Source organism: Caballeronia sp. AZ7_KS35, assembly GCF_023631045.1.
Classification (GTDB): domain Bacteria; phylum Pseudomonadota; class Gammaproteobacteria; order Burkholderiales; family Burkholderiaceae; genus Caballeronia; species Caballeronia zhejiangensis.
Genome location: NZ_JALQDV010000012.1, coordinates 1 through 53,871, shown reverse-complemented (window position 1 = coordinate 53,871; position 53,871 = coordinate 1). Strand labels below are relative to the sequence as shown.

The window sequence follows — 53,871 nt, the reverse complement described above, 5'->3', positions numbered from 1 at the left end:
CGAGTTGTGTTTCTCGTTGTCGACGGCAGACGACTGTGACGCGTCCGTTGGACGCCTGGCGGGCACTGCGCCTGGTACGGGTTTCCTCGGAGGATACCACTTAAGCAAGCGGCGCGACCTGTTGCGGAGCGTCGCGTGAGCGCCGGCGTCGGCTTACGCCCGACGGACAAAGGCCGACCCGCGCACCCTTCGCGGAGTCCCGGCGCTATGTGAGCGACTTGGGTCGCTCTAAACCTTCCAGATATCAGCGCTTAAATGCGGCCATATGATGTTGCTGGACGATTTGGCTGAGAAGACAGCGCGGATTCCCGATGGCCCTGATACACCTCTTTCGCACGAACACGCCGCGTCGGGCACTGTGGTTCGAAGGACTCGGTTCGGCCAATAAGCGTCACTCGCAGAACAGTCTATCTGTTGGCGAGGCGTCGGTTGTGACGTTGGGACCGGCCATTCGCGTGAAAGCACTACCGCAGCTACTGCAGCAAGCGCGTTCATTTGAAGTTTTACTGTCGATTAGACGACGCCTGGCGCTCCGGCGCATCAGCCGCGTAGAAATCGCTGCGATGGTGCCGGTCTGGCGAAAGAAATTGGGCTAAAACGATCTTACGTCAGCGGGAAGCGCCGTTATAAGGATGTCGGATGAAGATGAATAGTGCGAATAGCCTCTCCATAAGTCGAGCTGATCGTGCAGTCTGACTTTCGGACAATGCGCGGCATCGCGTCGGACACGCTCATGCGGGCTAACTACGGACGAAGCGTTTGGGAACTCATCGGCTGTTCCAACGTTGCGACTAAGAGACTGCCGTGTAGAGTTTGAGTGGCGTGGCGCAAACCTATGGCAATGCCGGGTCCTGTAATTGTGACCGGAAACATCAACGAGTAGCTATCGGAGGTCAGTGAACTCTTCGTGTTTCGTTGACGGACTTGATTTCGCTTTGTTGAGACGCTTGTCACCACGTGTGGCGACGCCACGTATCGATAGCATCCCTTATATCGATCGGCTTGACCTCCGTTTCTTGGATTGCCGCTGCAGAAGCACTGAACCGTGGGGCCGGGGCGGGCCGTACGGTTCCGGCGACCTCGATGAACGTATTCCGTGCTTTCAGATGCTCGTGTGCGTGCGCTTCTTCCATGCTCAGGACAGGACTCACGCAGGCGTCCGAGTCAGCAAACAAGGCAGCCCAATGGTCGCGGGACTGGCTGCGAAACACCGCGGAGAGCCGTTCCCGAAGCGCGGGCCAGCCCGCTTTATCCGTTCGCGGCGGCAGGTCCGAAGCGACGATGCCGAGTCCGGAAAGCAAGGCCTGCCAGAACGGCTCTTCGATGGCCCCGACAGCAATCCAGCGATCATCCGCGGTCCGATAGGTGCCGTACCAGGGCGCGCCGCCATCCAATGCGTTCGTTCCGCGTGGATCCTGCCATTGGTCTTGAGCGTGCAGCCGGTAAAACAAGGACATGAGGTAGCTCGCGCCATCGACCATGGCTGCATCGACCACTTGGCCCCGGCCGCTGCTGCGGGCTTCATGCACCGCCGCGAGCACGCCGAAGGCGAGGAACATCGACCCGCCGCCGTAGTCTCCGACGAGATTGAGCGGTACGACCGGGCCTTGCCCGGTGCCGATGGCATCGAGTGCGCCGGTCAGCGCAATGTAGTTGATGTCATGGCCTGCACGGAGCGCGAGCGGACCGTCCTGTCCCCATCCGGTCATGCGTCCGTAGACCAGCCGCGGATTCAGTTCCAGGCAGACGTCCGGTCCTAGTCCCAGCTTTTCCATCACGCCGGGACGATTGCCTTCCAGTACCACATCGGCCACTGAGACCAGCTGCAACGCCGCATCCCGGTCCTCGCTTCGCTTGAGGTCCAGCGGGACGAAGCGTCGTCCTCTCTGCATGAAATCCTGCTCCCGAACGACGGCCGCGGGGCGGGTGACCTGAATGACGTCGGCGCCCATATCGGCAAGCAGCATCGCGCAGAAGGGAACGGGACCGATGGCGCCGAACTCCACGACCTTGAGTGCCGAGAGCGGTCCGGCCGGTCTCATCGAGCCTCCTGACGGGCTTGTGCGGCCATGTGCCGGCCAGCGAACATGACGCAGACCGCGGACAGCAGGAAGAGCACGGAGGCGACGATCATGCCCGCCGGCAGGCTGTGCGTCACCTGTTGCACCCGTCCGATCAGGAGCGGGGCGACCCAGCCGCCCGCGATCGCTCCGACCGAACTGATGACGGCGATGATCGCGGGTCTCGATTGACGGGGCAGGTAGGTTTGCGGAATCGACCAGAAGATGGAGAGCGACGAATACACCCCGATATTCGCGAGCATGAAGCCGACGAGTGCGCCCGCCAGGCCGCCGGACATCGCGACGGTGCCATAGCCCGCTGCGGCGATGACCATGCATGCCACCGTATGTCCGATCCGTTCCTTGCGACGGTCCGAGCGGCGCGACAACAGCGTCATGCCGATCATGCCGGCGAGCGGCGGCAGCGCGGCGATCAGGCCGATGCTCTTCAGCGATACGCCGTGGAGGTGAAGAATCTGCGGAAGCCAGGCGCCGACCGTCGCGTTGCCGCAGAAGATGCCCACGTAGCCGAGGATGAGCACCCAGAGCATCGGCTGCCGGAGCACGGCCAGCGTGTTCAGTTCGTGCGTCGCGGACCTGGCCGAAGCGCCGCTATCGAGTTCTCGCGCCAGCCAGATCTTTTCTTCTTTCGACAGCCACTTGGCCTGATCCGGGCGATCGGTCAGGTAGAACGCACCGAAGATGCCCAGCAGCACCGCAGGCAATCCTTCGAGAACGAAGAGCCACTTCCATCCCGGGATGCCGAAGGTTCCATCGAGTTGCAGGATCGCGCCGGACACCAGCGACGCCAGCACGTACGCAGCGGGAATCGAGTAGGAAAAGATGGCGTTGTATCGGGCGCGATAGCTGTCGGGGATCCAGTAGCTCAGCAACAGAAAGACGCCCGGCGTCAGGCCTGCTTCGGCGATGCCCAGCAAGGCCCGCACGGTATAGAAGCTGACCGGCCCCGTCACGAATGCCATGGACATGGTGACGACCCCGAACAGCATCGCGATGCGCGTGAGCGTGATGCGTGCGCCGAACCGTGCCAGCGCCAGGTTGCTCGGCACCTCGAACAGGGAGTAGCCGAGAAACAGGATGCCCAGGCCGATGCTGTACATCTGCGGCGTCAGGCCCAGCTCCTTGTTCATCGAGAACGACGCGAAGCTCAGGTTGCCACGGTCGAGAACCGAAACAACATAGAGCGCGATCAGATACCACATCAGTCTGCGGCCGATTTTCGCGACCGTGCGGGCGCCGTCGCGCTCCGCGGTGTGAGCAACCTGGCTGTCGTCGACCGGCGCCGGGATGGTCGTACGTGATGACAAGGACACGTCTCCTCCGAGTAGTTCTAGTATGTGGGTGGCCAAATTGGTAGGTGCAAATATAAGTTGCACTCGATTTCCGACCAAGTTCGGGAAATCCCTACTCGGGCCGGTGTTATCGCTTTGGAATCCCGGAAACAAGCCGTCATCCATAAAAATAACCATATAAAACAGCGCTATAAAGCGGCTCAACGAATCAGGCCCTGAGTTTCTACCTCGACAAAATCCGTCTCGCGAGATCAATCCCACCGTTGACCACTGCGTCGAAATATCGTAAATTGGTCCCACCAATTTAGTGAATGCGGAGACTACAATGCTATCCCACGAAGACAACGAGACGCTGGTTCGCGTCGGTCCCGGCACCCCCGCCGGTCAGTTCATGCGCTTGTTCTGGCTGCCCTTCCTGCCGTCTTCCGACCTGGTGGTCGACGGTGAGCCGCAACGCGTCAGGCTGCTCGGCGAAGACTTGCTTGCGTTCCGCGACAGCGAAGGGCGCGTCGGACTCATCGATCACGCGTGTCCGCATCGCGGCGCGCCGCTCGTGTTCGGACGCAACGAGAAGTGCGGCCTGCGCTGCGTGTATCACGGCTGGCAGTTCGGCGTGGACGGCCGGGTCATGGATACGCCCGCCGAGCCGGAAGAGAGCCGCCTGAAAGAGAAGGTCCGCATCAAGAACTACCCGTGCCAGGAGCGCAACGGGATTGTCTGGGCCTACATGGGCGATGCGCCGCGCGATGCGTTGCCGCCGCTGCCCGCGCTCGAATGGAACATGGTGCCGCTGGAAAACGTTCACTTCAGTTTCAGAGTCCAGGAGTGCAACTGGCTGCAGGCGGTGGAAGGTGAGATCGACTCCGCTCACGCGCCGATCCTGCATGGACGAATCGATGCGCAAGGCTCCATCAACGACTGGACCGCGAAGAAGGACTTGCGCCCGGTCTTCGAATGCAAGCGTCGCGATTTCGGCATCAGCATTGCCTCGCGCCGCATGCTGGATGAAGCGAATTACTACTGGCGCGTGAATCAGTTCCTCTTCCCGTTCTATACCCTCGTACCGCCGCAATCGAAGTATCCCGAGTTGAGCGGTCATGCATGGGTGCCCCTCGACGACGAGAACACGCTGTGCCTGATGTTCTCGTACACGCCGGCCACGCCGCTTTACGAAAAGTCACGCAAGGTCTTCGAAGAGGGCTATGCCGGTCGTGAGACTGGTCACGCGAGCAAGGACGCGTTCGCGCCTCGTCCGGTGTCGCAGCCTTATGCGAAGTACTGGACCAAATTCAACCTGGAGTCGGGCTTCCTGTTCAACTACGACGCACAAAAGAAGACCTGGTTCTCCGGGCTGCCCGGCCTCTGGGTACAGGACGCCGCCTGCCAGTCGGGCGTGGCGCCCATCTACGACCGCCGCAAGGAGAACCTCGGCATCAGCGATACGGGCATTGCCATGACCCGGCGCCTGTTGCTCGAAAACATCCGCAAGCTGGACGCGGAACGCACGCCACCTTTCCCGCTGGATAACCCCGACTTGTGGATGGTTCGCGCAGTCTCGCTGACGCTGCCGGCCGGCTCCACCTGGATGGACGACGATGCCGAGCACATGAAGGCGCGTCTCGGCGCCGACTTCGGCTACACCCCGTAACACTCGCTCATTCATCGTCCAATCATCATGTCACAGCCCAACGCCGAACGAATCGACGTCCGTCTCGTTCAGATCCGGCTCGAAGCCGAAGACGTCTTCTCTTTCGAGTTCCGTCCGATCGATTCGCCCGAGCTTCCCGCGTTCGAAGCCGGCGCGCACATCGACCTGTATCTTCCCGAGAACCGGGTGCGCAGCTACTCGCTGCTGAACGACCCGCACGAACGGCACCGCTATGTAATCGCCGTTCAGCTCGAAGCGTCCGGGCGCGGCGGATCCCTGTGGATGCATGGCACGCCGCGCATCGGCGACCGCTTCACGATTTCGTCACCGCTGAACGACTTCCCGCTGTGCGAAAGCGCGGCCCACTCGGTGTTCTTCTGCGGCGGTATCGGCATCACGCCGATCGTCTCGATGATCCGGCGGCTCGAACGCCTGGGCTCGCCGTGGCAATTGCATTATGGCGTCCGCTATCGTCAGCGCGCGGCCTACGCGGAAGACCTCGCCCTGCTGCCGGAAGCGGACGCTCGCGTCACCATGCACTTCGAAAACGACGGCGCCCGGATGGACCTGCGCCGCATCATCGATGAAGCGCCCGACGGCACGCATTTCTATTGCTGCGGTCCGCGAGGCATGGTCGATGCATTCATCGACGCCTGCGCTTCGCTGCCGAAGGACCACGTGCACTTCGAGCGATTCGCGGCGGCGAGCGAGTCGGCAACCGAGGGCGGATTCGAGGTCGTACTGAAGCGTTGTGGCCGGAAGATTCCCGTCTCCGCCGGCAAGTCCATCCTTGACGCGCTGCTCGACGAGGGCGTGAACGTTCAATACGCCTGCTCGACCGGCGTCTGCGGAACCTGCCGGACCGGCGTCATCGACGGCGTTCCGGACCATCGCGACGACTTCCTGACCGACGAAGAGAAGGCCAGCAACACCGCGATCATGGTGTGCTGCTCCGGGTCCGTGTCGCCCACGCTGGTTCTCGACCTGTAACTCGAAAAATGACTGCACGTCATGCGCGCGGCCAGACGCGCGTCAAGTGAGGAGACTTATGCTTTCCCAGTTTGTCGAAGATTTCCCCGAGCACGAGGCTCGGCCCGCGAATGCTCCGACCGCGCTTGCCGGTATCCGGGTCGTCGACTTCACGCATTTCATTGCCGGGCCGTTCGCCACGATGATGCTGGCCGATCTCGGCGCCGAAGTGATCAAGATCGAAGCGCCGAACCGCGGCGACGAGTTCCGCTACTATCCGCCGGCGCATCCGCAGGATCCGAGTCTCGGCGCACCGTATATCTGGTCGAATCGCAACAAGCGCAGCATTGCGCTGGATCTGAAGTCGGAAGATGGCCGCAGGATTGCCCGGGAGTTGATTGCATCGGCGGATGTGGTCGCCGAAAACTTCTCGACCGGCGTCATGGAGCGGCTGGGCCTCGACTACAAGACCATTCGGGAGACCAATCCCGAAGTCATTTACTGTTCGGTCTCGGCTTACGGCCGGGAAGGCGCATTCGCGGACCGCCTGGGCTTCGACCCGATCGCGCAGGCGGAGAGCGGCTTCGTTTCGATGAACGGCTATCCGGACCGGCTGGGCGTGCGCGCGCTCTCGCCGGTGATGGACATCAGCACCGCGATGATGGCGAGCAACGCGATGCTGGCCGCGCTGGTCTCGCGCGAGCGCACGGGCAAGGGTCAGGCCGTGGAGGTTTCGCTGTTCGACAATGCCGTGCTGATGACGGGGTATGCAACCTTGCAGCACCTGTTTTCAGGAGCGGAGCCGCAGCGGCACGGCAATACCAGTCCGGACACCTGTCCATCGGGCGTGTTCAAGGCGTCCGACAAGGCGTTCTATATCAACTGCGGCAACAACAAGATCTTCCAGCGACTCGCAAATCAGGTGCTGGAAATGCCCGAGCTCGCGAACGACCCGGTGCTCGCTGACCGCAATGGCCGCATCGCCCGGCGTGCGGAACTGTTCGAGATCCTCGACAAGGCATTCGCGCAACATCCCTGGTCGCACTGGCAGCAGCGCATGCGGGCGGCCTCGATTCCATGCGGTGAAGTGCGCTCGGTGGGCGAGGCCATCCGCTCGATGGAAGCGCGTGAGCGCAAGCTCGTGACGCGTCTTGAGCATCCGGAACTCGGCTGGCTGCCGAACGTGAGCCTTCCGTTCCGCTTCAGCGAAACGCCGGTGGCGGACCCGCGGCCGGCTCCGGGCATCGGTGAGAACAGTCATGCGGTGCTGACCGAAGTGCTGGGTTACGACGCGGCGACGGCGGCCGCCTTGATCGAGAGCGGTTCCGTCTACAGTTGCCCGGCCCCTGTCTCCGCGGGGAACGCAGCGCCGAGCGGAAGCGAGGTGACGACGTGAGCGACGGCCGGACGCTTCGTGGGCGCGTGGCCGTAGTCGGCGTGGGCGAGAGCGAATACTTCCGGTTCGGCAAGTCTCCGCATCCGGAGTTCAAGCTCGTGCTGCAAGCGGTGCTGGCCGCGTGCAGCGATGCCGGCATCGACCCGGCCGACATCGACGGATTCGCGTCGTTCGGCGAGGACCGGAATGACGCAGTCCGCCTGGCGACGGCGCTTGGCGTCAAGCGCATGCGCTCGACGACGATGCAATGGGGCGGCGGGGGAGGCGGATGCGCTGCCGCGGTGGCAAACGGCGCGGCGGCCATCCATGCCGGCATGGCGGAGTGCGTGGTGGTCTATCGCGGCCTTGCGCAGGGACAGTTCGGCCGATTCGGCCAGGCCGCGCCGAAGACCACCGTGTCCGGCGACATGGCCTATCAGATGCCCTACGGCGTGCTGGCGCCGCCGCAGAAGTTCGCGCTGCGGGTCCAGCGTTTCATGCACGAGCATGGCGTCGGACGGGAGGCGCTGCGGGCCATCGCGCTGGCATCGAATCGTCATGCACAGGCCAACCCGCGCGCGGTCATGCATGGCAAGCCGCTGACGGAAGACGCCTATGACGCGTCGCGCTGGATCGTCGAACCGTTTCGCCTCTTCGACTGCTGCATGGAGAACGATGGCGCGGGCGCCATCGTTCTCGTCGCGGCGGACAGGGCGCGGGATTTCGCGCGGCCGCCGGTGTACATGCTCGGGGCCGCCAGCGGAGCGGAGTGGCGCGCCGGCGCGAGTCCGCACAATGCGCCGTCCTATGGCTCGGCCAACTACTCGGCGGTGGCCGTCGACCTGTTCGAGATGGCCCAGGTCCGGCCCGCCGATGTCGGTTCGGTCCAGGCCTACGAGAACTTCACGGGCGGCGTTGCGATGTCGCTGTGCGAACACGGCTTCTTCGCTCCCGAGGACATCAACGACTTCCTGACGCTCGAAAATCTCAGCGCGCCGTCCGGCGCGTTGCCGCTGAATACCAGCGGAGGCAACCTGGGCGAATGCTATTTGCAGGGCTTCCAGCTCGTGATCGAAGCGGCGCGTCAGGTCAGGGGTGAGTCCACCAGCCAGGCGGCGAACCGGGACGTGGCGCTCGTGATCGGCGGCCCGATGGTCGCGCCCGCCAGCAGCCTGATTCTCGGTTCGGAGGCGACGCTATGAACGATTTCTACTTGCCCGAGGGACTGCCCATACCGGTTCCCGAGCCCGATGGCGTTTCAGCCCCGTTCTGGAACGGCTTGCGCAGTGAAAGGCTGCTGGTTCAGCGGTGTCCCGCTTGTCGCACCTGGCAGTTCGGACCTGAGTGGATCTGTCACGCCTGCCGGCGCTTCGATCCGGTCTGGGAGGAAGTCGAGCCGCGCGGCAGGATCTTCAGTTGGGAACGGATCTGGCATCCGTCGCATCCGGCGCTCGTCGGGCATCGTCCCTATCTGGTCGTCCTGGTCGAGCTTCCGGAAGCCGGCAATATCCGCATGTTGGGAAACCTGCTGGGCGATCCGAGCCAGGAAGTCGCGATAGGTGCTTCTGTTGTTGGAGTAGCCGAACATCATCCGGATTCGACGCCTGCCTACAGCCTTCTCAACTGGACACTGGCGACCTGAAAGCTGCGGGATTCACACGAGGCCGCCTGTATAATTTCACGACCAACATGGCAACTCCTTCGGTAAGCGACATGGAACCTACGTCCGCCGCAACGCGCGAGGCAACCCCCCGCTCAGAGCTCGTCGGGAAGATGCTCGCGTTCTTCAAGGAGCGCGGCTACGAAAGCGGCGAACGATTGCCGTCCGAGCGGGCATTGGCCGAGCGTTTCGGTGTCGGACGTAACGCGCTGCGCGAGGCCTTGTCCACGCTGAGCGCGTTGCGCGTGATCGAATCCCGCCCGAACTCCGGCATCTATCTGCGCCGGATGTCGACTGACAGTAGCTTCGAGACCATCGTGCTGCTGACCGAGATGGGCTCCGAGCCCTCCATGAAGGAGGTCAAGGAAACCCTCGAGGTACGGTGGGCGCTGGAACTCCGCGCGGTGCAGCTCGCCTGCGAGCGTCGCACCGAGGCGGACCTCGACGGCCTCGTGTCCATCATCGATGCGACGAAGGCTGTCCTGTCCAACAAGGGCAACATCTCGGTTCAGGACACCGCCTTCCACATGGCGCTCGCACGCTGCGCGCATAACGAAGTGCTGGTCCGTTTGCTGAACTCGTTCTATCGCATTTCCGAGAGCCGGCGCTTTGCGTTGTTCGCCGATCCGGCACGCGGCGCGACCTCGGCGGAACATCACGCCAAACTTTACGAGGCCGTGAAGAAGCGCGATGTGAAGAAGGCCATCGCGCTGATGGAAGGGCATTTCTCGAGCGCTGTCGACGCCTGGAATGAAATCCTCGGCGATGAAGACACTGCGCCCGCGAAGTCCGCCAGGAAAACATCTTCGAAGCGCGCGGCAAATCAATTCGATTGATCGGCCGCGCCTTTTCGTCTTGTCCCTCGGAAGTGCCGAACCGCTCAGAAGGTGTGGACAATCCCCAGTCGCACCAGTAGCTGATGGTCGGTCGAGGATGCGGTCAGCTGGGTGATCGAAGCGACAGCAGGCTGTCCCAGCGAGTCTGTTCCAGACGCCTTCTGATAGATGGCCAGCGCATACAGCCGCGTCCGCTTGGAGAGCAGATAGGCCGCCGACAACGTCCCCTGCTGATAACTTGCCTCGCCGAACGACCCCACGCTTGCCTTGCGCGTGTAGCTATACGCAGCATTGACGAGGAAGGCCGGCGTGAAGGCATACGTGGCATTCACCTCGCCGTTATTCAGTACGGCCGTTCCTGTGTAACGCTGAGGATTTGGACCTGCCGTCGTGTTGCCGAGTCCATCGAAGCTGGCGTGCGTGTACGTTCCGCCGAGTGTCAGCGCTCCGAAATAATATTTGGCGCCGGCGATAAGAATCTGATACGTGCTCGCCGACGCGAATCCTGCATACACAGGGTTGGTTTGCCCCGTCGTGGCCGAGCCCGCCGCGCCCATGTTGTTGACCGTGCTTCCGCCCGCGTTTCCGTTCGTTCCAAAGAAGGACAGGTTGGGATCCCGGGCATTCACATAGCCGACGCCCGCGCCGAAAGCGCCTGCCTTATACGTGGCGGCCAGCGACCAGACCTGATTTCGCCCCGGCGACCCGGCCACGCCGCCGAGCGAGTACAGCCCGCCCACGGTCACGCCCGCGAAATCGGCGCTTCGGAACTTGATGGTGTTGTTGACGCGGATGGAGTGGCCGAGATCATCGAAATCGTCGGGATTGGCGCCCATGTGGCCCGGGACTTCGCCTGCTTCCGAGAATGACGCCAGCATGTCGCTCACGACGGTGTATTGACGCCCGACCGTGACCAGCCCGAGCGGCGTGTCCATGCCGACGAACGCTTGACGTCCGAACATCAAGCCTCCCTGCGCGAGGCCGCCCGTGTTGATGTTGAAGCCGTTCTCCAGCGTGAAGACAGCCTTGTATCCGCCACCGATGTCCTCGGCGCCTCTCAGTCCCCAGCGGCTTCCTCCAATCCCGGTTGCGCCGTCGGACATCGCGTACTGATGCTTGCCGACCAGTGCTCCGCCGCTGCGGCCCGTCTGGACGTTGCTGGTGTAGTTGAAGCCCTGGTCGATGAGTCCGTAGAGCGTGACTGATGACTGGGCGTGTGCCGGCAATGCGGTGATGCCGGCCAACGCGCTTACCGCGAGCGTGAACTTTCTCAATGTCTCCTCCGTCGAGTTTATGAATGTAGGTATGCGTGCAGAATACACTGGACCACTCAAATTGGTCCACCAAAACTGGTGGGCCAATCGTAGAAGTTGAAGTGTCCTGCTGTCAAATCGCGGAGAACCCTGACAAGCAGTGTTGCTTGAGGGCTTGTACGGACTGTGGAGATGAAAGAAACGGAATAGACTGGCCAACCGAATTGGTGGACCAAAGAGGGATCGACAGCCGTTCGCGCGCACGGTGCATTGCACCGTGCGGCTTCGTCAATTCCAGGTCGATTCGATCATCGACTTGCGTCGGGTCGGAACGCCGAGGTCGTGCGAGACCTGGCGCAGGAGATCGAGGAATCGTCGCTGAGCGCCGGTCAGACGCCAGCTTTGCCGCGTGGTCACGCCGATCGTCACTGCACTGGCGGCAAGCGGTTCACCGATCCGGGCGAGCAGTCCGCTGCGGATCTGGAGCGCGACCTGGTCGGGCAACGCCAGCGTCAGCATGTTGCTGCTGCTGAGCATGCGGCCGATGATCATGATCGAGCCGCACTCCACGGGCGTCTGCGGCCGATTTCGGGCGAACAGTTCTTCCCACTCGGTGCGGAGCGGCGAAGCTTCGGGAGAGATGATCCACGGATACGAAGCCAGCGTTTGATGCGACGGGTTTCGCTTGCCCGCAAGTTCATGCTGATGACCTGCGACGACGACGGGCGCTTCGGTATAGAGCGCCGTGCACTTGAGGTCCGCCATGCTGGTCTCGGGCTGCTCTCCCACGATGAGATCAATTTCGCCATCGCGCAGCGACTCGACGAGGTCTGCCCAACTCCCTTCGAGCACGCGAAAGTTGGCCGAAAACTGTTCGGCCACCATCATGGACATCACTTCGGGCACGAGGAAGGCGCGGGCAAGCGGCGTGGTGCCGATCAGCAACACCGGATTTTGCGGATCGAGGCCCAGTTCCGACAACGCCGCCTTCAGCTCCCGGATGGCCAGCCAGCAGCTTCGTGCGAAGCGGTCGCCATGGAACGTGACGTGAACGCCTCGCGTGCGGCGCTCGACCAGCTTGCGGTCCAGCGCCTCTTCGAGTTCCCGCATGGCGCGATGCACCGCCGGCTGCGACGAACCGAGTTCGTTCGCTGCGGCGGCAAAGCTGCGTGTCTTCGCCAGTGCAAGAAACGCGCGTAACTGCGTCATGGTGAGACGCCGCTCGGGGGCGAAGTCCGCGCCCGTGACCAGGCGGCAACCCGCGCTCAGATGCCCCATGCTTGCCGCAATGCGCTCCAGCATGAGCGTGCCGGCGGACGTCGGCACGATGCCGTTCGACCTGCGCTCGAACAGCTCCAGTCCGAGCTGGCTTTCCAGTTTCAGGATGCCCTGGGTCAACGCGGGCTGGCTCAGACCCACAGCCGTCGCCGCCGCGCTGATGCTGCGATGTTCGTCGATCGCCATCAACGCGTAGAGGTGGCGCAGATTCAGCTGAAAGACGCTCATGGCTTCGAGTTCCATGTTCTGCGTCGTTCCCGAAGTGTTCATGTTTTCAATGTCGAGTGGCTAGCGCTATAGCGTGCTTATAGCATCGTTCTCAACAAGATGTCGGTTTTTGAATATCGTGCGGGTGCTTCGAATCCCGCTCTGCGTTGCTCCATCTAACATTCCTCAACTTGCTCTTCCCCACAACTCGGCGTGCAACGCCTGAGAACAAAGCAAGAGACGATGGAGACAAAAATGTTCCTGCGAAACATGTGGTACGTCGCCGCCTTTTCGGCCGACCTCACGCCGGGCAAGTGCCTGGCCCGAGTCTTTCTCAACGAACCGGTCGTGTTGTTCCGTACCGAGGCGGGCGTCATCAGTGCATTGATGGACCGTTGCAGTCATCGCGCCATGCCGCTCAGCAAGGGACATGTGGACGGCGACATCATTCGATGTCCGTATCACGGACTGGAATTCAATGCAGCCGGCGCGTGCACACGCATCCCGAATCAGGACCGCATCCCGCCCGCCGCCAACGTTCGCTCCTATCCCGTCATCGAGCGTGACGCATTGATCTGGATCTGGATGGGCGATCCGGAGAAGGCCGATCCGGCCGCCATCCTCGGCAACCCGGAGCATGTGGATCCGCAATGGAGCTGGCGCCCTTACACGATGCATGTGAAGTCGAACTGGCAACTGCTCGTGGACAACATCCTGGACCTGACGCACGTTGCCTACATTCATGCCAATACGATCGGCGGCAATCCGCAGGCTCACTTCAATGCCGATACCTCCGTACGGTTCGACGGCACGAAAGTGACCCTGCTGCGCAAGATGCCGGATTCGGTGCCGCCGAAAACCTACGTCCGCGCCGGCGGCTTCAAGGGCAATGTCGATCGCTGGCAGACGGTCGAATACGAACCGGTCAAGGGCAATGTGCTGCGCGTCAACGCGGGCGCGTGTGAGGTCGGAACCGGCGCGTACGAAGGGCGTCGCGACAATGGCTTCCAGCTCCTGAATGTTCACGGCGTGACGCCGGAAACGGAAACGACGACGCACTACATCTGGAGCATCTGCACGAACGCTCCGGCTGAATCCGGTGTGCCCGAGATGTTGTTCGACCAGTTCCACGAAACGATCTGTGAAGACGAGCGCGCGCTCGAGGCTCAGCAGGCGCGCATCACCGATACGCCGGACATGCGTTTCGTCGGCATTGCAAGCGACGGCGCTGCGACACGCGCCCGTCTGGTGCTCGACAACCTGATGGCGAGCGAAGCCTCGGTTCAGTGAGCTGCCACACGGCAGCGGCGAAAGGGACAAGAACGATGGAATGGGACAACGGCTTCGTGCTCGGCTATGAGCCGATGGACGACACGCATCGCGAGTTCGTGGAATGCGTCGGCAACCTGCAGCAGTGCGCGGATGCGGACGTACCGCACACGCTGGATCGCCTGATCGAGCACCTCGAAGCGCATTTCGACGAAGAGAACCGGTTGATGGAAACCACGGCGTTTCCGCCGCGTGCCTGTCATGTCGATGAGCACGCAGCCGTCATGCGCTCGGCGAGAGACATCCGGCAACTCGTCGACGAGGGCGACCGCGTTCATGTGCGCCGGTTCGTCGATGCTTTGGCGGAATGGTTTCCGGGTCATGCCACTCATCTGGATTCCGCGTTGGCTCACTGGCTGGTGAAGCGTCAGCACGGCGGCAAACCCGTCGTATTCCGGCGTCTTCAATTCGAGCATACGGCGCTTTGATAGCCGATGAATTTTGTTACCGAAGTCAAGGATATGAAGTGACGACTCTTGCAGATCTGACTCGTGTGGGTCCGGGCACACCGATGGGCACGCTGATGCGCCAATACTGGGTGCCCGCCGCAAAATCAAGCGAGTTGAAGCCGGATGGCGATCCGGTCCGCCTGATGATACTCGGCGAGAAATTGCTCGGCTTTCGCGACAGCGAAGGTCGCGTGGGCATTCTGGACCACCGCTGTCCGCATCGCTGCGCATCGTTGTTTCTCGGGCGCAACGAGGAAAGCGGCATCCGCTGCGTGTACCACGGCTGGAAATTCGATGTCAGCGGCAACTGCGTCGATATGCCGAGCGTGCCGCCGCATCAGAGTTTCAAGGAAAAAGTGCATGCCAAGGCGTATCGCACGGCGGAGCGTCACGGGCTGATCTGGGTCTATATGGGAGAAGACCAGGACAATCCGCCTGCGCTGCCCATGATCGAGGCCAATCTGGTCGAAGACAACGAGATCTGGTGCTTGCAACGCGACTGCAACTGGCTGCAGGCGCTCGAAGGCGACATCGATACCTCGCACGTGGGATTTCTCCATGTCGGATCCTTGACGGTCGACGATCTCGACGAAGGTCATCCGATGCGTCCGACGATCCTGAATCGCGCTCCCGAGTACGCCGTGTCGAACACGGAGTGGGGCACGATGTACGGCGGGTATCGTCCGAACGACGACGGGGCCCGTTCCTGGCGAGTCGCGCACTTCATGTTTCCGTTCTGGACCCAGACGCCCAACAATCGCTTCGCGAGCCGTGCCATCGCGCGCGCATGGGTGCCGATGAACGACGAACACTCGATGCTGTTCGACATCACATGTGGCGTGGACGAGGGCAACCCCGCGTACTCGTCGACCCTGAAGACGGGCGAGCCGTTGTTTGCGCCGTTCGAGTACGCGCCGCGAACCACCGACTGGTTCGGCCGCTGGCGCTGTGTCGATGACAGCCGCAACGACTGGGGCATCGACCGCGAATCGCAGCGTCACGGCACGCAATACACCGGCATCGCGAACATCACGATGCAGGATCAGGCCGTGACCGAAAGCATGGGACCGATCGTCGATCACAGCTATGAACATCTGGCGCCGACCGATCAGATGATCGCGCGTACGCGGCGCCGTTTGATTCAGGCGGTGGACGCCATGCGCGACAAAGCTGCCTTTCCGCCGGGTGCACGCGATCCGGAAATCTTCTTCGGTGCGCGCGCCGGATCGTTCCTGCATGACCCCAACGTGCAGTTTGAAGCGGCTTATGCCGCGCAACTGAAAACCGCGGTTCGCTGGAGCGGTGCGAACGAGACTGGGCAGATCGACAACTGCACGACTTGAAGCGGCATGTGAAGGCGCTTCCCACGGGACGCCTGACAAGAAAATGTTCCGGCATAGCAAATACATCGCCGAGAAACATAAAACAATGGAGGAGACAACATGAAACAACTGAAGGCGGCCGCCGCGCTTCTTGCGCTCGGCGCTGCCCAGCCCGTGCTTGCGCAATCGAGCGTGACGCTCTACGGAGTCGTCGATACCGGCCTCGAATTCGTCACGCACGCGACTCCTGCAGGCGGTACGCTGACCCGCTTTCCGAGCATCAGCGCCGGTGATCTGCCGTCACGCTGGGGTTTGCGGGGATCGGAAGATCTCGGCGGCGGACTCAAGGCGGTGTTCACGCTGGAGTCCGGTTTCGCGCCGGGAACGGGTACGTCCTTGCAGAACGGCCGCCTTTTCGGGCGCCAGTCCTTCGTCGGCTTCAGCGGCGCGTGGGGGCAGGTCACGCTCGGCCGGCACATGAACATGACCATCTGGGGCATGGGCAGCGCCGATGTAATCGGCCCGGCGGATATCAGCATGGGTTCGTTCGATGGCTATCTGTCGGCTGCACGGTCCGACAACAGCATCGAGTACCGGGGAACCTTTTCCAACGTGACGGTCGGTGCGAGCTACTCGTTCGGCCGCGACACGCAACCGGCCGGCAACTGCGGCGGCCAGCTGCCGGGCGACATGCGTTCGTGCCGGGCCATCACGGCCATGGTCAAGTACGACGACCCGCGCTGGGGTCTCGGCCTGATCTTCGACGAACAACGCGGCGGCGCCGGCGCCACGGCCATCAATGTGATTCCGGGGCTCACGGGCGTGGCGTTCTCCAGTGCAAGCGCGACTGACCGCCGCTACCAGGCGAACGGCTATGTCCTGCTCGGCCCGGTCAAGGTGGCGGGTGGCTGGATCCATCGGGAAATCTCGGGTGACGTTCAGAAGATCCATACGGATCTGACTTACCTCGGCGCCGCGATTCCGTACGGCGCGTGGAACTTCGACGCGCAGGTATCGCATATACGCAATCACGACCAGGACGCCGACGGCACGTTGGGTGAGGCACGGGTGAACTACAACCTGTCGAAGCGAACCGCCGTCTATTGCCTGGTCGGCTATCTGCATAACAGCGGCAAGAATGCGGTCTATTCGGTGTCGTCGTCGAGCATCGTGCCTGCCATGCCGGCGCCCGGCGTCGGCCAGGCGGAGATCAGCATGGGTGTGCGCCACTTCTTCTGAACCACAACTCGCCTTCTCTCAAAGGAGTAGTGCACGGTGAAACGAAACATCAATCGTTGGTGGACTGCCGTGGCAGGGGCACTCGGTGCCGCCACGGGCGGCGGGGTCATTGCCGTCTATGTATTCAGCATTTTTGCCAAGCCGATCAGCGTCGAATTCGGATGGTCCCGGGCCACGGTCTCGTTGGGGCTGACGGTCTTTTCACTCATGAACGGCGTCGGGACGGTGTTCCTCGGCATCGCCATGGACCGCTGGGGCGTCAAGCGCGTGACGATGGCCATGATCTCGCTGTTCGGCCTCTCGCTTGCCGCGGTATCGACCTTGCCGCCAAACAAGACAGCCTATTTCCTGACCTTTGCCGTCATCGGCTTTGCCGCGGCGGCGGCGACCATCATGCCGTATGCGCTGGTGGTGTCCGCATGGTTCGATCGATCCCGCGGATGGGTGCTCGGACTCATCAATGCGGGCACGGGCCTGGGCGGCGCGATCATGCCGTTCTATGCGAACTATCTGCTGTCGCATTACGGCTGGCGCATGGGTTATGTCGGCGTGGGCATTGCCGCGGCGGTGATTCCCCTGCTGGCGCTGGCCATCTTCGTGCGCTTGCCGGAAGGTTTCGACGAGAAGCGGCTGCACGAGCGCAAGGCAGCGGCGAAGACCACGGTCCCGCTGCGGACGATACTCCGCACCAGCAAGCAGTTCTGGCTGCTGGCGTTCTCGATCTTCTGCATCTCCTTCGCCACCTACGGCATGCTTTCGCAACTGACGCCGATGATGCTCGACCGCGGCATCACGCCCCTGGTCGCGGCGGGAATCATGTCCGCTGCAAGCATCAGCTCGATCTGTTCACGCTTGTGTTCGGGCGTGTTCCTGGACAAGTTCTTTGCTCCGTACTGCACTGCGGCGATCTTTGTTCTGACTGCCATTGGCATGGGTCTGGTCGCGGAAAGCGATAACCCGACACTGCTCACATGCGGAGCCGTGCTGCTCGGCCTGGGACTGGGCGCGGAAGGTGATTTGCTGACCTTCCTGGTGAGCCGTTACTTCTCGATCTACTCGTTCGGATCCGTGACGGGCGCGATCTGGCTGACGTTCGCGTGGGGCGGGGCGGCCGGCATCTATATCCTCAACCGATGCTTCGACGTGATGCATACCTATACGCCCGCAGCCTATAGCTTCATTGTGCTCGTGGCGATTGCGGCGGTTGCCGTCGCCCGGCTCGGTCCTTACCTTTACCCGCCCGCACACCAGAAAGCGCGAAACGACGAGATCGGCGGCACGGTATCGACCCATTAGCAACCGGAAGATCAGTCGACGTCGCTTCTTATCTTTGAATGTTGGACTAGAGGTACTTTTCATGCTCTCCGAAAATCCAGGAAACCCGGCGACATCCCGCGCGCCCTTGAAGCACGCCGACAAGCTCTATATCGACGGGCAATGGGTCGCGCCTTCCACCGGCACGCAGCTATCGGTCATTTCGCCGCACACCGAAGAGGTCTATGTGCGCGTGGCTGAAGCGGGAAAGGACGATATCGATCGAGCGGTGTCCGCCGCGCGCCGCGCGTTCGACAGCGGGCCGTGGCCGCGCATGTCGCACGCGGAACGAGCGGGATTCATGCGTGCGCTGGCTGACCGGTTGAAGGACCGCGTCCCCGACATGGCGGCTATCTGGCCGAATGAGATGGGCGTCACGCACGCCGTTGCGGAAGCCTTCATGGCACGCATTCCCGGCATCTATCACTTCTACGCGGATCTGGGCGAGACGTTTGCGTTCGAAGAAGAGCGCAAGACGAGTTCGGGCATCGGCAATGGCTTGCTGATTCGCGAACCGGTCGGCGTGGTCGGGGCAATCATTCCCTGGAATGCGCCTGCGATGATCATCGCCTACAAGCTGGCGCCCGCGCTGATTGCCGGCTGTACGGTGATCGTGAAGTCCTCGCCCGAAGCGCCCGGGATGGCGCTGATCGTCGCGGAGGCGGCAGAGGAAGCGGGCATTCCGCCCGGCGTCATCAACGTGGTGACCGCCGATCGCGAGGCGTCGGATGCCCTGGTGCAGAACCCCGGCGTCGACAAGATCACGTTCACGGGTTCGAGTGCGGTCGGCAAACACATCGGCGGCGTCATGGCTCAGCGAGTAGGACGCTATACGCTCGAACTCGGCGGCAAATCCGCCGCCATCGTTCTCGATGATTACGACGTCGAGGTTGCTGCGAAAGCGCTGGCGTCCGCGTCGTGTCAGATGACGACACAAGTCTGCGCGAGCCTGACTCGCATCGTCGTTTCCAGGAAGCATCATGACCGCCTGCTCGACGCACTGGCCGCCGCTTATGCCGCCGTGAAGATCGGCGATCCGTTCGACCGGGAGACCCGGATGGGACCGGTGGCCACGAGTCGCCAGAGAGAGCGGATCGAAAAGTACATCGCGCAGGGCGTGGCGGACGGTTTCACGCTTGCAACGGGAGGCAAGCGCCCGGCGCATCTGCCGCGCGGCTTCTATCTCGAGCCGACCGTGTTCGGCAACGTCAACAATGCTTCTGCGCTGGCGCAGGAAGAAATCTTCGGCCCGGTGCTGGCCGTGATTCCCGCCGATAACGAACAACACGCGGTCCAGATCGCCAACGATTCTCCCTACGGACTCAGCGGCGCGGTATTCACGAATGACCTCGACCGGGCCTACGCCGTCGCCCGGCAGGTCCGGACGGGCACCGTCGCACACAACGCGTTTCGCAACGACTTCAGCATTGCGTTCGGCGGATTCAAGCAATCAGGGATTGGCCGGGAAGGGGGTGTCGAGGGATTGATGCCTTATCTGGAAACGAAGACCGTTCTTCTGGACGGACTACCGTCGCATCGGACCACGCGCTGATGCGATGTGTCCCATTTGAAACGACCACACAAGATTGATGGAATGACGAGCATGGCAAATGCATACGACTATATCGTTGTCGGCGGTGGCTCATCGGGTTGTGTCGTTGCCACGCGACTCGTTGAAGCGGGTTACTCCGTGCTGCTTCTCGAAGCGGGTCCTCCCGACAAGGACATCTATATCCACATGCCGGCGGGCATGCGCAACGCTCAGCGGCACTCGTGGAATTATGTGAGCGAAGCCGAACCGGGATCCGACGTACCGTCGATCCATATCCATCAGGGCCGTGTGCTGGGCGGCGGCAGTTCGATCAACGGCATGGTGTACGTGCGGGGTTCCGCTCACGACTACGATGACTGGGAGCGCATCTACGGCTGTAGGGGATGGAGCCACGACGACGTGCTGCCGTACTTCGTGCGCTCGGAAGGCAACGAGGTCGTCAGCGGACCGCGGCACGGCACAGAAGGCAATCTTTGGGTCTCCGAGCATCGCTATCGCCATCCGTTGACCATGGCCTATCTCAAGGCCGGTCAGGAACTCGGTTATCCCTACCTCACGGACATGAGCGGCGCCACCGGGCAGGAAGGCGTCGGTTTCTGGCAGCGCACGATTCACGAGGGAAAGCGGGGCAGCACGGCACGCGCCTTCCTGCAACGCGTCATGAAGAATCCCTTGCTGACGGTCGTGACCGGGGCGACTGCGGAGCGGATACGGGTCGAAGGCGGCGCGGCCCGAGGCGTCAGCTATACCGTCAAGGGTAATGCGACGATCGACGCGACAGCGAACCGTGAAGTCGTCGTGACGGCGGGCGCGATCGAAACGCCCAAGCTCCTGATGCTGTCCGGTATCGGACCTGCAGATCATCTTGCCGAGTTCGGGATCGCGGGCGTGGCCGACAACAGGCACGTCGGAAAGCATTTTCAGGATCATGTGACTGTGTCGATCACCGCCGAGACACCCGGGATCCGCAGTTTCCTGCGCGAGGGCGTCGGCCTGACCAAAGTCGCCAATGGTCTCGAATGGCTGACGTTCAATCAGCACGGCGTGGTGTCGTCGAATGTCCTCGAAGGCGGAGGTTATTTCGACATCAATGGCGATGGCAGACTCGATACCCAGCTGTTCGTCTTTCCGTTTTATGAAGCCAAGAGAGAAGGAAACAATAGCCCGAAAGAGATTACCGATGGCATGGCGCTCAAGATTGGCCATCAATATCCGGAATCACGCGGGCAAGTGCTGCTCAGTGGCCCGAAGGCCAGCGACAAGGCGAGACTGAGAGGGAATTACCTGTCCGCTGAGGGCGACCTCGACATGCAGGTCAAGGCGTACAAGCTTGGCTTGAGTTTCTTCGACGCGCCATCGTTGAAGAAGATCGTGCGCAACGTGACTCCGCGCCTGACGGACGATCGGGAAATCGAACACTTCGTGCGCAAGAACTGCACGACCAACTTCCACCCCACATCGAGTTGCCGGATGGGACCGGCACCGGACTGTTCAGCAGTCGATCTCTCCTTGCGCGTATGGGGCGTGGCCAATCTGCGTGTCGCCGATGCTTCGGTCATGCCTCACATCATCGCCGGCAATACGAATGCGCCCACCATCATGATTGCCGAGCGCGCGTCCGAGATGATCATCCAGGACGCGGCGCGTGGTGCTGCTCGGGGGAAACCCGCGCATCAATGCCAATCCCAAGCCAATTCAGTCACTTGAGCCGTGCGGCACGCACTGCTCGTTCCACTGCGCTAATACCGTCGCCATCGTTTCAATAAGGCTGCGTCTCCAGCGAACTTAAACTTGGCTCGTTGCACGGGTGACCGACAAAGCGCCCGTTTCTTCACAACACGACAGCACAAAAAGGACAGATTCATGATGAGCAAAGTCGAGCTCTCCGACCTCTTCCGTGTCGGGCCAGGGACGCCCATGGGCAAGTTCATGCGGCAATACTGGTTGCCCGCCATCCTCTCGAGCGAGATCGAAACGGACGGGGATCCGGTCAGGCTGATGATCCTCGGCGAGAAGCTGCTGGCGTTCCGTGACAGCGCGTCGCGCGTCGGCATCATCGATCATCGCTGCCCGCACCGCTGCGCGTCGCTCTTCCTCGGGCGCAATGAAGAGAACGGCATTCGCTGCGTGTATCACGGCTGGAAATTCGACGTGAACGGCAACTGCGTCGACATGCCGAGCGTTCCGCCGCACATGGATTTCAAGGACAAGGTTCACGCACGCGCTTATCGTACGGCGGAGCGTAACGGCCTGGTCTGGGTCTACATGGGCGAGAACCAGGGCAATCCGCCGCCGCTGCCGGAGATCGAAGCGAACATGATTCCGGGTAGCAAGATCTGGTGTTTGCAGCGCCAGTGCAACTGGCTGCAGGCGCTGGAAGGCGATATCGATACGAGCCATGTCGGCTTCCTCCATGTGGGCGCGCTGCAGCCCGACGACCTTCCGAAGGACTCGCCGCTGCGGCCGACGGTCCTGAACCGCGCGCCCGAATATCGCGTGCAAAACGCGGAATGGGGGGCAACGTATGGCGCTTATCGCCAGGACGACGACGGCAGCCTTTCATGGCGGGCCGGTCAGTTCATGTTCCCGTTCTGGACCATGACGCCGAACATCCTGTTTGCTACGCGAGCCATCGCGCGCGCGTGGGTGCCGATGGATGACGAGCACGTCATGCTGTTCGACATCACGGGCGGTGTGGACGAAGGCAATCCGTTCTTCACGACGAAGCTGAAAAACGGCGAACCCATGTACGAGAAGGTTCGACGCAAGCCCAACGGCACCGGCTGGTTCGACCGCTGGCTGCCGGTGGACGGCATCCACAACGACTGGGGCATCGACCGCGATGCGCAGCGCGACATGGTGCATTTCACCGGAATCGACAACCCGTCCATGCAGGATCAGTCCATCACGGAAAGCATGGGGCCGATCCAGGACCACAGTTACGAAACGCTCGCGCCGACCGACCAGATGATCGCGTTCGTGCGTCGCCGGCTGGTGAAGGCCCTTGAGGCGAGCACGAACGGCGTGACGGAAGCGCCGGGATCGACGACGCCCGCCATCTATTTCGGCGCGCGTTCGGGGGCATTCTGGGCGGAGCCGTCGGTCACCTTCGGCGATGCCTATGCCGGAGAGCTGGCGAAGGCGCAGCGCTGGCCGGCGGAAGAGCCCGCGCAAGAAGACGCTCACTGAGCGAAAGTCGAACCACAACGAAGAGGAACAGCATGGAGACATCTGGACAGAATGCGAAAGGCGCGCGCTTCGACGGGCGCGTCGCGCTGGTCACGGGCGCGGCGCGCGGCATCGGCGAGGCGATTGCCCGCATGCTGCACGCACGGGGCGCCACGGTGATCGTTTCGGATACGGCCGTGGAGCTGGCGCAAGCCGTTGCCCGCAGCCTGGATAGCACCGCCGCGACAGCGGTCGCACTCAAGCTCGACGTTCGCGAGAAAGCGGACTTCGAACAGGCGCTGGTACTGGCCGAAGAACGCTGGGGGAAGCTGGACATCGTCGTCAACAATGCGGGCTATGCGAAGCGCACGCCGATCGACCATATCACGCCCGAAGAGTTCGACGACATCGTCGCGATCAACATGCGCAGCGTGTTTCTCAGCTGCCAGGTACTGTCGAAGCCGATGGTGCAGAAGGGCTATGGGCGCATCGTCAATGTCACCTCGCTCGCATCGCATAACGGCGGCACGGTGGCGTCGCCGCACTATGCGGCAGCCAAGGGCGGCGCGGCGACGCTGACGCGCTATTTCGCCCGCAAGCTGGCGGGCACGGGCGTCACCGTCAATGCCGTTTCGCCCGGGCCTGTCGCAAGCGCGAAAGAGCGGCTGGCACACATGCTCGATGAGATCAGCAAGCAGGTGCCCGTCGGCCGCTTTGCCGAGCCGGATGAGATCGCCGAGGCCGTCGTGCTGCTGGCTTCGGAGCAGAGCGGCTTCATCGTCGGCACGACGATCGATGTGAACGGCGGGCTCTTCATGCGCTCCTAGCCTCGCGCGGCCCGCCCATGATCCAGATGCCTTATGAGCTGAATCTGCGCCACCTGCGCGCGCTTCTCGACGTGCAGGACGGCGGGAGCATTTCGGCTGGCGCGCGTGCCGCATGCCTGTCGCAATCGGCCCTCACGCAAGCCGTGGCCAAAGTCGAGAAGCAGCTTGCCTGTGTGCTGTTCGACCGTCATGTCGAGGGCGTGAGCGCCACGGCGACGGGCGCGCAGGCGCTCGAGCGCGTGCGGGCGGCGCTGACTCATCTCGATGATGCCGGCAGCTGGATCGGCGGCGAGGCTACGCGCGTGACGCGTGCGTTGTCGATGCATCATGTCCGCGCGCTGCTGGCCCTGGCCGATGCCCGGAGTTTCGCCTCGGCGTCGCTGATTTCGGGGCTCCCGCCATCGACCGTCCATCGGGCGATCGGCGAGCTCGAAGGCCGGCTCGACAAGCGGCTCGTCGAACGCCGCAGCACGGGCACGCTGCTGAGCTTCACTGGGCGGCGCGTGGCGCGCGCCTTTCGGCTCGCACTCAATGAACTGCGCGCGATGATCAGCGAACTCGGCAACGACGGAACGCTCGTGCCTGTTTCGATCGGCGCGCTGCCTATTGCAAGGCCCTTCATCCTGCCGACGGCCATCACGCACATGGCGGCCCAGTACGAGCGCGTCAGGTTCTCGGTGGCGGAAGGGGAATGGCACGATCTGGTCGATCAGCTTCAGGACGGCGTGATCGATCTGATCGTCGGCACCGTGCGGGACGAGGAGTTGCCCGAACTCATGCAGCAACGATTCGCCGACGACGAAGTGGCGATCCTGTGCGGCAGCCATCACCCGCTTGCGCGCGAAGCAAATCCTTCCATCGAGGCGCTGGCGCGTTATCCGTGGATCGTGGGACCGCCGCGCACGCCGTTGCGTCAGCAATGGGAGAGCTTGTTCGCCAACGGGCCGCTGCCTGCCGCGCCGGTCGAGTGCGAGTCGGTGATGATCGTGATCAATCTGCTTTCGCAAGGGCCGTTTCTCACACTCGCATCGCCTAGACAGGTCGAACTCCCGTTGCAGATGAAGCGCCTGGCGCGCGTGGGCAGCGGCCTGGCGGGTTCGACGAGTCCGGTCGGGGTCATCACGCGCAAGAGCTGGCAGCCCACGGCCATTGAACGGCATTTCATCCGGATGATCGCCGACGTCGCGCGGCACGGCGGCGCGGCGCCGATTGCAGTGGAGCATCGGTAACCGGCGCTCGCTCGCCCGATCCGAACATAAAAATGGAGACACGATGGCTGAGACAACCTGGAGTGCGCTGATAGACGAGCGCCCGATAGGCCGATTCCAGGTGATGATTGCCGCTATCGGAATGCTGGTGCTGCTGTGCGAGGGCTTCGACCTTCAGGTCATTGCCTACCTGATGCCGCAGATCGTCGCGGAATGGCATATCGATGCCACGCGTCAGGGCAGTGTGCTGTCAGCGGGCTATGTCGGGATGCTGGTGGGCTTTCTGGCGCTCGCGCCGCTTGCATCGCGATTCGGTTTGCGCAATCTCGTGGCCGTGTGCCTGGTCGGCATGGGCGCGCTCAATCTGGCGACCGTCTTCGCGCAGACTGCGACGTCGCTGATCGTGCTGCGGATCGCTGTCGGGCTGACGCTGGGCGGTGTGGTGCCGCCGACGCTCGCGCTCGTCGCCGAGTATTTTCCGGCGCGCCATCGCTCGGCAGTGGTATCGACGCTCTACCTCGGCACTACGTCCGGCATCCTGTCGGCCGGCGCGCTCGCATGGCTCATTCTGCCGCGATGGGGATGGCGCGGTACGTTGATCGTCGGAGGATGCGCGCCCATCCTTATCGCGCTGATCGTCTGGCTGCTGTGTCCCGAGTCGCTGAATTTTCTGCTGAGCGGTGCGCGCCGCGGGAAGGAACGCGCGCGCAGTGTCTTCAGGAAACTCTATCCCGCCGAACGCGAAGACCCGCTGCCGGCGAATGCCGCGTTCCAGAAGGTTTCGCGCGGCACGCTCGTCGATCTGTTCAAGGAACACCGGCTTCTCGGCACGCTGATGTTGTGGGCGGCGCTCAGTCTCAACGCAGTCGTCTATTTCTTCGCATTGAGTTGGATGCCGCTGATTCTCGTGAAAACAGGCGCTGCCCAGCAAGACGCCATTCTGGTTTCGACACTGGCCAACATCGGAGGTATGGCAGCGGTCGTAACGGGCTTCCTGATGGACCGCTTCGGCAATGCGCGTGTGGTGATGCTCTATTTCGTGGCGGGCGCGGTGTTCGTGCTCGTTCTGGGCGTGGTGCTGTCGTCCAGTCTGCTGCTAATCGCGCCCGCTGCATTCTGTCTCGGCTTTTGCGTCAGTGGACTGCAGAAAGGAGTGTCGGCGCTAGCCGTCAGATTCTATCCGCCCATGCTCCGGTCAGCGGGTCTCGGCTGGGTGCTTGGCATTGGGCGCAGCGGCGCCGTTGTCGGGCCGCTGCTTCCCGGACTGCTCATGCAACACGGCTGGCTTCCTGGGCACATTTTCTATGCAATGGCGGTGCCGATGTTGCTGGGCGCTTCGAGCATCTCAGTGTTGGCGAAATGGCCTTCATCTGATGACGCTCGCATCTCGGCAACCAAGACTCGCGCGAATAGCAGCGGTTAGCACGAAGTGCGTCCCGCGTTTCTCTGGTCTATGTCCCGTAGCGACCGAATACACATACTCATACCGACGTCTGAATAGTCCGATGACGCGTCAACGTGGGTGTGGGCGAATGACCGTTGTACTCTTCATGAAGAGACATCCATTTCCCCGGCAGTCGAACGGCCGAGAAGGGTCGGGAGTTCGCATTGGCGGACGGCGTGACCGGTCGTTCGAGACAGGCTGAGGTGCGAACGGCCGGAAAGCGGCGGTCAGCCGCCTGACCAGAGCCGATGCTCGAATGACGGCAAAGGCCGAAGTGCTGCGTCGGCCGTTCAGGCAATCTCTTGAAGTGAAACCCACCGTTTCACCAAGACGCTTGTGGCAGCCGGGCGGCAGTGGAACTTCCATTTGGGCACCTGGATCGCTTCTTGGTTGCTCGGCTTGCGCAGCGATTGCGGAAGCCAAATGACATTTACAACGCCCTAACCATTGAGACCGACAGATACTCCGTGCTGGAAGACATGTGTGCGAAAACACGCGGAAGTCGAGGAACGTGCGCGACGACGTCATCATTGAAGTCGATCTTGAGCGCGCATACAGGATGATCTTTGACCTTGAGATAACGATCGGTAAGGTAGGCCGTTGTCGCCATTCAGCGAACCGCTTGAGCTCGGCGAAAGATTTGATGCCGGCGGGTCGGCGCCCCGTCGCGAAGGTCGTCGAAGCGGTTAGACGGAAGGACCAGAAGGAAGCTGTTGAACGAATCCTTCGAACGCGCGGTTGATCTGCGCGCACGGTCCACCATGCGTGATCCGCTTTGTCGTCCAGGTAACGGGTTAAGACCGCTGCATCACGCGGGTAGCTAAAGCGAGGTCGACACAATGTCGCCAATGGTCGCGGCGGCGAGCCGCCGATCGCTGGGATCGCCGGCACGTCGGCATCGCCGCGGAAAGAGGGGTTCAAATGACCCTACTACGATGACCACGGTGTCCATCTTCGCCATGGTGAATATCATCGCCGTTATATGCGACGGAACTACCTGGTCGAAGGCGCCCTCAGGCTCGGACGCGCCGCACGTTCACTCGCCTGACACGACGAACATCGCGTGCCGTGTCGTCGTGAAGGTTGCTAGCACCGCCAGCCCCGCCGTGCACAGCAGCACGCCGAGATGCATCGCGCCTGCGGCGCCCGCGTGGTCGAACGCGACGCCGCCGGCAACCGATCCCGCTGCGATCGCCATCTGCACCGCACTTACGAACATCGCCGACGCCGCTTCGGCCTGTCCGGGCGACGTCGACTGCATCCAGACGCTGAGGCCCAGCGGAATCGCGCCATACGCGATGCCCCACGCCAGCACGCCTGCGACGACCGCGCCCGGCGTGTGCGGGAACGCCGGCAGGAGGACGAGCGAAGCGATTACGAGCGCGCCCATCGTGAGGAGCAATGCGCGCGGGTGCGACGTCACATAAGCCGACGCGACGAAGTTCGACACGAAGCCGACGACACCGAAGCCGAGCAGCAGCGCGCTCACGCGGGCGGCATCGATAGAGGCATCGTCTTCGAGAAAGGGCGCGACGTAGGTGTAGGCGCAGAAGTGCGCGCCGAACAGCAGCGCCACGAGCGCGAGACTGCGCAGCACCGGACCGCGCGCCAGCATGCGCACGAAATCCGCGCCGCGCGCCGCCACGCGCGGCGGTAACTGCGGCAGCAACAGCGCCTGCGACAGCAATGCAGCGAGCGCGAGCGCCGCCGTCGCGAGAAACGACACGCGCCACGACGACGCGTCAGCGATATACGTGCCGAGCGGCACGCCGATGACCGTCGCGAGCGTGATTCCCATGAAGATCGTCGCGCTGGCCCGGGCGCTGTCCTTTTCCGCGACGATCTGCCCGAACACGCCGAGCCCCACCGTCCAGAATCCGCCCAGCGCAAGTCCGAGCAGCGCGCGTCCGGCGAGCATAGTCGCGAAATTCGTCGCGAGCGCGCCGAGCACGTTGGACGCGATGAGCGCGATCGACAGCAACAGCAGAATCAGCCGCCGGTTCACGCGGCCCGCCGCGAGCAGTAGAAGCGGCGCGGAAAAGGCTGCGATGATGCCCGGCGTCGTGGTCATCAGTCCGGCGGTGCCGGGCGTGATGCCGAGATCGCGCGCGATGGCCGGCAGCACGCCCACAGGCATGTATTCGGTCGTCACGAACGCGAATGCGCCGAGCGCGATGGAGAGCACCGCGAGCCACGGCCGCCGCGCGGTCATGCGCGAATGGTCGATATCCATGAGTAATCTCGTCGTCGAATGGCGAAAGAAGAAGCGGCGGCGCTGTCCGGCGCCGCCGCGCGTTCAAGGCACGGGCTATCAGGCCGCGAGCGCGGTTTCGCGATAGAACGGGTAATCCGTATAGCCGATTTCCGTGCCGCCGAAGAACGTCGGGCGGTCATACGGGTTCAGCGGCAGATGCTTGCGCAGCCGCTCCGGCAGGTCCGGATTCGCGATGAAGTCACGTCCGAACGCGACCAGATCCGCGTCGCCCGACTGGAGAATCGCTTCGGCGCTGTCGCCGTCGAAGCCGCCCGCGACGATGATCGGACCGCGAAAGCGCGCGCGCAGCGATTGCGCCGCCACCGGGCGCTGGTCGCGCGTATCGTCCTCGACGTTGCCGGCGATGCGCGGCTCGATCAGATGCAGATACGCGATGCCGAGCTTGTCGAGTTCATCGGCGACGTAGCCGAAAAGCGCCTGCGGATCGCTGTCCGACATGTCGCCCCAGGAACCGCTCGGGCCGAGGCGCACCGCGACCTTGTCCGCGCCCCACACGGAGATCACGGCCCGCGTCGTGTCGAGCAGAAGACGCGCGCGGTTTTCGATCGGGCCGCCGTACTCGTCGGTGCGCCGGTTGCTGCTGTCCTGAAGAAACTGGTCGAACAGATAGCCATTGGCCGCATGCAGTTCGACGCCGTCGAAACCCGCCTTCACGCCGCGCGCCGCCGCGAGCCGGAAACTTTCGACGATGCCCGCGATCTCGTCCGTGCGCAGCGCGCGGTTCGGCGTGTTCGGCACCCAGCCGGATTCCGTATAGGCGACGCCGCCATGCGCGATCTCCGACGCCCCGACGGGCTGCCCGCCATCCGGCTGCAATTGCGCATTCGACTGCCGTCCCGCGTGATAGAGCTGAAGGAAGATGCGCCCGCCTTTGGCATGCACGGCATCGGTGACGGCCTTCCAGCCTTCGATCTGGCTGTCGTCGTAGAGGCCGGGCGCGCCGAGATAGCCGTTGCCTTCGGGCGCGGCGATGGTCGCTTCGCCGATCAGCAGCGCGCCGGGCGAGGTGCGTTGCGCATAGTATTCGGCCATCAGCGGGCCGGGGCGTGCGCCGTCTTCGGCGCGCATCCGGGTGAGCGGGGCGAGCACGACGCGATGCGCGAATTCATAAGGACCGACTTCGACCGGTGAAAAGAGCGTGGACATTTCGATTTCCTCTAGCTGTGGTATTCGGGATGGATGCTGCCGGCGCCATGAGCGGCGACGCTTGAGGCCAATGTAGGGCGATGCCGACGCGAGAAAAACCGTCTGCGGGTCGCGGCACTGCGGACGTGCGCGTCCACAGTGCCGCGCGGCCCGGCTGGCGCGGGTCTGCGCCGATGAAAAGCGATTGTTCGGTCGCGAAGAACAGTCAGTTCGCGGTATCCCGATTTATTGCGTCGATGGCCGTTCCGATAATTCGAGCCACTGCGAGGCGTGCCGCATGAGCGCGCGTCTCGTCCACTCAAATCGACCGGAAGGAATGGATCATGGCAAGAATCATCGCCTTCGCGCGGCACGGCGGCCCCGACGTCTTCGAGTACACCGAAGCCGGCGACCTCGTGCCCGCGGCGAACGAAGTGCGTATCCGCGTGAAGGCCATCGGCCTGAATCGCGCGGAATCGATGTGGCGGCGCGGCGCGTATGTCGAGCCCGCGAAGCTGCCGGCACGCGTCGGCTACGAGGCGTCCGGCATCGTCGATGCGATCGGCGCGAACGTCACGCACGTCGCGGTCGGCGACGCGGTGTCGACCGTGCCGTCGTTTTCAATGAACGATTACGGCATGTACGGCGAACACGTGCTCGCGCCCGCGCACGCGGTCGTCAAGAGTCCCGCGTGGCTGTCGCATGAAGACGCGGTCGCGATCTGGAACGTGTTCGTGACGCCTTACGCCGCTTTCACGGAAGACGCGCGCCTGAAACAGGGCGATGTCGTGCTGATTCCGGCCGCGTCGAGCGGCGTGGGCATCGGTGCGATCCAGGTCGCGAAGCAACTCGGCGCGACGGCCGTGGCGCTCACGCGAACGTCCGCGAAGCGCGACGCGCTCCTCGAACTCGGCGCGGATCATGTGATCGTGACGGACGAACAGAATCTCGTCGACGCGGTCATGTGCATCACCGGAGGACGCGGCGCGGATCTCGTCTTCGATCCGGTCGGCGGCAAGACGCTCGCGCGGCTGATCGACGCGACGCGCGCGGGCGGCACGATCCTGCTGTACGGCGCACTGAGCACCGACGAAACGGTATTGCCGGTGCTGCCGCTGCTGTCGAAACGCATCACCGTGCACGGCTACAACCTGTTCTCGACGACCACCGATGAGCACCGCCAGCGCGAAGCCGCGTCGTTCATTTTCGACGGCTTGCGCTCGGGCGCGCTGCGCACGGTGATCGCGCATCGCTTTGCCTTCGAGCGCATGGCCGACGCGCACGCGCTGCTCGAACGCAACGCGCATTTCGGGCGCATCGTGGTGACGGTCTGACGACGAGGAGAGCGACATGCAATTCGATCTCGAATCGATCGATGCCCGCGCGCGCTACAAGCTGCTCGGCGCGGCAATCACGCCACGCCCGATCGCGTGGGTATCGACGCTCGGCGAAAACGGCGAGCCGAACGCCGCGCCGTTTTCGTTCTTCAATGCCTTCGGTGAAGACCCGCCGATCGTCGGGTTCAGCATCCTGCATCGTTCGGAGAGCGACAGAAAGGACACGGGCGAGAACGTGCGCCGCGAGCGCGAGTTCGTGGTCAATCTCGTAGGCGAGTCGAATCTGCCGGCGATGAACGTCACCGCAATCGAGTTCCCGCCCGAGCGCAGCGAGTTCGCCGAAGCCGGGCTCGTCGCGGCGCCTTCGAGCGTTGTCCGCACGCCGCGTATCGCAGCGAGTCCGGTGTCGTTCGAATGCCGGCTGTTCGACATCATCGCGCTCGGGCCGTCGCGCTCGCTCGTGCTGGGGCGCATCGTCGCGATGCATGTCGATGACAACGCGGTCATCGACGCCGAGCGCGCCTACATCGACACGCGCAAGCTGCGCCTGATCGGACGCGGCGAAGCGAATACCTATGTCCGGACGCACGACGTGGTCCGGCTGCCCGCGATTCCCCTGCAGGACTGGGATGCGCGCGCCACACACGGAGGTTCGCGATGATGCTTGCACTTGCACAAGACGAAGCGCCGCTGCGCGTGGGCGTGATCGGCGTCGGCAACTGGGCGCGGCACGGTCATCTGCGCGTGCTCGATCTGCTGCCGCAGTACGCGTTGCAGGCCGTGTACAGCCAGCGGCGCGAGGCGGCCGAAGCGGCGGCGCGCGAGTACCGCATCGGGCGCGTGGCGGCGTCGATCGACGAACTCGTCGAAAGCGACGATATCGAGCTCGTCGTCGTGCTCAACACCGCGCCGCAACACGCGCAGACCGTGAAGCGCGCGATCGACGCGGGCAAGAACGTGTATTGCGAATGGCCGCTCACGACGACGCTCGCGCAATCCGAAGACTTGCTGCGCCTCGCCGACGCGCGCGGCGTGCGTCATGTCGCCGGATTGCAGCGCAGGCTCGCGCCGCATAACCGCTATGTGCGCGATCTCATCGGCGAAGGTTACGTCGGCGAAGTGCGCTCGGTGCGCATGCACGTGAGCATGAACTACTTCCAGGCGATGCGAACGCGCGCGCTCGAATGGACGGTGCCGCCGGAGGACTTCTCGTCGGTCGTATCGATTTACGGCGGGCATTTTCTCGACATGCTGTTCGCGTCGACAGGCTGGCCGGTGTCGATTGCCGCGCTCACGCCTAACCAGTTTCCCGAGGTCACGATCAGGGAGACGGGCGTGTCGATGCCGACATCGACGCCCGATCAGCTCGTGCTCGCCGGCATGCTCAAGGGCAGCGCGGTGTTGTCGGTGCATATCGAAGGCGGCAAGCGCAACGGCTCGGGCGTGCAGATCGACATCACGGGCACGCAGGGCGATCTGCGCGTGACCAACGTGTCGGCGTTCGGCGATGCCGGCGACGACTACGCGATCCACGGCGCGCATGGCGACAAGGCGCCGCTCGAGCGACTCGGCGTTCCGGAGGGTTATCATCGCTTGCCGGCGTCGGGCCTGCCTTCGTCGGTGCTGGAACTCGCCGAGCTGTACTGGGCCTACGCGCACGACGTGCGGCACGGCACGCGCACCGCGCCCACGTTCGCGGATGCCGTGAACATGCATCGCCTGATCGACGCTGCGCAGGTGTCGTATCCGGCGCGGCGCTTCATCGACGTGCGGACATCGGCATGAACGCGTTCGGGAGAGCATCGCGATGAAACAGTCGAATTCCGCCGTGCGTGCGCCCGTTGCCCACGCGGGCGGCGGCGGGGCGATGGATCATATGAGCGCGATGGTCGTCTTCACGCGCGCGGCGGAAACCCTGAGCTTCGCGGAAGCGGGGCGGCAACTGGGACTTTCCGCATCGGCGATCGGCAAGGCGATCGCGCGGCTGGAGACGCGGCTCGCGATGCGGCTCTTTCATCGCAGCACGCGCAGCGTGCGTCTGACGGCCGAAGGCGAGCTTTTTCTCGCGCGCTGCCAGCGCATTCTCGGCGAGATCGAAGAGGCCGAAGCCGAACTGGCGTTGTCGCGCGCGAGTCCGTCGGGCAGGCTGCGCGTGAGCATTCCGCTCGTCGGCACGTTGCTGATGCCGGTGCTGTCCGCATTCATGCAGCGCTATCCCGAGGTGCAAATCGATATCGATTTCAGCGATCGAATCGTCGATGTGATCGAGGATGGATTCGATGTCGTGCTGCGCACCGGCGACGCGCTCGATTCGCAACTTACAATGCGCACGCTCGGCCATTACACGCATGTGATCGTCGCTTCGCCGGACTATCTGAAGCGGCACGGCGTGCCGGCCCGGCCGGAAGACCTGGCCGCGCACGCGTGCCTTCAACATCGTTTCTCCCGCACCGGGCGATTGCGGCCTGGGCGTTGATACGCGACGGCGCGCCCGTCCAAGTCGAGCTGCCGTCGACGGCGGTGGCGAGCGCGGTCGAGCCGCTCATCGCGATGGCGGAACAAGGGCTCGGGCTCACCAACGCGCCGGATTTCGCAGTGCGCAGGCAACTGGCCGACGGCTCGCTCGTGACCGTGCTGGACGCGTTCCTGCACGATCGCATTCCGTTTCGCGCGCTCTGGCCTTCGGGACGTATGATGCCGCCGAAAGTGCGGGCGTTCGTGGACTTCCTGAGCGAGCATCTTTTTCCGCAGGCATCCGAAAGCGGCCAGCCGTGAGGCGGCGCGCGAAACCGCTTCAGCCCGCCATCTCGCCGCAGTTGACGGTCAGAATCTGACCGGTGGCGAAAGCCGCGCCGCGCTGTGGCGGCGAGGAAATAAGAACACGTCGATGCAGGTGCGCGTCAACGCAGCGCTGCGTGCGTTCACTCTCTGCTATAGCCGGCGCAAAGCGTCGGTGCCGTTGCCCACTCCCTCCGCGATATTGCCGAGCCCGACCTGAGGCGAGGCGGGTGGCATGCTTGGCAACCGCGCTGGCAAAGCGGTGTTTCGCAAGAAAGTTCCACGCACCCGCCGGTCCGGCCTATGCGCGATCTGAATCGAGGAGCCGCTCGATCGCTGGGACGCGGAAGGTCACGCTGCGCTGGCTGCCTAGCTCGACAGCCGTGATTGCGTATCGTGTCACATGATGCTTTCAACGTCGGCAACGCTACGTTTTGCTGACGTGTGCCTAAATCTCGCTGAGTGTCTGCAAAGGCCGAACTGCTGTCCCCGAGAAGCCGGCTTGGATGTCCGGTCCGCTCGGTTACCTGCCTCTTACTCCCTGGCAGCGCGACCGGCAGCAACGGGTCGGCAAGCGAAAACGGTCTGGGTAATCGCGGCATTCGCCGGCGTTCGCGACCCCACCACACGTTAGAATGCGGCTTTAAGTGCCTTGAGATCATTATGCTCGCGCTCAAGCTGACGCTGGTCCCGCTGTTTCTGCTTGTCGTTTCGATGTCGGGGAAGTGGTGGGGACCGTCGATCGCTGGCTGGTTGGCTGGATTGCCGGTTGTAGCTGGGCCGATTTTGTACCTCTTGACGCTTTCCCACGGGCCTGCCTTCGGAGCCCGAGCGGCGAACTTATCGCTGGCGGCAATCCTAGCGTCCGAGGCGTTCAATTTCGCTTATGCGTGGACGTGCCGATCGCGCAATTGGCCAATCGCGTTAATTGCAGGCCTCGTCGTCTGGTTCCTGTCCGCCTGCGGTCTCTCGCTCCTGCCAACCTCGCCTTTGTGGGCCTCGATCGCTGCAGTCACAGCAGTTTGCTGTGGGCAGTCGTTCTTGCCGAGGACTTCGGCCGTTACGGCCGGTGCGCCTCTTTCTCGGTTCGATCTGCTCGGTAGAATGACCGCCGGGGCTTTTCTGACTTTCTCTGTCACATCGGTGTCAGCCTGGGTCGGCCCAACGTGGAGCGGGTTGCTTGCGGTCTTCCCGCTGCTCGGGATCATCCTTTCCGTTTCGTCCCATCGCGCGCACGGACCGGCTTTCGTGATTTCGTTATTGCGAGGTATGGTGCTGGGGCGTTTCTCATTCGCCGCGTTTTGTCTTGTTCTGACGTTCGTGCTTCCCTTCCAACGACCCATCGTGGCATTCCTCGAAGCGGCGTTGCTCGCGATGATTGTTCAATGGTGCACGAGGCGCATTGCAGCGAGGCAAGAACGAGCGTCAGTCGTCGTTGCAGCTAAGTGACGCATTGCATCCCGCGCCAGTTGAGCGTGGCGGACCAGGAGGCGGGCACCGGCCACAAGCGGTCATGCGTTCATCAGGTACTGCTGCCAATCGAGCGGCGGCAATACATCGTTGAGAGACGCTCGCGATAGAGGGCAGCTAGACTGATCGTTCAGCCGCGTTTCTGCTTACGACGAGTAGGCGGCTGACGGTCGGAAAAGTATTCAACGCCGAACGCAAGTCCGGTCGCGACAGCGCGCATCCAGAAAAGAAGGCGATAGTCGCCATCGAACTTATTGAATATTGCAGAAGACGTGTAGGCCGACAATGCTTGCGAGGCAGCAAAAAGCGTGGTCGCACCGCTCCATATGCGATTTCGTTGCGCAGCATTTGTCGGTGCCAGCTGCTTCACTCTTGCAAGGATTGGAGGAATGATGCCGGGCGGGAAGCTTCCGATGACGACTGCAAGCACCGCGATGACCGAATAGCTACTCGTCATGGCAAGTAAAACTAGCGCAAGTGCTTGCACGAGGAGGAGAGCGCGCAAGGCGGAATGGGCACCGATGCGGTCCGCCAACAATCCATACAATGGCGGCCCAATCATTGCGCCCACGCCGTAGAGCACCCAGAATCTGGAGCCTAGCGCGGCGCCACCGTGAAGTCCACGCGCGATGAAATCGACCAGAAAAATCATGGCCGGAACGAGGCTGGCTGCCATCAGCGCGTATTGCACGTAGAGTGATCGTACGGCCGCGACTGAGACGTCGAGGGATGATATATCGGTCGTTATCGACGGGCCCGGACCGGTGGGCCAGCCTCGCCAACTGGCAGCGGTCAGAATGGCCGACAGCACGGCGAGGCCGATCCACGTATCGCTCAGTCCAAGTCGCAGGAGCGCCGGCAAAACCGTGCCCGATGCCGCGATCCCGCAGCCCTAACCAAAGAACACGGCACCCGTGGCCAAGCCCTGACGGTGAGGCGGTACATGCGGAAGAATGGTCGCAGCGACGAGAACCATGATGACGCCGCCGGCAACTCCGGACAAAAGACGCCAAACAAAGAACCAAGTCGTGGAAACGGGAAACGCGCAGGCGAGAAACGCCAGCGTGACCAGAACCTTCATGGCGCGCAACGCGGTGACGTTGCCGATGCGTGCGGCGAACGGTCGGCCGAGCATGGCGCCGATCAGATAGCCAACGAGATTCGCGGCGCCGAGATAGACCACCGCCGATGCCGAGAACCAGTGTTCCTGAATGAGCACCGGCAGCAGCGGCGTGTAGGCAAAGCGCGCCAAACCGATGCCGATCAAGCTCGCACACAGCCCCGCGAAGATCGACGACCAAACTTGCGACTGTTCACTTCCCATTCTCGAGCTCGATGTTTTCGACAAGCTGAACTCCATTGAAAAGGCCTAAAAAAAATGGCGACATCAAAGCTTGACGACATCCAGAACGGCGGCGGCGAATTCCTTTGGTGCCTCCTGAGGCAAGTTGTGACCGATGCCTCCCGCGACTTCACGATGCTGATATTCGCCCGTGAATTGCCGCGCATAGACTTGGGCGGGTTGATGCGGAGCGCCGTTCGCATCGCCTTCGAGCGTGATGGTCGGCACGGTGATCTTTGGCGCCTGCGCAAGACGTTTCTCCAATGCGTCGTACTGAGGTTCACCCTGCGCAAGACCTAGTCTCCATCGGTAATTGTGGATGACGACAGCAACGTGATCGGCGTTATCGAAGGCGTTCGCAGTCCGCGCATATGTCGTGTCGTCGAATCGAAACTTCGGTGACGCGTTCTGCCAGATCAACCTGTTGAAGTCGTGCCGATTCGCGCTGTAGCCTTTGACGCCGCGCTCCGTTGCAAAGTAATACTGGAACCATGCTTGCAACTCGGCCTGCGGCATCGAAGGCGCGCGGTTCGCCGCCTGACTGCCGATCAGGTATCCGCTGACAGACACCAGCGCGCGGCAACGCTCGGGCCACAAAGCAGCAACGATGTTCGCCGCTCGCCCGCCCCAGTCAAATCCGGCGAGTACGGCGCTGTCTATTCTGAGCGCATCCATCAACGCGATGACGTCAGCGGCGAACACCGATTGCTGGCCATTGCGGATCGCGTCGTCGTGAACGAAGTGTGTGGCGCCGTAGCCCCTCAGATACGGCACGATCACGCGATAGCCCGACGCCACGAGGATGCTTGTTGCATCGTAGAAGCTGTGGATGTCGTGAGGCCATCCATGCAGCAACACGACGACGGGTGCGTCTGCGGGACCCGCATCCACGTATCCGACGTTCAACGCGCCAGCGTCGATCTGACGAATCGAATCAAACGAGGCAGTCGAGAGCGGCGGGTGCGAGAGACCCATCTGCGAACCGTTGCTTGCTTGCGCAAACACGGAATGGGGCAGCACGCTGATCGTCGCGAGTGCGGAGCCACCACGCAGCATCCGGCGTCGCAGAGGGTTTAACGTGTCGGTCACGGTCGATTGCCTGCAAGGGAGAGAGGCGATGCGATGTTTTGGCGATCCAGGCCGTTACGCTTCAGTACGGGTGCAGATTGCGCACGGGACTGAGCGACTCCAGCAACGCACCAAGATGCAGGATCGTCGATTCCGCGAGCCACGGCGACACCAGTTGCACCCCGATGGGGAGTCCATCGCCGCTAGTGCCGAAGCGCAAAGCAAGTCCGGGCAGTCCCGTTACGTTGAGGAACGCCGTTGCATCCATCACGTGAAGGGACGACACCGACTGACCCCTGATCGTGAATTCGGTCGCGTCGTGTGCGTGCGCGGGGACGGGCGTGACGGGACACAGCAAGGCGTCGTAACGCTGAAAGTAACCGGCGAGACCGTCACGCATCGCCTCGATCTTCTGCTCCGCATCGACGAAGTCTTCGATGGACGTATCGGGCGTATCGAAGATGGCTTGAACATGCTTGTAGATCAAATCCTCGCGTCCGGCCGTTGCTTTTTTGAAGGCGGGCTTCGTTTCCATCGCCTGCAACTTCCACAGCAACTCCAGCGCGTTGATCTGTTCGAGAACAGGAATGCGCACCGGTTCCACGATGATGCCTGCGCCCTGTAAAGCCTCGGCCGCCGCTTCGACAGCCGCCGCGACGTCTTTGTCGATCGCACCGAAGCCCGGTTCCACCAGCCAGCCGACACGGATCGGACGAGTCGGCTTCGCTCCGATACCGGCGTCGAGCGAGGGTGAAGTCGTGGAGAATCCATCTGCGCCGTCGGGACCTGCGAGTAGCGAGTAGGCGAGTGCGACGTCGCGAACCGTGCGCGCCATCGGACCGACGTGCCAGAAGCGGCGCGGGACGCGCGGCCAGATGCCCGTCATCGGAATGCGTCCGTGGGTCGGCTTGAGCCCCACCACGCCGGTCAATGCCGCGGGTCCGCGCACGGAAATGGCGATGTCGGTCGCAAGTCCGAGCGGAGACAAACCTGCCGCGATCGCGGCCGACTCGCCGCCGCTGGAGCCACCCGGCGTCCGATCGAGATTCCATGGATTGAGCGTGCGGCCCGAAAGCAAATTATCGCTTTCGATCCAGAACGAGAACTCGGGCAGGTTCGTCTTGGCAAGCAGGATGGCACCGGCGCTTTTCATGCGCGCTACGGTCGGCGCGTCGGTATCCGGTACGCGTCCCTTGAAAATCGGCGAACCCAGCTGCGTCAGCACACCTGCTGTATCGAAGGAATCCTTAGCGGTGAAAGGTACGCCGTGCAGGGGACCTAGCGTATCGCCAGCCAGCACCGCAGCCTCGGCCGATTTCGCGGCTTCGAGCGCGTCATGCGCGACGGTGACGACGGCGTTGATCTCCGGATTAATCTTCTCGATACGCTCCAGATGCGCTTTTACCACTTCGACGGGCGACAACTCTTTGGTGCGGATCAGTTCTGCGAGCTTGCTTGCATCTTGACGGATGATGTCGAAATTCATGACGTGCCTGCAATGGTGGTTGAGAGAAACAAACCAAGGTGATCTACACTACCTAACGTTTGTTAGAGTCGCATGCTAGGCGCTATACTCATGCTCGTCAACAGCTTTCTATGGGCCGAAAGGATGAATCAAACGACTACCCATTCGAGTGAGAAGATCTTGGCGGCCGCGACGAAAATCGCGCAGGCACACGGGTACGGCGGACTGAACGTCCGCAACCTGGCTACCGACGTCGGTATCAAGGCCGCCAGTCTCTATCATCATTTTCCGAGCAAGGCGGACCTCGCCGCCGCGGTGGCGAGGCGCTACTGGGAAGATGCGGCGTCGACCTTGAACGAACTTAGTAAGGAGACGAGCGATCCTGTCGAGAGCCTGCGCAAGTACCCGGACGTGACGTTCCGCAAGTCGCTTGAAAACAGCAATCGCATGTGTCTGGCCAGCTTCATGAATGCCGAGTACGACGCTTTGCCGGACATCGTGAAAAAGGAAGTTCAGACCTTCGCCGATGTCAACATCGAATGGCTGAGGAAGGCGTTGATTGCGGCGAAAATCGTCGGGGCCAAAGAGGCCAAGCGGCGCGCGAGCGCGATCTTCGCCGCGGTGGTCGGCGCGCAACTTGTGGCGCGCGGCCGATCGGACCTCGGGATGTTCGATATGTTGATCGACAGCTATCGCGCAAGCGGATTGCTGCCGAACTAACTGACGTATTGGGCGATGCCGTGTCCGTACGACCAGTTTTCCTTTTTGACCTCGACGAGGTTGATCAGAACGTTCTCGGGTTTGACTCCGGGCGACTTCGCGAGCCCGTCGCAAATGGCTAGGTAGAGCGCTTTCTTCTGCTCGGTCGTACGCCCTTCGTTCCACGTGATCTGAATCATGACGAGATCCTCGTCTCGCTCGATGCCGAGATAGGTCGAGTCGAACTGAAAATTCACGATGTCATGTTCGCTCACAACGACGAAGCGGTCGTTCAACGGCACGTTCGCGCCTAGCATCGCTTCGTAGACTGCTTGGCCAAGCTGCTGCCGGTAGCTTGCGCTCTTGCCTTTCAGGACTTCGATTCGCACAAGGGGCATGTTTTTCTCCACGAGGGGGTGATGAATTGCTAGCATATGCAGACACTATCGCAAATTATCTGCATATGCTAGTGTTGCTTCACGTTGATTTGAATGATTCGATTTCGTAGGATGCAGAACCCGCTAGCCACGCCCTGATTTGACTATGACCAGACAGACCTCGAGCGAATATGGCCCTTGTAGTTGCACCGCGCTACGCAAGGCGAATCGCCGGATTTCCCAGATCTATGACGCGGCTTTGGCGCCCACTGGTCTCAAGATCACTCAACGGGCCATTCTTGCGCAAGTAGGGCGCTCGGGGCCGGTCGGAATCGGTGCGCTTGCGCAAGCGCTGGTCATGGATGCGGGCGCGCTCGCGCATACGCTCAAGCCGTTGGAACGAGACGGGTTGGTATCGATCGTCCCGGATCCGGAAGACCGGCGCCATCGCATGGCAAGCCTCACGTCTTCGGGCCGAGCCAAGCTGGCGGAGAGCGATGCTCCTTGGATTCAAGCGCAGGCAGCGTTCGAATCTGCCATGGGCAAAGCCGAGGCACAAGCGCTGCACAAAGCGTTGGCCCGGCTGAGTGATGGGGATTTCCTTGCGGCGTTCGAGGCTCGCTTCGCCACGGGCGCAAAGACATGATGAACTGCGTTAGAGCGGCGCAAGAAACACGGTGTCTACTTTAGGAATTCGTCGCCGAAATCAGTCGATGCGAGATGGTCCAACAGCGTCAGAAGCCGCCGCGTTTCTCCTCCGCCTAAGACGTCTTCAAAGCGCTTTTGCGTCGGGCGCCATAGTTGTTGCGCCTCGCGCAGTTTGATGCAGCCGTCACTGGTGAGTGTGACGAGTCGCCTCCGGCCGTCGGCAGGGTCTTTGTCCAGCACGACCCAACCGTCACGAACGAGGGGCTTGAGCGTGTGTCCCAAAGCGGAAAGATTCATCACGAGTTCGGCCGCGAGTTCGCTCTGCGTTGCGGCCTTGAGCTTTTCGATCAAACGCAAGAGATTGTATTGTGCTGCATTGATGCCTGCCGGCGCGAGCGCCTGGTCGTAAAGCAGACCAACGCCACGCATGGCGCGTCGCAACGCACCATAGCTACAAACGCTGGTTGATAGCTGTTTTCTAGTCATGCTTCACTCGCTCCGACTGCATTCGGAATATTATGGCATATGCCATAATTGGTCGATCCGAGCAGGGCGAATTCATCAAACAAGTTAAATAGTGGCATATACCACTATATCTTTGGCTCAATCGGTGCGTTTACCTATGCGAAGAACTCGATGAACAAAAAATTTCTCCTCTTGCTGTGTGTCTCGGTGCCGTCGTTCATGATCAATCTCGACGCGAACATCGTCGCCGTATCGCTCAGTTCAATCGCGAAGTCGTTGCACGCTGACTTTTCGTCGATCGAATGGGTCATTTCGGCTTATACGCTCGCGTTCGCTAGCCTGCTTATGCCGGCCGGTGCACTGGCAGATCGATTCGGGCGAAAGCGCGTGTTGGTGCTTGGGCTAAGCGTTTTTACGGTCGCGTCATTTGCCTGTGGCGCAGCGTCGTCTGTCCTCATGTTGAACCTGTCGCGCGCGGTTCAGGGCGTCGGAGCGGCGCTGTTGCTGAGCGCCGCATTGGCCGTGCTCTCGCATGGCTTTCACGGTAAGGAAAGGGCCAAGGCGTTCGCGTTTTGGGGATCGGTGATCGGCATGGGCGTGATGCTCGGCCCGGTCATCGGCGGGCTCATCACGCAAGTCCTCGGTTGGCAGTGGGCGTTCTATGTCAACTTGCCGATTGGTGTGGCGATCATCGCGCTTACGCTGTACGCCGTGAGCGAGTCGAAAGATCCTGCTGCCAGTAGACTCGATCTGTTGGGCGTGCTGACGTTCAGCGGGTTTCTCGGGCTGCTTACATGGGCGTTGATCTCGGGCAATCGCGAAGGGTGGAACAGCCGGGCGGTATTGTGGCGCGCCGCGATTGCGGGACTGCTGTTGGTCGGGTTTGTTGTAGCGGAACGGCGAGAGTCGCGGCCCATGGTCGACCTCTCCTACTTCAGGAAACGCACCTTTCTGGGCGCGAACATCGCCGGCGTCGCCTATCCGGTCACGTTCCTGACCATGCTGACTTACTTGCCGTTCTTCTTTCAAAGCGCGCTCCGACAATCGCCGCTTGTTGCAGGCCTGATGATGCTCCCACTGGCGGCGCCGCTCTTCGTTGTGCCTCGCATCGTGTCGATCTATCTGGATCATCGGCTCTCCGGACGCGCGCTGCTGTCACTGGGGCTTAGTCTCGTCGTCGTAGGGCTGTCGCTCACATGTGTCGTCATTGGGCAATTGAGCTATTTCCCGATTCTGGCTTCGATGTTCATCGCCTCGCTCGGCGCGGGCATTCTGAATGGCCAGGTTCCGAAGGTGAGCATGACGGTGATTCCCGTAGAACGCGCGGGGATGGCCTCGGGCATTGCCGGGACGGTGCGCTTCAGTGGGCTGGTCGTGGGTTACGCGGCGTTGGGAGCCGTGCTGTTCGCGAGCGTCGGGAGCGACGTGCTGTCGAGTTTCCCTTCGGCGTCGGCTCATGAGCAGGCGCAAGTCACGCTTCTCATCACCAACGGGAATGTGTCCGGTGCAGTGCATGTGTTCGCACATGAACATGCTGACGCTGCGACGCTTATCGCGATAATGGCTCGCGGATATCAGATGGTCATGAGCGTGGCAGCGGCCATAGCGATGCTTGCGCTCGCATTCACTTGGTGGCTAACCGATGCGGTGGAGACGGCGCCTCACCTCCTCGGCAGCCAAGGCACGGTGGAAGTACTGCTTGATTGACTCCGAAGCCATCAGAATCGGCAACGATTGACCGTATCAAATCATCCAGGAGCACGTCCATGCGTTATCAATTCCTCGGTCGAAACTGTGGCCTCAAAGTCTCCGAGCTTGCCTTAGGCGTTGCGCTCTTCGGCACCCAATGGGGATATGGTGCGGAGCCTGCGGATGCCCGTCGCGTGTTCGATCGATTCGTTGAGGCCGGAGGGAACTTCTTCGATACGTCCGACAGCTATTAGTTCGGGCAATCGGAGTCCTTGTTGGGCGAGTTTGCTCAGCCCATACGAGATGACGTGATCATCGCGAGTAAATTCAGCGGTGGCGCGGCGAGAGAAGCGTCGTTGACCAAAACGGGCAACAGCCGCAAGAGCATGATCTATTCCGTCGAGCAAAGTCTGCGGCGAATGAAAACCGACTATATCGACTTGTATTGGGTTCATCACTCGGACAATATCACGCCATTCGAAGAGATTCTGCGTGGTCTCGATGATCTCGTACGCGATGGCAAGATTCTTTACACCGGTGTATCGAATTTTCCGGCCTGGCGGGTGTCGCGCGCCGCGCTGCTTGCGGACATGCGCGCTTGGGCGTCCTTGGTAGGCGTGCAGTTCGAGTACAGCCTCGTTGAACGGAGCGCCGAGCGCGAACTGCTTCCGATGGCGGAAAGTCTTGGTCTCGCCGCGTTGCTCTGGTCCCCGCTCGGAGGAGGGTTGCTGACGGGAAAGTATCGTGTTGGCGAGAAAGGCCGTCTGGAGGGCATGGGCCGCGTAATTCGCACGGAAGATAGCGCGCATGATACCGAGATCGTCGATGCAGTGCTGCAAGTCGCCAAGGAGCTTCGCAGAACGCCTGCGGAGGTCGCGCTTGCATGGACGCGGGAGCGGGCACGGCGTGCGTCTACCGCGGTGATCCCGATTATCGGGCCGCGCACAGTCAAGCAGCTCGATAACAATCTGTTGGCGCTGGATATGGTCTTTCCAGACGAACTCTATGATCGTCTGGACAAGGTGAGTGCGATAAGTCCAGGGGTTCCGTTCGGGGTCAATCAGGAAACGCTTCCGAAGTTGCTCGGAGGCGATATGTCGCGCGTCGATCTGCCCATCACGAAGGCGCTGTAAGCGCGTGGTCCCGAGAATACCCAATTCACAACTCGATACGATGTCCAATTCGCCTGACCTCCAACGCCGGAACCTGATGAAAGCTTCGGCTCTTCTGGGTGGTCTCGGGATACTGCCTGTTTCTGGCTCCGCACAGCAGCGGCAGACCAGCAACAAGATGAACAACGCCACATTGGGAGATATTCCGCTGAGTTCGGCAGCCACAGTGACTATCGAGCGCCGCGACACGGTCGCTTTCATCGGAATCAATCGGCCCGATTCTCAGGATCGGATCGACCCGCAGACTTACCTCGCTTTGGCTCAAGCACTATATCGATTTGATAACAATCGCTCATTGCGCGCCGCCATCCTGTTCGGTCATGGCGCCAACTTCTCTCGAGGGATCGATGTCGCTGCGTTCGCACCGGTGATTGCATCCGGACGGCCTTTCCTTCTGAATCGGAACATGCGACGTACGATCCGCTGGAAAAGGCATCGCCCGTTCGGCTCTCCAAGCCGCTAGTCGCGATCGTTCCTTCTCCACCAGCGGCAGCACCTTGTTCACGAAAACTTCATGGAACGATGCGCGCGGTCGAGCGGCATGCAGCCGTAAGCGAAGTTGCATGCGTAATGGGTCGGATCGAGCTGGCGAATATCCTGGATGAGGCGCTCGGCCACTTGCTCGACGCTGCCGCATACCGTATCGGCGGTGTATTCCTCGATGCTCTGCTCGCCCTTGAAGTGCTCGTCCTTGATGAAGCTGCCGTCCATCGGCAGGTCGTTGAAGCGCAGATCGTTCGCCATGCGGCCCACGTAGCGCGCGCGTTCGCCGGCTTCCAGCGCTTCGGCGCGGCTGTCGGTGACGTGCACGTACTGCATGATAAATAGCCTCGCTCTCTCGCTGAATTGCGATGCCATGTAGTTGGGCTCATCTTCCGGTTCCTCTCCATTTGTCGAGATCAGGCATTGATCGCGATCTTGACAGGTCCGGCAATCCGAACGATGCGAGGATTCCCCGTCTCGCTGACTTACTGTCAAAATGCACGCCTACCCCCCTCTTCGACTGCAGAATGGAACTCAGACAACTGCGCTATTTCCTGAGCGTCGTGAAACACGGAAGCATGGGCAAGGCGGCGCTGGAACTCGGCGTGGTCACCTCGGCACTGAGTCAACAGATCAGCCGCCTAGAAGGCGAGCTGGCCACGCGTCTGCTGCAACGAACGTCCGGTGGCGTCGTGCCGACCGACGCGGGCCTCGCGTTCTGGCGTCAAGCCCAACTCGCCCTCCGTCATGTCGACGATGCCGCGCTCGCCGCGCGCTCTGCTCGTCTGTCCGGTCATGTGAGCGTCGGCATGGCGCCAAGCACGGCGAGCGTGCTGGGGGTCGCGTTCATGCAGGCCATGCGCACGCGCTATCCTGAAGTGCGGCTGCACATGGTCGAAAGCCTGTCCGGCTATCTCGCCTCGATGCTGAGCGCGCGCCAGATCGATCTTGCGGTGCTGTTCCGCGAGGAGCCCGCGCAACGCTTCAGCGTCATGCCGCTGCTCGACGAACGCCTGTTCTTGATCGGCGCGCGCGAGCTCGATGGCATGCCGGCGAGCGCATCCGTGCGTCTGAAGAAACTTGGCAGGCTGCCGCTCATTCTGCCTAGCGGCACGCATGGGTTGCGCGCGCTGCTGGCATCGGCGTTCAGGCGCGCGGAGTACGAACCGAATATCGTCGCCGAAGTCGATGGCCTGGCGCTGCTGATGGACTTCGTGCGCAGCGGCCTGGGCGCGACCATTCAGCCGGGCGCCGCGCTCGCCCGGCCGGAGAACGTGGTCCTGACGAGCGTGCCCGTGGCCGAGAAATACGCCACACGGCCCAACATGATCGCCAGCATTTCCGATGAAGAACTGTCGCCCGCGGGCCTCGCCGCCCGCGTGGTGCTCGCCGATGTCATCCGCCAACTTGTCCAGGAAGGCGGCTGGCCCGGCGCGCAACTGCGCGAGCCCGAATCTTCACAAAAACTGAAGACCCCTTGACTGTACGCTCGTAGCGGAGCGGGCACGAGACGCTTACGATGCGTCCGAAAGGAGACAAGTCTGATGGTCGATGTGCTCGTAATCGGAGGAGGCAATGCCGCGTTATGCGCTGCATTGATGGCGCGTGAAGCCGGCGCGTCGGTCCTACTGCTCGAATCGGCGCCCCGCGAATGGCGCGGCGGCAACTCGCAACACACGCGCAATCTGCGCTGCATGCACGAAGCACCGCAAGACGTGCTCGTCGATGCCTACCCGGAAGAAGAGTTCTGGCAGGATTTGCTCAAGGTGACGGGCGGCATCACGAACGAACATCTTGCGCGGCTGACCATTCGCGCGTCGTCGTCGTGCCGTCCGTGGATGCAGAAGCACGGCGTGCGTTTCCAGCCGCCGTTGTCCGGCGCGCTGCACGTGGCGCGCACCAATGCGTTCTTCATGGGCGGCGGCAAGGCGCTGGTCAACGCTTATTACCGCAGCGCGGAAGCGCTCGGCGTGGAGATCCGCTACAAGACGCCGGTGGATTCGCTCGAACTCGACGGTGGCCGCTTCATCGCGGCGCGCAGCGGCAAGCAGCGCTTCGAGGCGCGCGCCTGCGTGCTGGCGGCGGGCGGGTTCGAGTCGAATCGCGAATGGCTACGCGAAGCGTGGGGGCAGAACGAGCGCGGCGAATGGCCCGCCGACAACTTCCTGATTCGCGGCACGCGCTTCAACGAGGGCGTGCTCATCAAGCATATGAGTGATGCCGGCGCGGACATGATCGGCGATCCGTCGCAGTCACACTGCGTCGCCATCGATGCGCGCGCGCCGTTGTATGACGGCGGAATATGCACGCGCATCGACTGTGTGTCGCTGGGCGTCGTCGTGAATCGCGACGCCGAGCGTTTCTACGATGAAGGCGAGGATTTCTGGCCGAAGCGCTATGCCATCTGGGGGCGGCTAGTCGCGCATCAGGCGGGGCAAATCGGTTATTCGATCATCGACTCTAAAGCCATTGGCCGCTTCATGCCGCCGGTTTTTCCGGGCGAGAAGGCCGACACGCTGCCGGAACTGGCTCGCAAACTCGGGCTGCCGGAAGCGCGCTTCATGGAAACCCTCACGCGTTATAACGATGCCTGCCGCGTCGGCACCTTCGACCATACCGCGCTGGACGACTGCCATACCGAAGACCTGGCGCCGCCGAAGACGCACTGGGCGCGCCGTATCGATACGCCGCCGTTTTATGGCTACGCGTTGCGGCCCGGTATCACCTTTACGTATCTCGGCCTCAAGACCAATGACCGCGCGCAGGTTCACTTCGGCGGCGAAGCCAGCGACAACCTGTTCGTGGCCGGCGAGATGATGGCAGGCAACGTGCTCGGCAAGGGCTATACGGCGGGCGTCGGCATGTCGATCGGCACGGCCTTCGGGCGCATTGCCGGGACCCAGGCGGCGCGCGCCGCACTCAACACAACGGAGGCAGCCAGTGCAGCAATCTGACGTGCTTCCGCCCGAACGTACGCGTACTGCGTCGCCGGGCGTAGAGGACCACATTACCCACGGCAAGACGGCCCGCGTGATTCCGATCGTGGCGATGAGCGAGAGCGAAACCGAAGTCGCGCGGCAGATGCAGATCTGCAACGCGTGCCGCTATTGCGAAGGCTTCTGCGCCGTCTTTCCGGCCATGACGCGCCGCCTCGAATTCGGCAAGGCAGACGTCAACTATCTGGCGAATCTCTGCCACAACTGCGGCGCGTGTTATCACGCGTGCCAGTACGCGCCGCCGCACGAGTTCGGCGTGAACGTGCCGAAAGCGATGGCGGAAGTGCGCCTGGAAACGTACACGGAATACGCGTTTCCCGCGTCGTTCGGCGCGCTGTATAAGCGCAACGGACTGACGTTGTCGGTGGCGCTGGCGGCCGGGCTCGCGCTGTTTCTGCTGCTGGGCACCGCCTTTCACGGCGGCTTGTCGGGCGATGTCGCGCCGGCGAACTTCTACTCCATCTTCCCCCACAACCTGCTGGCCGCGATGTTCGGCATCGTGTTCCTGTTCGCCACTCTTGCGCTAGGGGTGGGCGTCACGCGTTTCTGGCGCGACGTGTCGGCAGGAACGGCGAGCGCGAGCGTGCCGGCGGTCGCTGAAGCGGCGAAGAATGCGCTGACGCTCAAGTATCTCGATGGCGGCCACGGCGACGGCTGCAACGAAGATAACGACGCGTTCACGCTTGCGCGACGCCGGTTTCATCACCTGACGTTTTATGGCTTCATGCTGTGCTTCGTCGCCACCGCCGTCGCAACGCTCTATCACTACGCGTTCGGGCTGGAAGCGCCGTATTCGTTCTTCAGCTTGCCGGTGCTGCTGGGCACGGCGGGTGGCATCGGACTGATCGTGGGGCCGGTGGGACTATTGTGGCTGAATCTGAAGCGCGTGCCCGAACGGGGCGATGCCCGTCAGCGTCCGATGGATCGCGGTTTCATTGCGCTCCTCTTGCTGACGAGCGCGTCCGGTCTTGCGCTGCTCGCGTTCCGCACGACGACCGCCATGCCGGCGCTGCTCGCGGTGCATCTGGGCATTGTGATGGCGTTGTTCGCAACACTCCCATACGGCAAGTTTGCACATGGGATTTTCCGTTCGGCGGCGCTGCTCAAATCGTCGATAGAGAAACGGCAGCGCAACGCTCTAAGCCTCGGTTCGGACTAGCCTTGACAGGGCGCTGCATGCGCGCCCTTTGCCCCAGATACACAGATAAGAAGCAGGAGACGCAATGAATCCCACAGAACCGATCGCCTCGACGCCCGGCGGCTCGCGCTCGACGCGCGCCGCCGCCGTGCTGCGCGTGACCAGCGGCAATTTCCTCGAACAGTTCGATTTCTTCCTGTTCGGCTTTTACGCAGCCTCGATCTCGAAGATCTTCTTTCCTTCGACCAGCGAGTTTGCCTCGTTGATGCTCACTTTCGCTGTGTTCGGCGCGGGTTTTCTCATGCGTCCACTGGGCGCGATCTTCCTCGGCGCGTATATCGACAAAGTGGGGCGGCGTACGGGGCTGATCGTCACGCTCTCAATCATGGCGAGCGGCACCATTTTAATTGCGTGCGTGCCGGGGTATGCGAGCATCGGCCTGCTTGCGCCGGCGCTCGTGTTGCTCGGGCGGCTGCTGCAGGGTTTCTCGGCCGGCGCGGAACTGGGCGGCGTGTCGGTCTATCTTGCGGAGATGGCGACGCCCGGCAACAAGGGCTTCTATACGAGCTGGCAGTCGGCGAGCCAGCAGGTCGCCATCGTCATGGCGGCGGCCATTGGCTATGGCCTGAACCAGTGGCTTTCCGCGCAGCAGATCGGCGCGTGGGGCTGGCGCGTGCCGTTCTTCATTGGCTGCGCGATTGTGCCGTTCCTGTTCATCCTGCGCCGTTCGCTGCAAGAAACGGCCGCGTTCGAAGCGCGGCGGCATCATCCGCAGGCGCGTGAAATCTTTTCGATGCTGCTCGCCAACTGGCGCACCGTCATCGGCGGCATGTTGCTGACAGCGATGACCACCACGACGTTCTATCTCATCACCGTCTATACGCCGACCTTCGGCAAGTCGGTGCTAAAGCTGTCCACGTCGGATAGCCTGATGGTGACGCTGCTCGTGGCCGTATCGAACTTCATCTGGTTGCCGATTGGCGGCGCGGTGTCCGACCGCATTGGCCGCAAGCCGCTGTTGCTTGCCATTTCGGTGCTGGCAATCTTCACCGCGTATCCGGCGCTGTCCTGGCTCGCCGATGCACCGAGCTTCGCGCGCATGTTGATCGTGCTGCTGTGGTTCTCATTTTTCTTCGGCATGTATAACGGCGCAATGGTCGCCGCGCTGACGGAAGTGATGCCGGTGGAAGTGCGCGTCGCGGGTTTTTCGCTGGCGTTCAGTCTGGCGACGGCGGTGTTCGGCGGCTTCACGCCGGCGGTGTCCACATATCTGATCCAGGTAACGCATGACAAGGCCGCGCCTGCGTACTGGCTGAGTTTCGCTGCGATTTGCGGTCTCTGTGCGACGCTCGGCCTGTATCGCCGCAGCGCGGGGCGTAATGCTTCAGCGGCGTCATCGGCCTGATAAAGTATATCTGGATGTGCGTGACGAAAGCCGAGACCATACGTAAATCTGATAACCGCATTCGCCAATCGGTATTTCGACTATCCGAGCGCACCTCCATCAATTCTGCGCCATGATCGATCACAACTACGACCTTATCGTCATCGGCGCGGGCGCGGCGGGACTTGCGGCGGCGTCGGCGGGTGCAACGCTCGGTACGCGCGTGCTGCTCGTGGAAAGCACTTCACGCGTCGGCGGGACAACGGCAATATCCGGCGGCATGGTCTGGATACCTGCTAATCACAAAATGAGGCCGGCGGGCATAGATGACAGCGCGGAGGCATCGCGACGCTATGTCGAACAGACCGTTCCCGACGCTGCGCACGACGCCCGCATGCGCGCTTTCCTCGATCTTGGCGATACTGCAATCCGTTATCTCGAAGCGCATACCTCGCTGAAGCTTCAGCCTGTCAAGCGCTACCCCGACTACTATCCCGATCTTCCCGGCGCGACGGCAGGCGGACGCGTGCTCGAACCCGTCACGTTCGATGCCCGTGAACTCGGCCGCGACTTCGCGCTGCTGCGCGATCCGCTGCCGGAGTTCATGCTGTTCGGCGGCATGATGATCAGCCGTGAAGACATTCCCAAGCTGCGCCGCATGAACAGGTCGCCCGCCGCTGCGTGGGCTGCGCTTAAGCTCGTGTGCCGGTACGCCATGCAGCGCGTTTTTGCGCATCGCGGTACGACGCTCGTGCTCGGCAATGCGCTGGCGGCGCGGCTGTTCAAGTCGGCGCGCGATGCGGGTGTCGAGATCTCGCTGGGTACGCGCGTCGAATCCCTGATCGTCGATGAAGGGCGCGTGACGGGCATTCGCACCGGCAGCGGTGAGGTTAGAGCCCGCGCCGTCGTGCTTGCCACAGGCGGCATCTCGCACGATCCAGCGCTGCGCTCGAAATTCGTGCCGAAGGCGGCGGGCGAGCGGTCCGCGACAGCGAACGCAGGCGCATCGGAGAGCGGTGTGCGGATCGCAAGAAATGCGGGCGCGGCGTTGAGCCGGCCATCTTCAGATGTCGACGATGCGCTCGCCTTTTGGGTGCCCGTATCGAGCTGGAAGCGCGCGGACGGTTCCATAGGCTACTTTCCGCATACCGTGACAGATCGCGCCAAGCCCGGCCTGATCGCGGTGAACCGGCACGGCAAGCGCTTCGTCAACGAGGCGGTGTCGTATCACGAATTCGTGCGCGCGCAACTCCGTCAGGCCGATGACGCCATTCCCGCCTGGCTCATCTGCGACAAACGCTTCCTGTGGAAATACGGCCTGGGCCGCGTCCGGCCTTTCGCACTGTGCACGCAGCGCGACGTCGCCAGCGGCTATCTAAAACGCGCCAAGACGCTTGATGCGCTCGCCGACAGCATCGGAGCGCCGCGCGAAGCCTTGCGAGCGACGGTGACACGCTTCAACGTCGGCGCACGCGACGGCCGCGACCGCGAATTCAATCGTGGCGGCGACATCTATCAGCGGCATCTTGGCGATGGCGATCACGGCCCCAACCCATGCGTCGCTCCCATCGAGCAGGCCCCTTACTACGCCATCGCCGTCTATCCCGCCGATCTGGGCATGGCGGCAGGCATTGTCACAGATGAACATGCCCGTGTGTTGTGCGATGACGGCACCGTCATCGACGGGCTATACGCCTGCGGCAACGACATGCATTCGGTCATGAACGGCGCGTATCCGGGACCGGGCGTCACGCTCGGGCCGGCGCTCGTGTTTGGCGTGCTCGCGGCGCATCACGCTCTCGGCCATAAGCTCGACGTATAGCTGCTCTCGGAAAACAGTAGTTTTACGCGCTCATCGACGGTCTTACACTGCGCTCATTGCCTGACGCCCACATGGCGAGACTGTCAGGCAATCTCGACTCGATGCACATACAAGGAGAGCGCTGTACCGCTGCGAGAGCGACGCGCCGCGACTCTCACCTTAAGGAGACGTTCATGGTTTTCCGAATTCCTCGCGGGCAGGCCGGATATCGCACGCTGATGGCGTTTGCGGCGGGCTTGAGTTTCAGCGCGGCGGCGGTGGCGCAAGGCAATGATCCGGTGCGCATCGGACTCATTCTGGCCAAGCAGGGGCCTGGGGCATCGATCGGTCAGTTTTTGCAGCGCGGGGCGGAGATCGCGCTCGAAGAGGCGGGGAACAAGGCGCTCGGCCGTCCGATCGAGGTGACCTGGCTCGATGAACCGAATCCGCAGGTATCGCAGCAGAACATGCAGAAGCTAGTCGATGAGAACAAGGTCGTCGCCGTCGTCGGCGGCAACTACAGTTCCTCCGCGCTCGCAATGATGAGCGTCGCCAATCGCGCCAAGATTCCCCTCATTCTGCCGGGCGCGGCCGCGAGCGAAATCACCGGCAAGGATTGCAGCCGCTACACGTTCCGCACGCAGGCCACCGTGCCGGTGCAGATCGCGGGCGTCATGCCTTACCTGTCGCAGATCGGCAAGAAGGTCTACTTTCTGACGCCGTCGTATGCATTCGGGCAGGACATTCTGCGTTCCGCGCGCAGCCGCCTGAAAGAGAACGGCATGACGGAAGTCGGTGTGGATGAAGTGCCGGTCAACACCGCCGACTATAGCTCGTACATCCTCAAGATCCGCACGGCCAAGCCCGATGCCGTGCTCGGCGGTCTCGTAGGCGGCGACTTCTCGAACTTCCTCAAGCAGTGGAACGAGATGGGTATGAAGGACAAGATTCCGTATGTCGCGGTGGCGGTCACGGATACGGACTTCTGGGATGTCGGTCCGCAGGCGTCGGCAGGCATTTATGTGAAGCCGTGGTACTACAAGAACCCGCACAATCCGCCAGCCGAGCAGAAGTTCACGGCCGACTTCGAGAAGAAATACGGACGCCCGCCATCGGACAAAGCCTGGTCCGGCTGGATTGCAATGCGCTCGCTGCTGGAATCGATCAATGCGGCGAAGTCGACGGATTCGAAGGCGATCGTGGCCGCTTTGGAGAACTGGAAGAACACGGACGGGCCGCTGCCATATTACTATCGCTCGTGGGATCATCAGTTGGTGAGGCCGTCGGTCGTCGTGAAGGTGAAGCCGACCATCACCGACAAATATGACTATTTCGACGTGGTCAAGGAAACGTCTACGACGCCCGCCGATACTGAGAAAGCCTTCGGCGACAAGCAGCAGATCGGCTGCAACATGCCGGCGCTTTAATCTCTTGAAACTCTGATTCTCGTAGCAGCAAGCACAAGCCGGACCGCGATCGCCGCGCTCCGGCTTTTTATCAACGTCAAGCCATCAAGGCAGCAGAACAAGTTCATCGCGGAAGCGCTAAAGCACCCTCATGGGTGATGATCTGTGTCCGTGACATCGTGAAAGTCTGCCCTGTTGCGCTTCACGAGTGCAAATGTCGCCTTCCTAGTACAACATCCCGTAATTACCTTTAATAATTATCGGGCTGCAGATAAGGCTGTAGGAGCGTGACGACGACCTCG

General features: G+C 62.3%; 42 protein-coding genes and 3 pseudogenes. 33 read left to right on the top strand and 12 right to left on the bottom strand.

What is annotated here, in order from left to right:
• Positions 1-950: 950 nt before the first annotated feature.
• Positions 951-2,042: a CaiB/BaiF CoA transferase family protein gene (locus NCT05_RS13070; protein WP_250502451.1), complete on the bottom strand. Its 1,092-nt coding sequence runs from the start codon at positions 2,040-2,042 to the stop codon at positions 951-953.
• Complete coding sequence (locus NCT05_RS13065) at positions 2,039-3,538, bottom strand: MFS transporter (RefSeq protein WP_250502450.1); 1,500 nt, start codon at positions 3,536-3,538, stop codon at positions 2,039-2,041. Before NCT05_RS13065 ends, NCT05_RS13070 begins: the two co-directional genes overlap by 4 nt.
• A 160-nt stretch (positions 3,539-3,698) precedes the next feature.
• Between NCT05_RS13065 and NCT05_RS13060 the strand changes: the two genes are divergently transcribed.
• From NCT05_RS13060 to NCT05_RS13035, 6 genes are read left to right on the top strand one after another with little or no spacing between them, the layout of a single operon-like run.
• Positions 3,699-5,021, top strand: coding sequence for a Rieske 2Fe-2S domain-containing protein (locus NCT05_RS13060; RefSeq protein ID WP_250502449.1), 1,323 nt, complete (start codon positions 3,699-3,701; stop codon positions 5,019-5,021).
• A 27-nt stretch (positions 5,022-5,048) separates the two neighbouring features.
• Positions 5,049-6,011 (top strand): PDR/VanB family oxidoreductase, encoded by a 963-nt coding sequence (locus tag NCT05_RS13055; protein WP_250502448.1) that lies wholly within the window; start codon positions 5,049-5,051, stop codon positions 6,009-6,011.
• Between the two features lie 58 nt (positions 6,012-6,069).
• Positions 6,070-7,386: a CaiB/BaiF CoA transferase family protein gene (locus NCT05_RS13050; protein ID WP_250502447.1), complete on the top strand. Its 1,317-nt coding sequence runs from the start codon at positions 6,070-6,072 to the stop codon at positions 7,384-7,386.
• Positions 7,383-8,567, top strand: coding sequence for a thiolase C-terminal domain-containing protein (locus NCT05_RS13045; protein ID WP_250502446.1), 1,185 nt, complete (start codon positions 7,383-7,385; stop codon positions 8,565-8,567). Before NCT05_RS13050 ends, NCT05_RS13045 begins: the two co-directional genes overlap by 4 nt.
• Positions 8,564-9,007, top strand: a complete 444-nt coding sequence (locus NCT05_RS13040; protein ID WP_250502445.1) for a Zn-ribbon domain-containing OB-fold protein — start codon at positions 8,564-8,566, stop codon at positions 9,005-9,007. Before NCT05_RS13045 ends, NCT05_RS13040 begins: the two co-directional genes overlap by 4 nt.
• Positions 9,008-9,054: 47 nt before the next feature.
• On the top strand, positions 9,055-9,861 hold the full coding sequence (locus tag NCT05_RS13035; protein WP_250502444.1) for a FadR/GntR family transcriptional regulator: 807 nt from the start codon (positions 9,055-9,057) through the stop codon (positions 9,859-9,861).
• A gap of 44 nt (positions 9,862-9,905) precedes the next feature.
• On the opposite strand, the gene NCT05_RS13030 is transcribed toward NCT05_RS13035, so the two are convergent.
• Both NCT05_RS13030 and NCT05_RS13025 read right to left on the bottom strand, forming a co-directional pair.
• A complete protein-coding gene (locus NCT05_RS13030; RefSeq protein WP_250502443.1) occupies positions 9,906-11,135 on the bottom strand; it encodes a porin in 1,230 nt (409 codons plus the stop codon).
• Between the two features lie 267 nt (positions 11,136-11,402).
• On the bottom strand, positions 11,403-12,635 hold the full coding sequence (locus tag NCT05_RS13025; protein WP_250502442.1) for a LysR family transcriptional regulator: 1,233 nt from the start codon (positions 12,633-12,635) through the stop codon (positions 11,403-11,405).
• A 219-nt stretch (positions 12,636-12,854) separates the two neighbouring features.
• On the opposite strand from NCT05_RS13025, the gene NCT05_RS13020 reads away from it, so the two are divergent.
• The 11 genes from NCT05_RS13020 to NCT05_RS12970 all read left to right on the top strand — a co-directional run bounded on the left by NCT05_RS13020 (position 12,855) and on the right by NCT05_RS12970 (position 26,430).
• On the top strand, positions 12,855-13,889 hold the full coding sequence (locus NCT05_RS13020; RefSeq protein WP_250502441.1) for a Rieske 2Fe-2S domain-containing protein: 1,035 nt from the start codon (positions 12,855-12,857) through the stop codon (positions 13,887-13,889).
• A gap of 35 nt (positions 13,890-13,924) precedes the next feature.
• Entirely contained in the window at positions 13,925-14,356 is a 432-nt protein-coding gene (locus NCT05_RS13015; protein ID WP_250502440.1) for a bacteriohemerythrin, read from the top strand.
• A gap of 38 nt (positions 14,357-14,394) precedes the next feature.
• Positions 14,395-15,720 (top strand): Rieske 2Fe-2S domain-containing protein, encoded by a 1,326-nt coding sequence (locus NCT05_RS13010; protein WP_250502439.1) that lies wholly within the window; start codon positions 14,395-14,397, stop codon positions 15,718-15,720.
• 99 nt (positions 15,721-15,819) lie between these two features.
• Complete coding sequence (locus tag NCT05_RS13005) at positions 15,820-16,938, top strand: porin (RefSeq protein ID WP_250502438.1); 1,119 nt, start codon at positions 15,820-15,822, stop codon at positions 16,936-16,938.
• A gap of 36 nt (positions 16,939-16,974) precedes the next feature.
• On the top strand, positions 16,975-18,234 hold the full coding sequence (locus NCT05_RS13000; RefSeq protein ID WP_250502437.1) for an MFS transporter: 1,260 nt from the start codon (positions 16,975-16,977) through the stop codon (positions 18,232-18,234).
• Complete coding sequence (locus NCT05_RS12995; protein WP_350030084.1) at positions 18,143-19,804, top strand: aldehyde dehydrogenase; 1,662 nt, start codon at positions 18,143-18,145, stop codon at positions 19,802-19,804. The genes NCT05_RS13000 and NCT05_RS12995 overlap by 92 nt, the downstream gene beginning before the upstream one ends.
• Before the next feature lie 51 nt (positions 19,805-19,855).
• Positions 19,856-21,511, top strand: coding sequence for a GMC family oxidoreductase (locus NCT05_RS12990; RefSeq protein ID WP_250502436.1), 1,656 nt, complete (start codon positions 19,856-19,858; stop codon positions 21,509-21,511).
• A gap of 156 nt (positions 21,512-21,667) precedes the next feature.
• Positions 21,668-22,993, top strand: coding sequence for a Rieske 2Fe-2S domain-containing protein (locus NCT05_RS12985; RefSeq protein ID WP_250502435.1), 1,326 nt, complete (start codon positions 21,668-21,670; stop codon positions 22,991-22,993).
• 32 nt (positions 22,994-23,025) lie between these two features.
• Positions 23,026-23,799: an SDR family NAD(P)-dependent oxidoreductase gene (locus NCT05_RS12980; RefSeq protein WP_250502434.1), complete on the top strand. Its 774-nt coding sequence runs from the start codon at positions 23,026-23,028 to the stop codon at positions 23,797-23,799.
• Between the two features lie 17 nt (positions 23,800-23,816).
• On the top strand, positions 23,817-25,028 hold the full coding sequence (locus tag NCT05_RS12975; RefSeq protein WP_250502433.1) for a LysR family transcriptional regulator: 1,212 nt from the start codon (positions 23,817-23,819) through the stop codon (positions 25,026-25,028).
• Positions 25,009-26,430 carry an MFS transporter gene (locus NCT05_RS12970; RefSeq protein WP_250502432.1) on the top strand — a complete coding sequence of 474 codons (1,422 nt, stop codon included), beginning with the start codon at positions 25,009-25,011 and terminating at the stop codon, positions 26,428-26,430. Before NCT05_RS12975 ends, NCT05_RS12970 begins: the two co-directional genes overlap by 20 nt.
• 1,057 nt (positions 26,431-27,487) lie before the next feature.
• Here the strand turns inward: NCT05_RS12970 and NCT05_RS12965 are convergent.
• Together NCT05_RS12965 and NCT05_RS12960 are read right to left on the bottom strand one after the other, a co-directional pair.
• The gene (locus NCT05_RS12965) at positions 27,488-28,684 is read right to left on the bottom strand and encodes an MFS transporter (protein WP_250502431.1); all 1,197 of its coding nucleotides are present in this window, start codon (positions 28,682-28,684) and stop codon (positions 27,488-27,490) included.
• Between the two features lie 78 nt (positions 28,685-28,762).
• On the bottom strand, positions 28,763-29,872 hold the full coding sequence (locus NCT05_RS12960; RefSeq protein WP_250502430.1) for an alkene reductase: 1,110 nt from the start codon (positions 29,870-29,872) through the stop codon (positions 28,763-28,765).
• Between the two features lie 323 nt (positions 29,873-30,195).
• Here NCT05_RS12960 and NCT05_RS12955 point away from each other — a divergent pair, with 323 nt between their 5' ends.
• The 5 genes and pseudogenes from NCT05_RS12955 (at position 30,196) to NCT05_RS12935 (ending at position 35,415) form a co-directional block, all read left to right on the top strand.
• Positions 30,196-31,185 (top strand): zinc-dependent alcohol dehydrogenase family protein, encoded by a 990-nt coding sequence (locus NCT05_RS12955; protein WP_250502429.1) that lies wholly within the window; start codon positions 30,196-30,198, stop codon positions 31,183-31,185.
• Positions 31,186-31,201: 16 nt separating this feature from the next.
• A complete protein-coding gene (locus NCT05_RS12950; protein WP_250502428.1) occupies positions 31,202-31,849 on the top strand; it encodes a flavin reductase family protein in 648 nt (215 codons plus the stop codon).
• Positions 31,846-32,973, top strand: coding sequence for a Gfo/Idh/MocA family protein (locus NCT05_RS12945; RefSeq protein ID WP_250502427.1), 1,128 nt, complete (start codon positions 31,846-31,848; stop codon positions 32,971-32,973). Before NCT05_RS12950 ends, NCT05_RS12945 begins: the two co-directional genes overlap by 4 nt.
• 82 nt (positions 32,974-33,055) lie before the next feature.
• Positions 33,056-33,963, top strand: a pseudogene (locus tag NCT05_RS12940) (LysR family transcriptional regulator).
• A gap of 666 nt (positions 33,964-34,629) precedes the next feature.
• Positions 34,630-35,415, top strand: a complete 786-nt coding sequence (locus tag NCT05_RS12935) for a hypothetical protein (protein WP_250502426.1) — start codon at positions 34,630-34,632, stop codon at positions 35,413-35,415.
• 151 nt (positions 35,416-35,566) lie between these two features.
• Here the strand turns inward: NCT05_RS12935 and NCT05_RS12930 are convergent.
• From NCT05_RS12930 to NCT05_RS12920, 3 genes and pseudogenes are all read right to left on the bottom strand, one after another.
• A pseudogene (locus tag NCT05_RS12930) lies at positions 35,567-36,760 on the bottom strand (YbfB/YjiJ family MFS transporter).
• Between the two features lie 63 nt (positions 36,761-36,823).
• Positions 36,824-37,867: an alpha/beta fold hydrolase gene (locus tag NCT05_RS12925; protein ID WP_250502425.1), complete on the bottom strand. Its 1,044-nt coding sequence runs from the start codon at positions 37,865-37,867 to the stop codon at positions 36,824-36,826.
• A gap of 61 nt (positions 37,868-37,928) precedes the next feature.
• Positions 37,929-39,332, bottom strand: a complete 1,404-nt coding sequence (locus NCT05_RS12920) for an amidase (protein WP_250502424.1) — start codon at positions 39,330-39,332, stop codon at positions 37,929-37,931.
• 90 nt (positions 39,333-39,422) lie between these two features.
• On the opposite strand from NCT05_RS12920, the gene NCT05_RS12915 reads away from it, so the two are divergent.
• Positions 39,423-40,031 (top strand): TetR/AcrR family transcriptional regulator, encoded by a 609-nt coding sequence (locus NCT05_RS12915; RefSeq protein ID WP_250502423.1) that lies wholly within the window; start codon positions 39,423-39,425, stop codon positions 40,029-40,031.
• Here NCT05_RS12915 and NCT05_RS12910 read toward each other — a convergent pair.
• Positions 40,028-40,408 carry a tautomerase family protein gene (locus tag NCT05_RS12910; protein WP_250502422.1) on the bottom strand — a complete coding sequence of 127 codons (381 nt, stop codon included), beginning with the start codon at positions 40,406-40,408 and terminating at the stop codon, positions 40,028-40,030. The two genes, NCT05_RS12915 and NCT05_RS12910, sit on opposite strands and share 4 nt — an antisense overlap.
• Positions 40,409-40,553: 145 nt before the next feature.
• On the opposite strand from NCT05_RS12910, the gene NCT05_RS12905 reads away from it, so the two are divergent.
• Entirely contained in the window at positions 40,554-41,033 is a 480-nt protein-coding gene (locus tag NCT05_RS12905; RefSeq protein WP_250502421.1) for a MarR family winged helix-turn-helix transcriptional regulator, read from the top strand.
• Positions 41,034-41,068: 35 nt separating this feature from the next.
• Here NCT05_RS12905 and NCT05_RS12900 read toward each other — a convergent pair whose 3' ends face one another.
• On the bottom strand, positions 41,069-41,521 hold the full coding sequence (locus tag NCT05_RS12900; RefSeq protein ID WP_250502420.1) for a MarR family winged helix-turn-helix transcriptional regulator: 453 nt from the start codon (positions 41,519-41,521) through the stop codon (positions 41,069-41,071).
• Between the two features lie 150 nt (positions 41,522-41,671).
• Here NCT05_RS12900 and NCT05_RS12895 point away from each other — a divergent pair, with 150 nt between their 5' ends.
• From NCT05_RS12895 to NCT05_RS12885, 3 genes and pseudogenes are all read left to right on the top strand, one after another.
• Positions 41,672-43,207 (top strand): MFS transporter, encoded by a 1,536-nt coding sequence (locus NCT05_RS12895; protein WP_250502419.1) that lies wholly within the window; start codon positions 41,672-41,674, stop codon positions 43,205-43,207.
• 59 nt (positions 43,208-43,266) lie between these two features.
• Positions 43,267-44,322, top strand: a pseudogene (locus NCT05_RS12890) (aldo/keto reductase).
• Between the two features lie 76 nt (positions 44,323-44,398).
• On the top strand, positions 44,399-44,824 hold the full coding sequence (locus tag NCT05_RS12885; RefSeq protein WP_250502418.1) for an enoyl-CoA hydratase-related protein: 426 nt from the start codon (positions 44,399-44,401) through the stop codon (positions 44,822-44,824).
• 38 nt (positions 44,825-44,862) lie between these two features.
• Here the strand turns inward: NCT05_RS12885 and NCT05_RS12880 are convergent, their stop codons facing one another.
• The gene (locus NCT05_RS12880) at positions 44,863-45,180 is read right to left on the bottom strand and encodes a hypothetical protein (protein WP_250502417.1); all 318 of its coding nucleotides are present in this window, start codon (positions 45,178-45,180) and stop codon (positions 44,863-44,865) included.
• 191 nt (positions 45,181-45,371) lie between these two features.
• Between NCT05_RS12880 and NCT05_RS12875 the strand changes: the two genes are divergently transcribed.
• From NCT05_RS12875 to NCT05_RS12850, 6 genes are all read left to right on the top strand, one after another.
• Positions 45,372-46,325 (top strand): LysR family transcriptional regulator, encoded by a 954-nt coding sequence (locus NCT05_RS12875; RefSeq protein WP_250502416.1) that lies wholly within the window; start codon positions 45,372-45,374, stop codon positions 46,323-46,325.
• A 63-nt stretch (positions 46,326-46,388) separates the two neighbouring features.
• Positions 46,389-47,798: an FAD-dependent tricarballylate dehydrogenase TcuA gene (tcuA, locus tag NCT05_RS12870; protein WP_250502415.1), complete on the top strand. Its 1,410-nt coding sequence runs from the start codon at positions 46,389-46,391 to the stop codon at positions 47,796-47,798.
• A complete protein-coding gene (gene tcuB / locus NCT05_RS12865) occupies positions 47,785-48,999 on the top strand; it encodes a tricarballylate utilization 4Fe-4S protein TcuB (protein ID WP_350030083.1) in 1,215 nt (404 codons plus the stop codon). The genes tcuA and tcuB overlap by 14 nt, the downstream gene beginning before the upstream one ends.
• Before the next feature lie 64 nt (positions 49,000-49,063).
• Entirely contained in the window at positions 49,064-50,383 is a 1,320-nt protein-coding gene (locus NCT05_RS12860) for an MFS transporter (RefSeq protein ID WP_250502414.1), read from the top strand.
• Positions 50,384-50,495: 112 nt separating this feature from the next.
• Positions 50,496-52,184, top strand: a complete 1,689-nt coding sequence (locus tag NCT05_RS12855) for an FAD-dependent oxidoreductase (RefSeq protein WP_250502413.1) — start codon at positions 50,496-50,498, stop codon at positions 52,182-52,184.
• Between the two features lie 173 nt (positions 52,185-52,357).
• Positions 52,358-53,590 (top strand): ABC transporter substrate-binding protein, encoded by a 1,233-nt coding sequence (locus NCT05_RS12850; RefSeq protein ID WP_250502412.1) that lies wholly within the window; start codon positions 52,358-52,360, stop codon positions 53,588-53,590.
• Positions 53,591-53,871 lie beyond the last annotated feature (281 nt).

Bases quoted from the DNA above. Each gene is read 5' to 3' on its own strand.
- NCT05_RS13070 (WP_250502451.1), bottom strand. From the start codon at position 2,042: ATGAGACCGGCCGGACCGCTCTCGGCACTCAAGGTCGTGGAGTTCGGC.
- NCT05_RS13065 (WP_250502450.1), bottom strand. From the start codon at position 3,538: ATGGATGACGGCTTGTTTCCGGGATTCCAAAGCGATAACACCGGCCCG.
- NCT05_RS13060 (WP_250502449.1), top strand. From the start codon at position 3,699: ATGCTATCCCACGAAGACAACGAGACGCTGGTTCGCGTCGGTCCCGGC.
- NCT05_RS13055 (WP_250502448.1), top strand. From the start codon at position 5,049: ATGTCACAGCCCAACGCCGAACGAATCGACGTCCGTCTCGTTCAGATC.
- NCT05_RS13050 (WP_250502447.1), top strand. From the start codon at position 6,070: ATGCTTTCCCAGTTTGTCGAAGATTTCCCCGAGCACGAGGCTCGGCCC.
- NCT05_RS13040 (WP_250502445.1), top strand. From the start codon at position 8,564: ATGAACGATTTCTACTTGCCCGAGGGACTGCCCATACCGGTTCCCGAG.
- NCT05_RS13035 (WP_250502444.1), top strand. From the start codon at position 9,055: ATGGCAACTCCTTCGGTAAGCGACATGGAACCTACGTCCGCCGCAACG.
- NCT05_RS13025 (WP_250502442.1), bottom strand. From the start codon at position 12,635: ATGGAACTCGAAGCCATGAGCGTCTTTCAGCTGAATCTGCGCCACCTC.
- NCT05_RS13020 (WP_250502441.1), top strand. From the start codon at position 12,855: ATGTTCCTGCGAAACATGTGGTACGTCGCCGCCTTTTCGGCCGACCTC.
- NCT05_RS13015 (WP_250502440.1), top strand. From the start codon at position 13,925: ATGGAATGGGACAACGGCTTCGTGCTCGGCTATGAGCCGATGGACGAC.
- NCT05_RS13005 (WP_250502438.1), top strand. From the start codon at position 15,820: ATGAAACAACTGAAGGCGGCCGCCGCGCTTCTTGCGCTCGGCGCTGCC.
- NCT05_RS12990 (WP_250502436.1), top strand. From the start codon at position 19,856: ATGGCAAATGCATACGACTATATCGTTGTCGGCGGTGGCTCATCGGGT.
- NCT05_RS12985 (WP_250502435.1), top strand. From the start codon at position 21,668: ATGATGAGCAAAGTCGAGCTCTCCGACCTCTTCCGTGTCGGGCCAGGG.
- NCT05_RS12980 (WP_250502434.1), top strand. From the start codon at position 23,026: ATGGAGACATCTGGACAGAATGCGAAAGGCGCGCGCTTCGACGGGCGC.
- NCT05_RS12975 (WP_250502433.1), top strand. From the start codon at position 23,817: ATGATCCAGATGCCTTATGAGCTGAATCTGCGCCACCTGCGCGCGCTT.
- NCT05_RS12965 (WP_250502431.1), bottom strand. From the start codon at position 28,684: ATGGATATCGACCATTCGCGCATGACCGCGCGGCGGCCGTGGCTCGCG.
- NCT05_RS12960 (WP_250502430.1), bottom strand. From the start codon at position 29,872: ATGTCCACGCTCTTTTCACCGGTCGAAGTCGGTCCTTATGAATTCGCG.
- NCT05_RS12955 (WP_250502429.1), top strand. From the start codon at position 30,196: ATGGCAAGAATCATCGCCTTCGCGCGGCACGGCGGCCCCGACGTCTTC.
- NCT05_RS12950 (WP_250502428.1), top strand. From the start codon at position 31,202: ATGCAATTCGATCTCGAATCGATCGATGCCCGCGCGCGCTACAAGCTG.
- NCT05_RS12945 (WP_250502427.1), top strand. From the start codon at position 31,846: ATGATGCTTGCACTTGCACAAGACGAAGCGCCGCTGCGCGTGGGCGTG.
- NCT05_RS12935 (WP_250502426.1), top strand. From the start codon at position 34,630: ATGCTCGCGCTCAAGCTGACGCTGGTCCCGCTGTTTCTGCTTGTCGTT.
- NCT05_RS12920 (WP_250502424.1), bottom strand. From the start codon at position 39,332: ATGAATTTCGACATCATCCGTCAAGATGCAAGCAAGCTCGCAGAACTG.
- NCT05_RS12915 (WP_250502423.1), top strand. From the start codon at position 39,423: ATGCTCGTCAACAGCTTTCTATGGGCCGAAAGGATGAATCAAACGACT.
- NCT05_RS12910 (WP_250502422.1), bottom strand. From the start codon at position 40,408: ATGCCCCTTGTGCGAATCGAAGTCCTGAAAGGCAAGAGCGCAAGCTAC.
- NCT05_RS12905 (WP_250502421.1), top strand. From the start codon at position 40,554: ATGACCAGACAGACCTCGAGCGAATATGGCCCTTGTAGTTGCACCGCG.
- NCT05_RS12900 (WP_250502420.1), bottom strand. From the start codon at position 41,521: ATGACTAGAAAACAGCTATCAACCAGCGTTTGTAGCTATGGTGCGTTG.
- NCT05_RS12895 (WP_250502419.1), top strand. From the start codon at position 41,672: ATGAACAAAAAATTTCTCCTCTTGCTGTGTGTCTCGGTGCCGTCGTTC.
- NCT05_RS12885 (WP_250502418.1), top strand. From the start codon at position 44,399: ATGAAAGCTTCGGCTCTTCTGGGTGGTCTCGGGATACTGCCTGTTTCT.
- NCT05_RS12880 (WP_250502417.1), bottom strand. From the start codon at position 45,180: ATGCAGTACGTGCACGTCACCGACAGCCGCGCCGAAGCGCTGGAAGCC.
- NCT05_RS12875 (WP_250502416.1), top strand. From the start codon at position 45,372: ATGGAACTCAGACAACTGCGCTATTTCCTGAGCGTCGTGAAACACGGA.
- tcuA (WP_250502415.1), top strand. From the start codon at position 46,389: ATGGTCGATGTGCTCGTAATCGGAGGAGGCAATGCCGCGTTATGCGCT.
- NCT05_RS12860 (WP_250502414.1), top strand. From the start codon at position 49,064: ATGAATCCCACAGAACCGATCGCCTCGACGCCCGGCGGCTCGCGCTCG.
- NCT05_RS12855 (WP_250502413.1), top strand. From the start codon at position 50,496: ATGATCGATCACAACTACGACCTTATCGTCATCGGCGCGGGCGCGGCG.
- NCT05_RS12850 (WP_250502412.1), top strand. From the start codon at position 52,358: ATGGTTTTCCGAATTCCTCGCGGGCAGGCCGGATATCGCACGCTGATG.